Origin of the sequence: Streptomyces rectiviolaceus, from assembly GCF_039533825.1 — a bacterium.
GTDB classification, from domain to species: domain Bacteria; phylum Actinomycetota; class Actinomycetes; order Streptomycetales; family Streptomycetaceae; genus Streptomyces; species Streptomyces rectiviolaceus.
The window spans coordinates 1-57245 of the sequence record NZ_BAAAUG010000113.1 but is presented as its reverse complement, the minus strand read 5'-3'; the positions used below and the strand labels follow the sequence as shown (position 1 = coordinate 57245).

General features: G+C 69.7%; 53 protein-coding genes (1 of these 53 running past the window's edge). 12 read left to right on the top strand and 41 right to left on the bottom strand.

The annotated features are described in order from the left end of the window. Nucleotides 1-77 carry the 5' end (the start) of an MXAN_6230/SCO0854 family RING domain-containing protein gene (locus tag ABD378_RS28930; RefSeq protein WP_344525409.1) on the bottom strand. 2536 nt of this gene lie to the left of the window's left edge, so only the first 77 of its 2613 coding nucleotides appear in the window; the start codon lies at nucleotides 75-77; the stop codon falls past the left edge of the window. Between the two features lie 169 nt (nucleotides 78-246). Continuing rightward, entirely contained in the window at nucleotides 247-1686 is a 1440-nt protein-coding gene (locus tag ABD378_RS28925; RefSeq protein WP_344525407.1) for a gamma-aminobutyraldehyde dehydrogenase, read from the bottom strand. A gap of 161 nt (nucleotides 1687-1847) precedes the next feature. Between ABD378_RS28925 and ABD378_RS28920 the strand changes: the two genes are divergently transcribed. The 6 genes from ABD378_RS28920 to ABD378_RS28895 all read left to right on the top strand — a co-directional run bounded on the left by ABD378_RS28920 (nucleotide 1848) and on the right by ABD378_RS28895 (nucleotide 7695). Continuing rightward, nucleotides 1848-2360: an Lrp/AsnC family transcriptional regulator gene (locus tag ABD378_RS28920; RefSeq protein WP_344525405.1), complete on the top strand. Its 513-nt coding sequence runs from the start codon at nucleotides 1848-1850 to the stop codon at nucleotides 2358-2360. Further along, nucleotides 2345-3724 carry an aspartate aminotransferase family protein gene (locus ABD378_RS28915; RefSeq protein WP_344525403.1) on the top strand — a complete coding sequence of 460 codons (1380 nt, stop codon included), beginning with the start codon at nucleotides 2345-2347 and terminating at the stop codon, nucleotides 3722-3724. The genes ABD378_RS28920 and ABD378_RS28915 overlap by 16 nt, the downstream gene beginning before the upstream one ends. A gap of 208 nt (nucleotides 3725-3932) precedes the next feature. Then, on the top strand, nucleotides 3933-4811 hold the full coding sequence (locus ABD378_RS28910; protein WP_344525401.1) for an ABC transporter ATP-binding protein: 879 nt from the start codon (nucleotides 3933-3935) through the stop codon (nucleotides 4809-4811). Further along, nucleotides 4793-5968, top strand: a complete 1176-nt coding sequence (locus tag ABD378_RS28905; RefSeq protein ID WP_344525399.1) for a hypothetical protein — start codon at nucleotides 4793-4795, stop codon at nucleotides 5966-5968. Before ABD378_RS28910 ends, ABD378_RS28905 begins: the two co-directional genes overlap by 19 nt. Before the next feature lie 131 nt (nucleotides 5969-6099). Beyond that, nucleotides 6100-6504: a VOC family protein gene (locus tag ABD378_RS28900; protein ID WP_344525397.1), complete on the top strand. Its 405-nt coding sequence runs from the start codon at nucleotides 6100-6102 to the stop codon at nucleotides 6502-6504. A 36-nt stretch (nucleotides 6505-6540) separates the two neighbouring features. Continuing rightward, on the top strand, nucleotides 6541-7695 hold the full coding sequence (locus ABD378_RS28895; RefSeq protein ID WP_344525395.1) for an LOG family protein: 1155 nt from the start codon (nucleotides 6541-6543) through the stop codon (nucleotides 7693-7695). A gap of 58 nt (nucleotides 7696-7753) precedes the next feature. Here ABD378_RS28895 and ABD378_RS28890 read toward each other — a convergent pair whose 3' ends face one another. The 11 genes from ABD378_RS28890 to rpsB form a co-directional block, all read right to left on the bottom strand. Further along, nucleotides 7754-8545 carry a maleylpyruvate isomerase family mycothiol-dependent enzyme gene (locus ABD378_RS28890; protein WP_344525393.1) on the bottom strand — a complete coding sequence of 264 codons (792 nt, stop codon included), beginning with the start codon at nucleotides 8543-8545 and terminating at the stop codon, nucleotides 7754-7756. A gap of 59 nt (nucleotides 8546-8604) precedes the next feature. Then, nucleotides 8605-9633 (bottom strand): ABC transporter ATP-binding protein, encoded by a 1029-nt coding sequence (locus ABD378_RS28885; RefSeq protein WP_344525391.1) that lies wholly within the window; start codon nucleotides 9631-9633, stop codon nucleotides 8605-8607. Then, entirely contained in the window at nucleotides 9633-11327 is a 1695-nt protein-coding gene (locus ABD378_RS28880) for an ABC transporter permease (RefSeq protein WP_344525389.1), read from the bottom strand. The genes ABD378_RS28885 and ABD378_RS28880 overlap by 1 nt, the downstream gene beginning before the upstream one ends. Next, nucleotides 11303-12391, bottom strand: a complete 1089-nt coding sequence (locus ABD378_RS28875; protein ID WP_344525387.1) for a thiamine ABC transporter substrate-binding protein — start codon at nucleotides 12389-12391, stop codon at nucleotides 11303-11305. Before ABD378_RS28875 ends, ABD378_RS28880 begins: the two co-directional genes overlap by 25 nt. A gap of 248 nt (nucleotides 12392-12639) precedes the next feature. Continuing rightward, nucleotides 12640-13746 carry a dual-specificity RNA methyltransferase RlmN gene (gene rlmN / locus ABD378_RS28870; RefSeq protein WP_344525385.1) on the bottom strand — a complete coding sequence of 369 codons (1107 nt, stop codon included), beginning with the start codon at nucleotides 13744-13746 and terminating at the stop codon, nucleotides 12640-12642. A gap of 64 nt (nucleotides 13747-13810) precedes the next feature. Further along, nucleotides 13811-14659 (bottom strand): alpha/beta fold hydrolase, encoded by an 849-nt coding sequence (locus tag ABD378_RS28865; RefSeq protein ID WP_344525383.1) that lies wholly within the window; start codon nucleotides 14657-14659, stop codon nucleotides 13811-13813. Between the two features lie 225 nt (nucleotides 14660-14884). After that, a complete protein-coding gene (locus ABD378_RS28860; RefSeq protein ID WP_344525381.1) occupies nucleotides 14885-15949 on the bottom strand; it encodes a phosphatidate cytidylyltransferase in 1065 nt (354 codons plus the stop codon). Between the two features lie 34 nt (nucleotides 15950-15983). After that, nucleotides 15984-16541, bottom strand: coding sequence for a ribosome recycling factor (frr, locus tag ABD378_RS28855; RefSeq protein WP_344525379.1), 558 nt, complete (start codon nucleotides 16539-16541; stop codon nucleotides 15984-15986). Between the two features lie 158 nt (nucleotides 16542-16699). Further along, nucleotides 16700-17461 (bottom strand): UMP kinase, encoded by a 762-nt coding sequence (pyrH, locus tag ABD378_RS28850; protein WP_344525377.1) that lies wholly within the window; start codon nucleotides 17459-17461, stop codon nucleotides 16700-16702. 186 nt (nucleotides 17462-17647) lie between these two features. Further along, nucleotides 17648-18484 (bottom strand): translation elongation factor Ts, encoded by an 837-nt coding sequence (tsf, locus tag ABD378_RS28845; protein WP_344525375.1) that lies wholly within the window; start codon nucleotides 18482-18484, stop codon nucleotides 17648-17650. A 93-nt stretch (nucleotides 18485-18577) separates the two neighbouring features. Continuing rightward, the gene (gene rpsB / locus ABD378_RS28840; RefSeq protein WP_344525373.1) at nucleotides 18578-19528 is read right to left on the bottom strand and encodes a 30S ribosomal protein S2; all 951 of its coding nucleotides are present in this window, start codon (nucleotides 19526-19528) and stop codon (nucleotides 18578-18580) included. A gap of 291 nt (nucleotides 19529-19819) precedes the next feature. Here rpsB and ABD378_RS28835 point away from each other — a divergent pair, with 291 nt between their 5' ends. Further along, complete coding sequence (locus ABD378_RS28835) at nucleotides 19820-20563, top strand: peptidoglycan DD-metalloendopeptidase family protein (protein ID WP_344525421.1); 744 nt, start codon at nucleotides 19820-19822, stop codon at nucleotides 20561-20563. Here ABD378_RS28835 and ABD378_RS28830 read toward each other — a convergent pair. The 18 genes from ABD378_RS28830 to proS form a co-directional block, all read right to left on the bottom strand. Further along, the gene (locus ABD378_RS28830) at nucleotides 20532-21089 is read right to left on the bottom strand and encodes a TetR/AcrR family transcriptional regulator (protein ID WP_344525419.1); all 558 of its coding nucleotides are present in this window, start codon (nucleotides 21087-21089) and stop codon (nucleotides 20532-20534) included. The two genes, ABD378_RS28835 and ABD378_RS28830, sit on opposite strands and share 32 nt — an antisense overlap. A 132-nt stretch (nucleotides 21090-21221) precedes the next feature. Continuing rightward, nucleotides 21222-22064: an RNA polymerase sigma factor WhiG gene (whiG, locus tag ABD378_RS28825; protein ID WP_344525371.1), complete on the bottom strand. Its 843-nt coding sequence runs from the start codon at nucleotides 22062-22064 to the stop codon at nucleotides 21222-21224. A 328-nt stretch (nucleotides 22065-22392) separates the two neighbouring features. After that, the gene (gene dprA, locus ABD378_RS28820; RefSeq protein WP_344525369.1) at nucleotides 22393-23565 is read right to left on the bottom strand and encodes a DNA-processing protein DprA; all 1173 of its coding nucleotides are present in this window, start codon (nucleotides 23563-23565) and stop codon (nucleotides 22393-22395) included. Next, nucleotides 23562-25181 (bottom strand): YifB family Mg chelatase-like AAA ATPase, encoded by a 1620-nt coding sequence (locus tag ABD378_RS28815; protein WP_344525367.1) that lies wholly within the window; start codon nucleotides 25179-25181, stop codon nucleotides 23562-23564. Before ABD378_RS28815 ends, dprA begins: the two co-directional genes overlap by 4 nt. Continuing rightward, nucleotides 25181-25558 (bottom strand): YraN family protein, encoded by a 378-nt coding sequence (locus ABD378_RS28810; protein ID WP_344525365.1) that lies wholly within the window; start codon nucleotides 25556-25558, stop codon nucleotides 25181-25183. Before ABD378_RS28810 ends, ABD378_RS28815 begins: the two co-directional genes overlap by 1 nt. A gap of 131 nt (nucleotides 25559-25689) precedes the next feature. Next, nucleotides 25690-25998: a DUF2469 domain-containing protein gene (locus tag ABD378_RS28805; RefSeq protein ID WP_003965949.1), complete on the bottom strand. Its 309-nt coding sequence runs from the start codon at nucleotides 25996-25998 to the stop codon at nucleotides 25690-25692. A 55-nt stretch (nucleotides 25999-26053) separates the two neighbouring features. Continuing rightward, nucleotides 26054-26575: an NUDIX hydrolase gene (locus ABD378_RS28800; protein WP_344525363.1), complete on the bottom strand. Its 522-nt coding sequence runs from the start codon at nucleotides 26573-26575 to the stop codon at nucleotides 26054-26056. Then, nucleotides 26565-27332 (bottom strand): signal peptidase I, encoded by a 768-nt coding sequence (gene lepB, locus ABD378_RS28795; RefSeq protein WP_344525361.1) that lies wholly within the window; start codon nucleotides 27330-27332, stop codon nucleotides 26565-26567. Before lepB (ABD378_RS28795) ends, ABD378_RS28800 begins: the two co-directional genes overlap by 11 nt. Before the next feature lie 80 nt (nucleotides 27333-27412). After that, nucleotides 27413-28384 (bottom strand): signal peptidase I, encoded by a 972-nt coding sequence (gene lepB, locus ABD378_RS28790; protein WP_344525359.1) that lies wholly within the window; start codon nucleotides 28382-28384, stop codon nucleotides 27413-27415. Next, nucleotides 28269-29354, bottom strand: coding sequence for a signal peptidase I (gene lepB, locus ABD378_RS28785; RefSeq protein ID WP_344525357.1), 1086 nt, complete (start codon nucleotides 29352-29354; stop codon nucleotides 28269-28271). The genes lepB (ABD378_RS28790) and lepB (ABD378_RS28785) overlap by 116 nt, the downstream gene beginning before the upstream one ends. Continuing rightward, nucleotides 29347-30066: a signal peptidase I gene (gene lepB, locus ABD378_RS28780; RefSeq protein ID WP_344525355.1), complete on the bottom strand. Its 720-nt coding sequence runs from the start codon at nucleotides 30064-30066 to the stop codon at nucleotides 29347-29349. Before lepB (ABD378_RS28780) ends, lepB (ABD378_RS28785) begins: the two co-directional genes overlap by 8 nt. 45 nt (nucleotides 30067-30111) lie before the next feature. After that, entirely contained in the window at nucleotides 30112-30462 is a 351-nt protein-coding gene (rplS, locus tag ABD378_RS28775; RefSeq protein WP_344525353.1) for a 50S ribosomal protein L19, read from the bottom strand. A gap of 132 nt (nucleotides 30463-30594) precedes the next feature. After that, nucleotides 30595-31416, bottom strand: coding sequence for a tRNA (guanosine(37)-N1)-methyltransferase TrmD (gene trmD / locus ABD378_RS28770; RefSeq protein ID WP_344525351.1), 822 nt, complete (start codon nucleotides 31414-31416; stop codon nucleotides 30595-30597). Beyond that, nucleotides 31416-31979, bottom strand: a complete 564-nt coding sequence (gene rimM / locus ABD378_RS28765; protein WP_344525349.1) for a ribosome maturation factor RimM — start codon at nucleotides 31977-31979, stop codon at nucleotides 31416-31418. Before rimM ends, trmD begins: the two co-directional genes overlap by 1 nt. 124 nt (nucleotides 31980-32103) lie before the next feature. Next, nucleotides 32104-32343, bottom strand: coding sequence for an RNA-binding protein (locus ABD378_RS28760; RefSeq protein WP_030361979.1), 240 nt, complete (start codon nucleotides 32341-32343; stop codon nucleotides 32104-32106). A gap of 2 nt (nucleotides 32344-32345) precedes the next feature. Then, nucleotides 32346-32783, bottom strand: a complete 438-nt coding sequence (rpsP, locus tag ABD378_RS28755) for a 30S ribosomal protein S16 (protein ID WP_344525346.1) — start codon at nucleotides 32781-32783, stop codon at nucleotides 32346-32348. A gap of 210 nt (nucleotides 32784-32993) precedes the next feature. Then, complete coding sequence (locus ABD378_RS28750; RefSeq protein ID WP_344525344.1) at nucleotides 32994-33590, bottom strand: hypothetical protein; 597 nt, start codon at nucleotides 33588-33590, stop codon at nucleotides 32994-32996. A 272-nt stretch (nucleotides 33591-33862) separates the two neighbouring features. Beyond that, nucleotides 33863-35278, bottom strand: a complete 1416-nt coding sequence (gene proS, locus ABD378_RS28745) for a proline--tRNA ligase (RefSeq protein ID WP_344525342.1) — start codon at nucleotides 35276-35278, stop codon at nucleotides 33863-33865. A gap of 216 nt (nucleotides 35279-35494) precedes the next feature. On the opposite strand from proS, the gene ABD378_RS28740 reads away from it, so the two are divergent. Further along, nucleotides 35495-36358, top strand: a complete 864-nt coding sequence (locus ABD378_RS28740) for a class I SAM-dependent methyltransferase (protein ID WP_344525340.1) — start codon at nucleotides 35495-35497, stop codon at nucleotides 36356-36358. 4 nt (nucleotides 36359-36362) lie between these two features. Here the strand turns inward: ABD378_RS28740 and ABD378_RS28735 are convergent, their stop codons facing one another. Continuing rightward, a complete protein-coding gene (locus ABD378_RS28735) occupies nucleotides 36363-37271 on the bottom strand; it encodes a LysR family transcriptional regulator (protein ID WP_344525338.1) in 909 nt (302 codons plus the stop codon). A 70-nt stretch (nucleotides 37272-37341) separates the two neighbouring features. Between ABD378_RS28735 and ABD378_RS28730 the strand changes: the two genes are divergently transcribed. Then, complete coding sequence (locus ABD378_RS28730; RefSeq protein ID WP_344525336.1) at nucleotides 37342-37965, top strand: maleylpyruvate isomerase family mycothiol-dependent enzyme; 624 nt, start codon at nucleotides 37342-37344, stop codon at nucleotides 37963-37965. Here ABD378_RS28730 and ftsH read toward each other — a convergent pair. The 6 genes from ftsH to nsdA all read right to left on the bottom strand — a co-directional run bounded on the left by ftsH (nucleotide 37962) and on the right by nsdA (nucleotide 48363). Then, nucleotides 37962-39899, bottom strand: a complete 1938-nt coding sequence (ftsH, locus tag ABD378_RS28725; RefSeq protein WP_344525334.1) for an ATP-dependent zinc metalloprotease FtsH — start codon at nucleotides 39897-39899, stop codon at nucleotides 37962-37964. The two genes, ABD378_RS28730 and ftsH, sit on opposite strands and share 4 nt — an antisense overlap. A 105-nt stretch (nucleotides 39900-40004) precedes the next feature. Next, a complete protein-coding gene (ffh, locus tag ABD378_RS28720; RefSeq protein WP_344525332.1) occupies nucleotides 40005-41558 on the bottom strand; it encodes a signal recognition particle protein in 1554 nt (517 codons plus the stop codon). 761 nt (nucleotides 41559-42319) lie between these two features. Then, nucleotides 42320-44806 carry a [protein-PII] uridylyltransferase gene (locus tag ABD378_RS28715; RefSeq protein ID WP_344525330.1) on the bottom strand — a complete coding sequence of 829 codons (2487 nt, stop codon included), beginning with the start codon at nucleotides 44804-44806 and terminating at the stop codon, nucleotides 42320-42322. A gap of 76 nt (nucleotides 44807-44882) precedes the next feature. Next, nucleotides 44883-45221, bottom strand: coding sequence for a P-II family nitrogen regulator (locus ABD378_RS28710; protein ID WP_249587501.1), 339 nt, complete (start codon nucleotides 45219-45221; stop codon nucleotides 44883-44885). Next, nucleotides 45218-46585 (bottom strand): ammonium transporter, encoded by a 1368-nt coding sequence (locus ABD378_RS28705; RefSeq protein ID WP_344525327.1) that lies wholly within the window; start codon nucleotides 46583-46585, stop codon nucleotides 45218-45220. Before ABD378_RS28705 ends, ABD378_RS28710 begins: the two co-directional genes overlap by 4 nt. A 302-nt stretch (nucleotides 46586-46887) precedes the next feature. Further along, the gene (nsdA, locus tag ABD378_RS28700; RefSeq protein ID WP_344525325.1) at nucleotides 46888-48363 is read right to left on the bottom strand and encodes a transcriptional repressor NsdA; all 1476 of its coding nucleotides are present in this window, start codon (nucleotides 48361-48363) and stop codon (nucleotides 46888-46890) included. Nucleotides 48364-48785: 422 nt separating this feature from the next. Between nsdA and ABD378_RS28695 the strand changes: the two genes are divergently transcribed. Continuing rightward, a complete protein-coding gene (locus tag ABD378_RS28695) occupies nucleotides 48786-49448 on the top strand; it encodes a bifunctional DNA primase/polymerase (protein ID WP_344525323.1) in 663 nt (220 codons plus the stop codon). Nucleotides 49449-49559: 111 nt separating this feature from the next. Here the strand turns inward: ABD378_RS28695 and ftsY are convergent, their stop codons facing one another. After that, a complete protein-coding gene (ftsY, locus tag ABD378_RS28690) occupies nucleotides 49560-50768 on the bottom strand; it encodes a signal recognition particle-docking protein FtsY (RefSeq protein WP_344525321.1) in 1209 nt (402 codons plus the stop codon). Between the two features lie 198 nt (nucleotides 50769-50966). Between ftsY and ABD378_RS28685 the strand changes: the two genes are divergently transcribed. Both ABD378_RS28685 and ABD378_RS28680 read left to right on the top strand, forming a co-directional pair. Next, nucleotides 50967-52412 carry a purine-cytosine permease family protein gene (locus ABD378_RS28685; RefSeq protein WP_344525319.1) on the top strand — a complete coding sequence of 482 codons (1446 nt, stop codon included), beginning with the start codon at nucleotides 50967-50969 and terminating at the stop codon, nucleotides 52410-52412. 91 nt (nucleotides 52413-52503) lie between these two features. Further along, nucleotides 52504-53484, top strand: coding sequence for an LLM class flavin-dependent oxidoreductase (locus tag ABD378_RS28680; RefSeq protein WP_344525317.1), 981 nt, complete (start codon nucleotides 52504-52506; stop codon nucleotides 53482-53484). A 44-nt stretch (nucleotides 53485-53528) separates the two neighbouring features. On the opposite strand, the gene ABD378_RS28675 is transcribed toward ABD378_RS28680, so the two are convergent. Together ABD378_RS28675 and ABD378_RS28670 are read right to left on the bottom strand one after the other, a co-directional pair. After that, nucleotides 53529-54980 (bottom strand): sugar porter family MFS transporter, encoded by a 1452-nt coding sequence (locus tag ABD378_RS28675; protein ID WP_425583876.1) that lies wholly within the window; start codon nucleotides 54978-54980, stop codon nucleotides 53529-53531. A 202-nt stretch (nucleotides 54981-55182) separates the two neighbouring features. Further along, a partial coding sequence (locus ABD378_RS28670; RefSeq protein ID WP_344525313.1) for an AAA family ATPase occupies nucleotides 55183-57245 on the bottom strand: 2063 nt, incomplete at its 5' end.

Here is a 57245-nt window from a genome sequence, read left to right as displayed (position 1 = left end):
CCGGCGCCGGAGGGAACGTACACACTCTGGCGGCGGCGCAGCAGCAGCCCCGCGAGATCGTCGGCCGTCGTCGTCATCAGGTCACACCCCCGTAGTGCGGAGACGCGGGGGCGGGGAGTGGGCGCGCTACGGATCTTTTACAGAGAAGAGGAAGAAGGAAGCACACCACGGAGCCGCCCCCGCGTACGTGACGGTACGCGGGGGCGGCGGGGCCGGGCATCCCAATTAGCCCAGGGCCAGGGAGGATTAACCCTCGATCGACGTCATGACGTGCTTGATGCGCGTGTAGTCGTCGAAGCCGTACGCCGAGAGGTCCTTGCCGTAGCCGGACTTCTTGAAGCCGCCGTGCGGCATCTCAGCGACCAGCGGGATGTGCGTGTTGATCCAGACGCAGCCGAAGTCGAGGACCTTGGACATGCGCATGGCGCGCGCGTGGTTCTGCGTCCAGATCGAGGAGGCCAGGGCGTAGTCCACGCCGTTGGCGTACGAGATGGCCTGCGCCTCGTCCGTGAAGGACTGGACGGTGATGACCGGGCCGAAGACCTCGTTCTGGATGATCTCGTCGTCCTGCTTCAGGCCCGAGACGACGGTCGGGGCGTAGAAGAAGCCCTTCTCGCCGACGCGCCGGCCGCCCGCCTCGACCTTGGCGTGCGCCGGAAGGCGGTCGATGAAGCCGGAGACCTGCTTCAGCTGGTTGGCGTTGTTGAGCGGGCCGAAGAGCACGTCCTCGTCGTCCGGCTGGCCGGTCTTGGTGTCGGCCGCGGCCTTGGCGAGCGCGGTCACGAACTCGTCGTGGATGGACTCGTGGACGATCACGCGCGTGGCGGCCGTACAGTCCTGGCCCGCGTTGAAGAAGCCCGCCACGGAGATGTCCTCGACGGCCTTGGCGATGTCGGCGTCCTCGAAGACGACGACCGGCGCCTTGCCGCCCAGCTCCAGGTGGACCCGCTTGAGGTCCTTGGACGCGGACTCGGCGACCTGCATGCCGGCGCGCACGGAGCCGGTGATGGAGGCCATCGCCGGGGTGTGGTGCTCGACCATCGCGCGGCCGGTGTCACGGTCACCGCAGACGACGTTGAAGACGCCCTTGGGGACGATCGAGCCGATGATCTCGGCCATCAGGACGGTCGACGCGGGGGTCGTGTCCGAGGGCTTGAGGACGACGGTGTTGCCCGCGGCGAGCGCCGGGGCGAACTTCCAGACGCCCATCATCATCGGGTAGTTCCAGGGCGCGACCTGCGCGCAGACGCCGATCGGCTCGCGGCGGATGATGGAGGTCAGACCCTCCATGTACTCGCCGGCCGCGCGGCCTTCGAGCATCCGGGCCGCGCCCGCGAAGAAGCGGATCTGGTCGACCATGGGCGGGATTTCCTCGGACCGCGTGAGGCCGGTCGGCTTGCCGGTGTTCTCGACCTCGGCCGCGATGAGCTCCTCGGCGCGCTCCTCGAAGGCGTCGGCGATCTTCAGCAGGGCCTTCTGACGCTCGGCGGGCGTCAGGTCACGCCAGGCGGGGAACGCGGCGGCGGCGGCCTCCATGGCGGCGTCGACGTCGGCCTGCCCCGACAGGGGCGCGGTGGCGTAGGACTCGCCGTTGGCCGGGTTGACGACCTCGGTGGTCCGCCCGTCGGCGGCGTCCCGGAATTCGCCGTTGATGTAGTTACGCAGACGGCGCAGCTCGGTGGTCACTTCCGGCCCTCCAGTCAGATGTCCATTGGATGAGACACCCACCCTAGTCGGTGTACCGACGCTTTCAACATACCCGGAGCCCCATAGCTGCGAAATCCGTGACTATTGAAGCTCCAAACAACGAATTTCATCGATCTGACCTTGCGGAACTGACGAGTCCTGTGCACCATGGGGTCGTGGCCAGTCGCAGCGCAGATTCCAGTAGTTCCCGGCACGGGAACAGCTCTTCTTCCATCGACGCCGTCTCCCTGGCGATCATCGAACAGCTTCAGGAGGACGGACGCCGCCCGTACGCCGCCATCGGCAAGGCCGTGGGCCTTTCCGAAGCGGCCGTGCGCCAGCGCGTCCAGAAGCTGCTCGACCAGGGCGTCATGCAGATCGTCGCCGTCACGGACCCGCTCACCGTGGGGTTCCGGCGCCAGGCGATGGTCGGCATCAACGTCGAGGGGGACCTGGATCCCGTCGCGGAGGCGCTGACGGCCATGGCCGAGTGTGAGTACGTGGTGATGACCGCGGGCTCCTTCGACCTGATGGTGGAGGTCGTCTGCGAGGACGACGACCACCTTCTCGAAGTGATCAACAAGCGCATCCGCGCCCTCCCCGGCGTGCGCTCCACCGAGAGCTTCGTCTATCTGAAGCTCAAGAAGCAGACCTATATGTGGGGAACCCGATAGCCGTGAGCAAGGACCTCAGCCGAACCGCGTACGACCACCTGTGGATGCACTTCACCCGCATGTCGGACTACGAGAACGCACCCGTGCCCACCATCGTGCGTGGCGAAGGCACCTACATCTACGACGACAAGGGCAAGAAGTACCTGGACGGTCTGTCCGGCCTCTTCGTCGTCAACGCCGGACACGGTCGTCATGAGCTCGCCGAGACCGCGTACAAGCAGGCGCAGGAGCTGGCCTTCTTCCCGGTGTGGAGCTACGCCCACCCGAAGGCCGTCGAGCTGGCGGAACGTTTGGCCAACTACGCGCCCGGCGACCTCAACAAGGTCTTCTTCACCACCGGTGGCGGCGAGGCCGTCGAGACCGCGTGGAAGCTGGCGAAGCAGTACCACAAGCTCACCGGCAACCACCAGAAGTACAAGGTCATCTCCCGCGCGGTCGCCTACCACGGCACCCCGCAGGGCGCCCTGTCCATCACCGGCCTGCCGGCCCTCAAGGCACCCTTCGAGCCGCTCGTCCCGGGCGCGCACAAGGTGCCGAACACGAACATCTACCGTGCCCCGATCCACGGCGACGACCCGGTGGCCTTCGGCCGCTGGGCCGCCGACCAGATCGAGCAGGAGATCCTCTTCGAGGGCCCCGACACGGTCGCCGCCGTGTTCCTGGAGCCGGTGCAGAACGCCGGTGGCTGCTTCCCGCCCCCGCCCGGGTACTTCCAGCGGGTGCGCGAGATCTGCGACAAGTACGACGTGCTGCTCGTCTCTGACGAGGTCATCTGCTCCTTCGGCCGCCTCGGCACGATGTTCGCCTGTGACAAGTTCGACTACATCCCGGACATGATCACCTGCGCCAAGGGCATGACGTCGGGCTACTCCCCGATCGGCGCCTGCATCATCTCGGACAGGCTCGCGGAGCCGTTCTACAAGGGTGACAACACCTTCCTGCACGGCTACACCTTCGGCGGCCACCCGGTCTCGGCCGCGGTCGGCATCGCCAACCTCGACATCTTCGAGAAGGAGGGTCTGAACCAGCACGTCCTCGACAACGAGGACGCGTTCTACCAGACCCTGCGCAAGCTGCACGACCTGCCGATCGTCGGCGACGTCCGCGGCAACGGCTTCTTCTACGGCATCGAGCTCGTGAAGGACAAGGCCACCAAGGAGACGTTCAACGACGAGGAGACCGAGCGCGTCCTGTACGGCTTCCTCTCCAAGGCGCTGTACGAGAACGGCCTGTACTGCCGCGCCGACGACCGTGGCGACCCGGTCGTCCAGCTCGCCCCGCCGCTGATCTCCACCCAGGAGACCTTCGACGAGATCGAGGGCATCCTGCGCCAGGTCCTCACGGAGGCGTGGACGAAGCTCTGATCCATGGGATCCCTCTCCGGGATCCATAGTGTGATCGAGTGATCAACACCGGCCCCGGGGGCGCCCGTTCGAGTGAGAACGGGCGCCCCCGGGCCGCGTCGTTTCCAGGCATCGCGGCCTGGATCCCTAGCGTGCCCAGTGACCGATCGGCCCCGCCTTCGTTCCCCCGTACGGGGGAGGCAAACTGATCTGAACCGAGGTGTACGTGATGGTGGCCCCGCCGGACAACGACGTGCTGTGGGCACGCGCCCTGCACGTCACACACAACGGCTCGCCCGCGCTCACCGGCGTATCGCTGGGCGTGCGCGAGGGCGAGATCCTCGCCGTCACCGGCCCGCGCGGCAGCGGCAAAACGACTCTCCTGCGCTGTCTCTCCGGCCAGCTCCTGCCCGAGCAGGGCGAGGTCTGGTTCAACAGCACGCCGGTGCACACGATGGGCCCGGTGGTCCGCGAGCGCCTGCGCCGCGACCGCTTCGGCTGGATCGACCCGGAGCCGCACCTCGTGCCCGAGCTCACGGCCTGGGAGAACGTCGCGCTGCCGCTGATGCTGCGCGGCGCATCGCACCGGGGCTCCAGGACCACCGCCCAGGAGTGGCTGGAGCGCCTCGACATCGGTGACTGTGCCCGCAAGCGGCCGCACGCACTGCTGCAGGCCCAGCGCCAGCGCATCGTCATCGCCCGCGCCCTGGTCACGATGCCGTCCGTGATCTTCGCCGACGAGCCGACCGCGCCGCTGCACCGCGCCGACCGCGCCCACGTCCTTCGTACGCTGACGACCGCGGCCCGTTCGCACGGCATCACGGTCGTCCTCGCCACGCACGACGCGGAGGTCGCCGCCCTCGCGGACCGGACTCTCACGCTGCTCGACGGGCGGCGCGTGAACACGGTGCACCTGCCGGGGACGGGAGAGCTGGCGGCGGAGGGCGGTGGCGGGGACGCGGCCGGTGCCGGTGCCGGTGCCGGTGACCCGAGCGGTGGCGGTGCCTCCGGCTCCGCCTCGGTCGCTGCCGGTGCCTCCGCCTCCGCCTCCGCAAAGGGCGATTCCGACGACGCGGAAGGCCGGGCCGCGTGCTCGCTCTCCGTCTAGCCCGCGGGGCCCACCCCCTGGTCCAGCTGCGCAGGCTGCTCGTCGCCGCCGCGTCGGCCGGTACCGGCTTCCTGCTGCTGTGCACGCTGGGGTACGCGATGGGACACCCGGACGCGTCCGGCGGGGCCCTGCTGCGGCTCGCCTGGTGCGTGGCGCCGATCGCCGCCACCGTGTACTTCGCCGTCACCGTCGCGCGCACCGACCCGGCGACCCGGCCGCGCTCCGGGCTCTCCGCGGTGGGGCTCGGCCCGGCCAAGCTCACGGTGCTCGCCGCGATCTCCACGGCCGTGGCGTGCACGCTCGGCTCGATGGTGGCGCTCCTGTTCTTCCTGCACCTGCGCGGCGATCTGACGGGGCTGCCGTTCGACGGCGCCGCGGCCGGACTGCTCGCCGCCGAGCAGCCGCTGCCCCTTCCCGCGGCGCTCACCCTGCTCGCCCTGGTCCCGCTGATCGCCTCCGCGGCCAGCGCGGCCGCACTGCGGCCCAAGGCCGCGAAGCCCGGCGACAAGCAGGACGAACCGGCGCGGCAGGAGGGCCCGGCCACGCCGGCCGCACCGCCGAGCGGGCTGCCCTGGGGGGTCGCGCTGCTGGCGGCTGGCCTCGCCGTCGAGGCGTACGCGAGCCGCTCCCCCGGTGCGTCGGACCTCAGAATGCCGGGCGGCCTGACCGGCAGCCCCGCGGGCGTGCTCGCCGGGTGGACGCTCACGGCGATCGGCCTCGCGCTCGCGGGCCCCGGCCTCACCTATCAGTGCGGGCGGATCCTGCAGGCGGTCAGGCCCGGGGCGATGCGGCTCCTCGCCGGGCGCGGGCTGCAGGAGGAGGCCCAGCGGATCGGGCGGCCGCTCGGGGTGCTCTGTGTGGTGGGCTCCGGGGCGTACGCGGCGCTCACGCTGCACTCCGGTGCCCGGCCCGACATCGGCCCGCTGACCACGCTCGGCTCGCTGCTCGTCGCGGGCTGCGCGGTCCTGACCCTGGCCACGGCCGCGATCGAGGCCAAGCACGCCCGCTCGGACACGACGTCCGCGCTGCTCAAGATCGGGGCGCCCGCGTCGATGCTGCGCGGCACTGCGGCGCTGCGCGCAGGCGCGCTCGCGGCCGTGTTCGGGCCGCTGACCTGGGTGGTCGCTGAGCTGGCCGCGCTGCCGCTCGCAGGCTGAGCGGCCTGCGCCGAACGCGCGGAAAGAAAGTCCGCGACGGGCGATGAGTTCTGCGTCGAACGCACGTCTACCCCTCCGTAAGACACGGAACGCACGCGCCACGCAGAACTCACCGCAACGGGAGACACCTCATGTACCAGCAGATGATCTTCGTGAACCTCGCCGTGAACGACGTCGACAGCTCGAAGAAGTTCTTCACGGAGCTCGGCTACACGATCAACCCCCAGTTCTCGACGGACGACTGCGCCTGCGTCGTGATCAGCGACACGATCATCGCGATGCTCCTGAGCAAGCCGCGCTACCAGGACTTCACGAAGAAGGAGATCGCGGACGCGACGACGACCAGCGAGACACTGCTCTGTCTGAGCGCCGAGAGCCGCGAGAAGGTCGACGAGCTGGTCGACAAGGCCGTGGCGGCCGGTGGCACGGCGGGCAAGACGCAGGACTTCGGCATGATGTACGGCCGCGCGTTCGACGACCTGGACGGCCACACCTGGGAAATCATGTGGATGGACGAGTCCGAGGTCCAGGGCTGACGACGGCGCCTTGCACGGCCTGCTTAGCATGGGCGGATGCAGCCGACTCCCGAACCCGCATCCGCCCCCAGGCCCTCTCCCCGACTCCCGGGCGGCGACCGCGAGATCGAGTCGCTCGACGAGTTCGACGAGATCGCCGCGAGCGGCTCGCTCGCCGGGTGCCGCGTCCAGGCCATAGACCTGATGGCGCGTACGTCCGCGTTGACGGCCTGCGACGCCACGGGCGCCGTGTTCCTCGGCTGCGCCATGGAGCAGAGCGCGGTGGACGCGATGCGGACCGCCGGGGCACTGGTGTTCCCGCCCGTCCCCGGCCTGCCGTTCGACCCGTACCGCGGTCTTCTCTACACGCCGGACGAACTGTTCGCGGGACTCTCCGAGGGTGGGTACGAGGCGACTCCTGACGCCCGCGCGTACGCCTGGTTCCAGGAGACCAAGGCCGACGGCGACGTCTTCTCCTCGATGCTCCGCGCGATCCACGACGACTCGATCTCGGACGCCCTGGACGAACTGCTCGTCAGCGCGCGGGTGGTGGGCGTCATGGGCGGCCACGCGATGGCCCGCGGCACGGACGCGTACGAGGGTGCGGCACGGCTCGGCCGCTCGCTCGCCCGCGCCGGGTTCACGGTCGCCACGGGTGGCGGCCCCGGCGCGATGGAGGCGGCGAACCTGGGCGCGTACGCATCCGTCTTCCGCGACGAGATGCTGGACGAGGCGCTCGAACTCCTCGCCAAGGCACCGTCCTTCACCCCCTCGATCACCGAGTGGGCGCGGGCGGCCTTCGACGTACGCGACCGCTGGCCGTCCGGCGGCGCGTCGGTGGGCATCCCCACCTGGTTCTACGGCCACGAACCGCCGAACGCCTTCGCCACCCACCTGGCCAAGTACTTCGCCAACGCCACCCGCGAGGACGGCCTCCTGGCTCGCTCGAACGCGGGCGTGATCTTCCTCCCGGGGGCGGCGGGCACGCTCCAGGAAATCTTCGACGCGGCCACGCCGAACTACTACGAGTCCCGTGGCGAACCGGCCCCGATGATCCTGGTGAACCACGAACACTGGACGGAACGCCTCCCGGCGTGGCCACTGCTGCAGGCGCTGGCGCGTGGCAGGTCCATGGAGTCGAGGATCGCGCTGGTGGACACGGTGGAGGAGGCGCCGGACACGCTGCGGAGCTTCAGCCCGTCCGGCGTTTGAGGACGAACTCGGCGGAGCCGCAAGTGTCACAGCCGGGAAGGGGCGGGCTGGGGGCAAATCATCCGAACGAAGCCCGCTCCAGCCAGAAGTCCAGCAACTCCCGCTCCCCCAGCACCTCTACGGTCCCGCCGTCCAGCGACCGCCGCCGATAGAACGCGAGCAACACCTCGGTAAGCGGCCCCCGCAAGGCAACCGTGGCCTTCTCATGCCCCCGCCGCCACACGAACCCATCCTCACCGAACTCGATGACCCACTCGGCATTCAACCCCGCAGGCGCATCCGTCGCATGCAGATGAATGCTGCGCCCCGCACCCCTCAACTCGGCGGCACTGTCCCCCGGATCAGACCGCTGCACATGCCGCACGATCTCCAACCACTCATCAATCGCATCGGCGGCGACATCCGGCGCGATCTCATACGTGACCCCCGCGGCAATCGCCGCGTCCGCGCGGTGAACGGCCACCTCATGCGTCATGCGCCGCGCCCAGAACCCGGCGTTCTGGGGCTCGGCCCAGGTCCACACCGGGGTGTCGGCGCGTGCGGCGGAGAACGTCTTGCCTGCCAGCTCGGCGGTCTCGGCCAGCCAGGCGTCGAGGGCGGCGGGATCGTCGCCCTCGGGGCCGCGGATGCCCGGGACGTCCTCCTCGGGGATGTCCCCCGTGGCCCGCGTGCCCACCAGCCGCTCGGCCCAGCGCACGGCGCCACCCACATGCCGGGCGAGGTACCCCAGCGTCCACTCCGGACACGTCGGCACGGTGGCCGACAGGTCCGCCCCGGCCAGCGTGTCCCTCAAGAGGCCCAGCTGGACCGCGATTTCGGCGCGGTGGCGGTCGTACTCCAATGTCGTCATGGGCCGAACCCTAGGCAGATCCCCGCGGCGCCCACACCTCAATAACGCCCCGGCCCACGTCAGCCCAGAACCACGACATCCCCCGCGTCGAACGCGACCCCCACCGTCTCCCCCACCCCAGGCGCGTCCCGCAGCGCACAGGCCGCCTCGAGCCGCGGTCCCACCCGGGGCTCCAGGTGAACGGCGACATGCGTGCCCCGGAAGGTACGCGCCGTCACCGCGCACGGCAGCCCCTCGTCGGCGGGCACGAGCCGCACCCCGGCCGGCCGCACCAGCAGTCGGCACCGCCCGTCCGCCGCGTCGTCCGGCACCGGCATCTTGCCCCAGACGGTGTCCGCCACGTCACCGGCCACCGTCGCGTCGACGACGTTGTCGAAGCCCAGGAACCGCGCCACGAACTCGTCCGCCGGGTGCCGCCAGACCTCAAGGGGCGTACCCGACTGGGCGATCCGGCCCTCCCGCATCACCACGACCCGGTCCGCGAGCGCGAAGGCCTCGCCCTGGTCGTGCGTGACCGCGAGCACGGTCGTGCCCAACTCGTCGAACAGCTCCCGGAGTTCGACGACAAGACGCTCCCGCAGCGACCGGTCGAGCTGCCCGAGCGGCTCGTCGAGCATGAGCAGGCGCGGCCTCGGCGCGAGCGCGCGCGCCAGGGCGACCCGCTGCTGCTCTCCGCCCGACAGCGAGGCGACGGCTCGGCGCTGCGCGCCCGGCAGCCCCACCAGGTCGAGCAACTCGGCCACCCGGTTGGCCTGTTCGCCCCGCGAAGCGCCGTGCATCCGCAGCCCGAAGGCGACGTTGCCCGCCACGTCGCGCTGCGGGAACAGCTGATGGTCCTGGAACATCAGGCCGACCCCACGCTTGTGCGCGGGCACGCCCCGCTGATCGCGGCCGTCGAGCAGAACCTGCCCGGCGTCCAGCTCCTGGAGCCCCGCGACCGCGCGCAGCAGCGTCGACTTGCCGCTGCCACTGGGCCCGAGGACGCACACGATCTGGTGCTTGTCGACCGCGAGCCCGACCCGGTCGAGCACGGCACGCGCCCCGAACCGCACCGTCGCGTCCGCCAGCGTCAGCAGACCCACACCCATCAGAACTCCCCAGTCGTGCGGTCGGTACGGAGCCGTTCGAGCAGCAGCAGCGACACCGCGCACACCACCATCAAGATCGTCGAAAGTGCCATCGCCTGGCCGTAGTTGAGTTCACCCGCCCGCCCCAGGAGCCGCGCCACGGCGACCGGCAGCGTCGGGTTGTCCGGCCGCGCGATGAACACCGTCGCGCCGAACTCCCCCAGCGACACGGCGAAGGCGAACCCGGCGGCGATGAGCAGCGCCCTGCGCACCATCGGCAGGTCGACCTCCCGCCACGCCCGCAGCGGCGAGGCCCCGAGCACGGCCGCCGCCTCGCGCAGGCGTCCGTCCACCGCGCGCAGGACGGGAAGCATGGTGCGTACGACGAAGGGCACGCCCACCAGCGCCTGCGCGAGCGGCACCAGGATCCAGGTGGAGCGCAGGTCGAGCGGCGGCTTGTCCAACGTGATCAGGAACCCGAAGCCGACCGTCACCGCGGACACCCCGAGCGGCAGCATCAACAGCGCGTCGAAGCCGCGCACCAGGCGACCGGCCTTCCGGGTGAGGGCGGCCGCCGCGAGCCCGCCGATCACCAGGGCGATGGCGGTGGCGGCGACCGCGTACTGGAGCGAATTCCAGACAGCCTCGATCGGCGGCACGAGGAAGGCGCCCCCCTCCGCCGATGTCAGCTCCTCGTAGTAGGTGAAGCCGTAGCCGTCGGGGCCGCTCAGCGACCGCTCGATCAGCACCCCGAGCGGCAGCAGGATCAGTACGGCGATCGTGGCCATGACCCCGGCGAGCAGCGTCCACTGCCCAGCGCCGCGCGGGCGCCGCGCGACCGCGGAGGCGTCGACCAGCTTCAGGGCGGTCTCCCGTCTGCGCACGGTCCACGCGTGCACGGCGAGGATCACGCCGACCGCCGCGAACTGCACGATGGTCAGTACGGCGGCCGTCGACAAGTCGAGAAGCTGGGCGGTCTGCCGGTAGATCTCGACTTCGAGCGTGGAGTACGCGGGCCCGCCGAGGATCTGCACGACACCGAACGAGGTGAACGTGAACAAGAAGACCATCAGAGCCGCCGCGGCGACCGCGGGGCCGAGCGCGGGCAGCGTCACCGTCCGCCAGGCGGTCCACCGGGAGGCGCCGAGCATCCGCGCGGCCTCCTCCTGACGCGGGTCGAGCTGCGACCAGAGCCCGCCGACGGTCCGTACGACAACGGCGTAATTGAAGAAGACATGCGCGAGCAGAATCGCCCACACGGTGGTGTCGAGCCGTACGCCCCACATCTCGTCGAGCAGACCGCCCCGGCCGAGCAGCGCGAGGAACGCGGTCCCGACGACGACCGTCGGCAGCACGAACGGCACCGTGACGACCGCCCGCAGGACCTGCTTGCCCCTGAACTCGAAGCGCGCGAAGACGTACGCGCCGGGGAGCGCGATGAGCAGCGTGAGCGCGGTCGAGGCGAGCGCCTGCCAGGTGGTGAACCACAGCACGTGCCGGACGTCGGACTGCCCGACGACGTCAGCGATCCGCCCGAACTGCCACTGCCCGTCCACCTTCAGGCCGCGCGCGACGATCGCGGCGACCGGATAGGCGAAGAAGACTGAGAAGAACGCGACGGGCACGGCCATGAGACCGAGCCGCGCCGCGCTCCCGCGCGCGAGCCCCCGACGCCCCTTACGGGACTTGCCTACTTCAGTACGAGCGAGGTCCACGACTTGACCCACTGCTCGCGGTTGTCGGCGATCTTCTTCGGGGCCATGGTCTCCGGCTTGTCGATCTTCACGCCGTGCTTGACGAACAGCTCGGGCAGCTCGGCGGTCTCCCGCACCGGGTTCACGAACATGTTCAGCGGCATGTCGTCCTGGAACTCGGTGCTGATCAGGAAGTCGAGCAGCGCCTTGCCGCCCTTCTCGTTCTTGGCGTTGCTGAGCAGCCCCGCGTACTCGACCTGCCGGAAGCAGGTGCCGGTCGCGACGCCGGTCGGCGCCTCCTTGGGCTGCGGCTTCGCGTAGAGCACCTCGACGGGCGGCGACGAGGCGTACGAGACGACGAGCGGGCGCTCCCCCTTGGCCTTCTTGCCGCCCGCGGAGCCGGAGAACTCCTCGTTGTAGGCCTGCTCCCAGCCGTCGACGACCTTGACGCCGTTGTTCTTGAGCTTCTTCCAGTAGCCCTGCCAGCCGTCGTCGCCGTACTGGGCGGCGGTGCCGAGCAGGAACCCGAGGCCGGGCGAAGAGGTCGAGGCGTTCTCGGTGACCAGCAGGTCCTTATAGGCGGGCTTGGTCAGATCCTCGAAGGACTTCGGCGGCGCCAGCTTCTTGTCGGCGAAGTACTTCTTGTCGTAGTTGACACAGATGTCGCCGCTGTCGACGGGCGTGACCCGGTGCTTGCCCTGATCAACGCGGAACTGCGAAAGAACCTGATCCGAGCCCTTGGCCTCGTACGACTGGAAGAGGCCGTTGTCGAGCGCGCGCGAGAGCAGGGTGTTGTCGACGCCGAAGAAGACATCGCCCTGCGGGTTGTCCTTCGACAGAATCGCCTTGTTCACGGCGGCGCCGGCGTCCCCGTCCTTAAGGACATTGACCTTGTATCCGGAGCTCTTCTCGAACGCCTTCAGTACGTCCTTGGAGACGTTGAAGGAGTCATGGCTGACGAGCGTGACGCTCTTGGCGTCGTCGCCCTTGTCACCGCTGTCCGACGAACTGCCGCACGCGGAGAGCACGACGAGCCCGAGGGTGACGGCGACCGCGGTGACGGTGATCTTCTTGGTGCTGCTCACTGAGTTCAACTGAGTTCATTCCTCCTGGAGTGACCAGGAAGAGACGCGGCCCTGCCCGCGGACCGGAAGGGCCGCGGGCAGGGCGCAACAGCTTGAGTGATGACCGAACTTCCTACCCGGAATGACCCGGGCAAGGTTCAGAGGGTCTGCGGCCAACCTGTCCTTGGCTGCCGCACTCTCAGCGCTGTGGCGCTCCCCTGTCGGAATATGAAGATGTGTTCCGGCTATGAAGTTGTGTTTCGGCCAGCCTAACGCTCCGACGCGGCGAGCTGACCGCACGCCCCGTCAATCTCCTGGCCACGGGTGTCACGAACCGTGACAGGCACCCCATGGGCGGCGATGGCGTCCACGAAGGCCTTCTCGTCCTCCGGACGCGACGCCGTCCACTTCGAGCCCGGCGTCGGGTTCAGCGGGATCAGGTTCACGTGCACGGGCTTGTTCTTGAGCAGCCGCCCGAGCCGGTCACCGCGCCATGCGTGGTCGTTGATGTCCCGGATCAGCGCGTACTCGATGGACAGGCGGCGCCCCGACTTGGCGGCGTACTCCCATCCCGCGTCAAGCACCTCACGCACGTTCCACCGCGTATTGACGGGTACGAGGGTGTCGCGCAGCTCGTCGTCGGGCGCGTGCAGCGAGATGGCGAGGCGGCACTTGAAGCCCTCGTCGGCGAACCGGTGGATGGCGGGCACCAGACCAACGGTCGACACGGTGATCCCACGCTGCGAAAGACCGACCCCATCGGGCTCGGGATCCGTCAGCCTGCGGATGGCGCCGGTCACGCGGTTGTAGTTGGCGAGCGGCTCGCCCATCCCCATGAAGACGATGTTCGACAGCCGCGCCGGCCCACCCGGGATCTCTCCGTCCCTGAGCGCCCTCATCCCGTCCACGATCTGGTGCACGATCTCGGCGGTCGACAGATTCCGGTCGAGACCGGCCTGCCCCGTCGCACAGAACGGACAGTTCATCCCGCACCCGGCCTGCGACGAGATGCACATCGTCACGCGGTCGGGATAGCGCATGAGGACGGACTCGACCAGCGTCCCGTCGAACAGCCGCCACAGCGTCTTACGCGTGGTGTCGTCGTCACAGCTGATGTGCCGCACCACGGACATCAGCTCGGGAAGCAACGCCTCCTGCAGCTTCGCGCGCGAACCGGCAGGAATGTCGGTCCACTGCTCCGGGTCGTGCGCGTACCGCGCGAAGTAGTGCTGCGAGAGCTGCTTGGCGCGAAACGGTTTCTCGCCTGCAGCGGCGACGGCTTCCTTGCGCTCGGCGGGCGTGAGGTCGGCGAGATGCCGCGGCGGCTTCTTGGCTCCGCGGGGCGCGACGAAGGTGAGTTCTCCGGGTACAGGCATGGTGATTCCAGTGTCGCAGACGACGGGGGCCCGGCCAGGCCACCGCTGATCACCGACCGGCGGCTCAAGGGCCGACTGAGGCGCTCAGGAACTCTCGGACCAGCGGGACGACCTCGGTCAGGTGCGTTTCCAGTAGCCAGTGGCCGCCGTCGAGCAGGTGCAATTCGGCCCTGGGGAGGTCGCGGTGGTAGGCGCGGGCGGCGGCTTCGGGCATGTAGCCGTCGTGCGGGCCCCAGACGATCAGGGTCGGCGGCTGGTGTTCGCGCAGGTATGCCTGTTGTCGGGGGAACCAGTCCAGCGTGGTGGGCTGGTCCTCCAGGAGCCGGACGAGGTTGGCCACCCGCGCGGGGTCGGACATCAGGGACCAGTGCAGGGTCCACAGGTCCGGAGGAACGCGGTCGGCCACCTCGGCCGGGAGCTCGCCGACGAACTCGTCGCGGAATCCGTCGAGGCTCACGTGCCGGGCGATGCCTCGCCGCGAATCCGGCCCGGGGTTGGTCCAAAACTTCCGCAGGCCGTCGTACTTCGGGCCGAACTCGTCCTCGTAGATGTCGCCGTTCTGGATGATCAGGCCGGCCACCCGCCCGGGCTCGCGCATCGCGAGCCGGAGGCCGAACTGCGACCCGTAGTCGTGCAGCCAGATGACGTACCGGTCCAGTCTCATCGCCTGGGTGAAGTCGAACAGGAAGTCTGCGTAGGCGTCGAAGGTGTAGCCGAAATCGTCCGACGAAGGCGTCCCGCTGTAGCCGAAACCGGGTAGGTCCGGGGCGATCACGCGCCAACGGTCCGCGAGGGCGGGCAGCAGGTGCCGGTAGACGTAGGACGACCCGGGATAGCCGTGTGGAAGCAGCAGCACCGGGGCATGGGGGTTTCCCGCCTCGCGGTAGAAGATCTCGATGCCATCGACGTCCACGGTGCGATGCGAAACGGGTCCGAGACCAAACGACACAGGATCCTTCCTTTCGGAATCGTCCGGATGATGTGCTCGGGGAGCCTCACCCGCACCGGCGGATCTCAAACCGGGCGCCCGGCTCCAACCGGCGCCAACCGGCTCAAACCGGGGTTCGGGTAGGCAGGAACGACGAAGAGGGGCTCGCCGTCCGGTGGACGGCGAGCCCCTCACGTACAAAAGTGCAGGTCAGCCAGATCCCACGAAGATGACGAGCAGCAGCCAGACCACCGGCGCGGTCGGCAGCAGCGAGTCGAGGCGGTCCATGATGCCCCCGTGCCCGGGGAGCAGCGTGCCCATGTCCTTGATGCCGAGGTCACGCTTGATCATGGACTCACCGAGGTCACCGAGCGTCGCGCTCGCGGCGACGGCGAGGCCGATGAGGAGCCCCTGCCACCACGTGCCGCCGTCGATCAGGAACTCCATGCACAGCGCGCCACCGGCCATCGCGAACGTCACCGCGCCGAGCAGGCCCTCGCGGGTCTTGCCGGGGCTGATGCGCGGGGCGAGCTTGTGCTTGCCGAAGCGCCAGCCGATCGCGTACGCCCCGGTGTCGCTGACCACGGTCAGGAGCAGGAACGTGAGCACCCGCTGCGCGCCGTCGTCCGCGGTGAGCATCAGCGCCACGAACGTGGCGAGGAACGGGACGTAGAACGCCGCGAAGACGCCCGCAGTGACGTCCTTCAGATAGCCGTCGGGCGGCTCGGTCATCCGCCAGACGAGTACCGCGAGCGCGGTGAGTGCCATGGCGACCCAGGCGCCCTCGGCCCCGCGGACGTATCCGGCGACGACCATCGCGGCGCCGCCCACCGCGAGCGGGACCAGCGGCGCCTTGATGCCCTTGCGCTCCTCGAGGCGCGAGGTGAGCTCCCAGAGGCCGACCACGACGGCGACCGCTATGACGCCGATGAAGACGGCCTTCACGATGAAGAGCGACGCGACGATCACCGCGCCGAGCGCCACGCCGACTCCTATGGCCGCCCCGAGATCACGGCCCGCGCTCTTCTTCTGCGGCGCCTTCGGCGCTTGAGGCGCCCGCGGCGCCTCGGGGGCGGGCTGTGATGCGCTGGACATGGGCTCCTGGGGTACTTCAGGCACGTCAGGCACGATGGGCATGGGCTGCGTCTCTGCTGGATACAGGGCGTCATGCGCATCGTACGCGGGACCTGCCGGGGCAGCCCCTTGAGCAGGGCCCTGGTCGGGCGGCCCCCAGTACCCGGTTCTGGGAGGCGCCCCCCAGGAAGAGTCGTTCACGGATCGGATTCCTCAGTCCTCAGACCTCGAGCCCTCAGACCTCGAGCAGCTCGGCTTCCTTGTGCTTGAGCAGCTCGTCCACCTGAGCGACGTACTTCGAGGTGGTGTCGTCGAGCTCCTTCTCCCCGCGACGGCCCTCGTCCTCGCCGATGTCGCCGTCCTTGATCGCCTTGTCGAGCGTTTCCTTGGCCTTGCGGCGGATGGAACGGATCGAGATCTTGGAGTCCTCGGCCTTGGTCTTGGCGACCTTGATGTACTCCTTGCGGCGGTCCTGCGTCAGCTCAGGGAACGTCACCCGGATGATGTTTCCGTCATTGCTGGGGTTGACGCCGAGGTCGGAGTCGCGGATCGCCTGCTCGATGTTGCGCAGCGCGCTCTTGTCGAACGGGGTCACCACGGCCATCCGCGGCTCGGGCACCGAGAACGAGGCCAGCTGATTGATCGGCGTAAGGGCGCCGTAGTAGTCAGCCACGATCTTGTTGAACATCGCCGGGTGCGCACGGCCTGTGCGAATCGCGGCGAAGTCCTCCTTGGCGACCACGACGGCCTTCTCCATCTTCTCCTCGGCCTCGAGGAGGGTCTCTTCGATCACCACTTGCTCCTGCGTGTTGTGAGTGGGCTGGGCGCCCCCACACGGTGAAGTAGGGGGAGTCCATGGGGTGTCGGCTGCGTCGCGTCTCTTTCCCTGCACCGTGTCCGACCGGCAGGGCTTTGTCCATCCCTCAGGGCCCTCGAGGGACGTCCCCGAGATCAGGCTCGGGTGCCCTCGTCGCCCACGAGTGTGCCGATCTTCTCACCCTTGACGGCACGGGCGATATTGCCGGTGGTCAGCAACTCGAAGACCAGGATGGGCAACTTGTTGTCCCGGCACAGGGTGATCGCGGTCATGTCGGCGACCTTCAGGTCGCGCGTGATGACCTCGCCATAGCCGAGCGCGTCGTACTTCACCGCGTCCGGGTTGGTCTTGGGGTCGGAGTCGTAGACTCCGTCGACGCCGTTCTTGCCCATGAGCAGGGCCTCGGCGTCGATCTCCAGGGCGCGCTGCGCGGCGGTCGTGTCAGTGGAGAAGTACGGCATGCCCATACCGGCGCCGAAGATGACCACACGGCCCTTCTCCAGGTGCCGGACGGCGCGCAGCGGGATGTACGGCTCCGCGACCTGGCCCATCGTGATGGCGGTCTGGACGCGGCACTCGATGCCTTCCTTCTCCAGGAAGTCCTGCAGGGCAAGGCAGTTCATGACCGTGCCGAGCATGCCCATGTAGTCGGAGCGGGCGCGGTCCATGCCGCGCTGCTGCAGCTCCGCGCCGCGGAAGAAGTTGCCGCCGCCGATGACGGCCGCGATCTGCGCGCCGTCGCGGACGACCGCGGCGATCTCCTTGGCGATGGCGTGCACCACATCGGGGTCGACGCCAAGGCCGCCCCCGCCGGCGAATGCCTCGCCGGAGAGCTTCAGCAGGAAACGACCGGCGACTTTGTCGTCGCCACTGTTTGTGTCGGCCTTGGTGGTCATGGAGTTCTCGCTTCTTTTTGCTCGGCGCACATACGAAGAAGGCCACTGCCGGTGGGGTGTTGTTCGCATCCCATGCTCGGCAATGGCCTCCTCGTCAGATCTGCGGTCGTACGTCGCGTACTACGTGGGGTACGCGGGCGACCGCTGTCGACCCTAGCGGGGTCTACCGTCGATCGCGGTACGGACTCAGATGCCGACCTTGATGCGCGAGAAGCGCTTCAGGGTGACACCGGCCTCGTCCAGGACCTTCTGGACGGACTTCTTGTTGTCGAGCGCGTACGGCTGACCGAGGAGGGTGGCCTCCTTGAAGAAGCCGTTGACGCGACCCTCGACGATCTTGGGCAGCGCGGCCTCGGGCTTGCCCTCGGCGCGGGTGGTCTCCTCGGCGACGCGACGCTCGGACTCGACGACCTCAGCCGGGACGTCCTCACGGGAGAGGTACTTCGGCGCGAAGGCGGCGATGTGCTGCGCGATGCCCTTGGCGAGGTCGGCGTCGGCCTTGTCCAGCTCGACCAGGACACCGATCTGCGGGGGCAGGTCGGGCATGGTGCGGTGCATGTACGCGGTGACGAAGGCGCCCGAGAACTGCGCGAAGCGGTCCAGGACGATCTTCTCGCCGAGGTTGGCGTTGGCCTCGTCGACGTACGCCTGGACGGTCTTGCCGGCCTCGATCTCGGACGCGAGAAGCGCCTCGAGGTCGGCCGGGGACGTCTTGGCGATGTGCGCGGCCAGCGAGTTCGCGACGGCCTGGAACTTCTCGCCCTTGGCGACGAAGTCCGTCTCGCACTTCAGCTCGACGATGACGCCGGAGGTGTTGTCGTCAGCGATGAGGGAGACCACGGCGCCGTTCTCGGCGGAGCGGCCCTCGCGCTTGGCGACGCCCTTCTGGCCCTTGATGCGCAGGGCCTCGACGGCCTTGTCGACGCTGCCGTCGGCCTCGTCGAGCGCCTTCTTGCAGTCCATCATGCCGGCGCCGGTGAGCTCGCGGAGCTTCTTGACGTCAGCGGCGGTGTAGTTCGCCATGATCCTGAAATTCTCTTTCGAAGGTCTGAAAGATCTACGGGTGAACGGCGGGGGCCTGTTGGCCCCCGCCGTCAACTACCGAACCTGTGAAGGTCAGGCCTGCTCGGTCTCCGCGGCGGGGGCCTCGGCGGCGGCAACCTCGGCGGGGGCCTCGGCCTGCTCGGCGTCGGCGGCCTTCTCCGTCTCGGCGGACTTCTGAACCTCGGCCTCTTCGGCCTTCGGCTCGTCGGCCTTGGCCTCGTCAGCCTTGGGCTCGTCGGCCTTCTTCTCGCCCTCGAGCAGGTCGCGCTCCCACTCGGCGAGCGGCTCGCCGGCGGCCTTCTCGCCCGGCTTCTGGTCGCCCGTGGCGACGCCGGAACGGGCGATGAGGCCCTCGGCGACGGCGTCGGCGATCACGCGGGTGAGCAGGGTGACGGAGCGGATCGCGTCGTCGTTGCCCGGGATCTTGTAGTCGACCTCGTCGGGGTCGCAGTTGGTGTCGAGGATCGCGACGACCGGGATGTTGAGCTTCCGGGCCTCACCGACCGCGATGTGCTCCTTCTTGGTGTCCACGATCCAGACGGCGCTGGGCACCTTGGACATCTCGCGGATACCGCCGAGGGTCTTCTCCAGCTTGGCCTTCTCGCGGGAGAGGACGAGCAGCTCCTTCTTGGTGAGGCCGGACGCGGCCACATCGTCGAAGTCGATCTGCTCGAGCTCCTTGAGGCGCTGCAGACGCTTGTAGACGGTCGAGAAGTTGGTGAGCATGCCGCCCAGCCAGCGCTGGTTCACGTAGGGCATGCCGACGCGGGTCGCCTGCTCGGCGATGGCCTCCTGCGCCTGCTTCTTCGTGCCGACGAACATGACCGTGCCGCCGTGGGCGACGGTCTCCTTGACGAACTCGTAGGCGCGGTCGATGTACGACAGCGACTGGAGCAGGTCGATGATGTAGATGCCGTTGCGCTCCGTGAAGATGAAGCGCTTCATCTTCGGGTTCCAACGACGGGTCTGGTGACCGAAGTGGACGCCGCTTTCCAGCAGCTCCCGCATCGTGACGACGGCCATGGCCGTACTCCTTGGTGTTCTCGGTTGTGCCGCGTCCGCCGGACGGCGGTCGCGCCTGACGCCCGCGATGCGCCGTGCCACAGAGGACCGAGAGGCGCTGGCACCTGGCTTTTTCAAGGCCTGGTGTCGGGGCGTGCGAAGTCGACCCGGTGACCCGGATCGCCACAAGAAGTGTACGGGACCCGCGAGGCAGCGGGTGACGCCGCTGTCCACAACCGGCTGGTCATCCACAGATCCGCGCCATGATCCCTGCGGACGGGCCCGGCGCGGGACGGTTCTGGCATGTCTCACATGCGAAGAGAGCTGAGTCTGGCGCTGCTGACCGTGGCGCTGATCACGGCGGTGATGCTGCCTGCCGGTGCTGCGGGGGAGCCCCTGCCCAGGGTGAGTGGCGGGGAGGCGGTGCCCGAGGTGAGTGCCGGGGAGCCGGTGCCGCAGGTGGGCGGCGGGGAGCCGGTGCCGCAGGTGGGCGGCGCGTGGCCCGTGGGGGTGCGGCCCCCTGTCGTACGGGGGTGGGAGCCGCCGGCGACGGAGTACGGCCGCGGCCACCGGGGCGTGGACCTCGCGGCGCCGCCGGGCGCCGTGGTCCGGGCGGTGGCTCCGGGCAGGGTCTCCTTCGCCGGCCGGGTGGCAGGCCGGGGAGTGATCGCGGTGGAGCTGGCAGGCACGGGCGATCCACCCCTGCGCACGACGTACGAGCCGGTGCGGGCCACGGCCGACGTCAAAAAGGGCGCCGAGGTGACGACGGGCGAGGCACTGGGGGTACTTGAACTCCCCACGGCCCACTGCCCGAGCAGTTGCCTGCACTGGGGCCTGCTGAGGGCCGACGCGTACCTGAACCCGCTGTCGCTGCTGCCACCCTGGCTGCTGCGGGGCGGGGCGTCCCGTCTGCTGCCGGTGATCGATGTGCCGCTACCGCGGCTGTTCGCGATGGGGGTGGGCGGTCCGCAGGGCGGGGCAAGGGGACGCGACGCCCCGCTGCCGGGCGCCGACGAGCGAGGCCTCAGCCCCGCACACCCCGCAGCGCCATGGTGACGGCGGCCTCGGTGATGGCGGACGGATCCTCCGCGGCGCCCAGCTCGATGCGCCGCACCGCCGCGTCCACGACACCCTGCAGAAGCATCGCCGCGAGCCGCGGCTCCGCATGCCCCAGCTCACGCAGGGCCTCGCCGATCATGGCGACAAGACCGCCGTGCGCGGCGCGGATCTTCTCCCGCGCCCCCGCGTCCAGCTCGGCGGCGGAGATCGCGACGACGGCCCGGTGGCGCCGGTCCCCCACGAGATCGAGCTGCCGCCTGACGTACGCCTCGACCTTGCCCTCTGCGGTGTCCGCCCCCTCCATCGCGGCGGAGACCTCCGCCGCCCAGACGGGGAAGTCCACTTCGCACAGCTCTTCGACGACCGCGGCACGCGACCGGAAGTACTCGTACACGGAGGACCGCGCGAGCCCCGTGCGTTCAGCGAGGGCGGGGAAGGTCAACGCCTCCGTACCGCCCTCGGACAGCAGGGACCGCGCAGCGTCCAGCAGGGCGCCGCGCTGCATCGACCGGTGCTCGGCCACAGAGGCCGCTCGAATCCTTGGCACGCGCTCCACTCTACGGACGTGACCGCCAGGACGGGAGTCGATCCACCGCGCGGAACCCCACACCCGCCCTCCACGGCACCGGCCCGGGGCAGGGACGATTCAGCGCGCTCAGCGGCCGAAACTCGCCAGCTTCGCCCGCAGCTGGAGCACCGATTTCGTGTGGATCTGGCTCACCCGGCTCTCCGTCACCCCGAGCACATTGCCGATCTCGGCGAGCGTAAGACCTTCGTAGTAGTAGAGCGTGACAACGGTCTTCTCCCGCTCCGGCAGCGTATTGATCGCGCGCGCGAGCAGCCGCCGCAGCTCGCGGTCCTCGGCGACCTCCACGGGGTTGTCGGCCGCGGTGTCCTCGAGCGTGTCCATCAGGCTCAACCGGTTGCCGCCCTCGCCGCCGACGTGAAGCAGCTCCTCCAGGGCCACCACGTTCGCCAGCGACAACTGGCTGAAAACGGCGTGCAGTTCCTCCAGCGCGACCCCCATCTCGCGGGCGACCTCGCTCTCCGACGGGGTGCGCCGCAGCTGCGCCTCGAGCGTGGCATAGGCCCGCTCGACGTTGCGCGCCTTCTGCCGCACGGACCGGGGAATCCAGTCGAGCGCGCGGAGTTCGTCGATCATGGCGCCACGGATGCGGGTGATCGCGTACGTCTCGAACTTGATGGACCGTTCGATGTCGAACTTCTCGATCGCGTCGATCAGACCGAACACCCCGGACGAGACGAAGTCCGCCTGCTCGACATTGGGCGGAAGACCCACGCTGACCCGGCCCGCGACGTACTTCACCAGCGGCGAGTAATGCAGGATCAACTGCTCGCGCAGCCGCCCGTCCCCCGTCTCCTTGTACGAGCGCCACAGCTCGTCCAGCGTCGAGGGTGCGGGGGGCCGCTCCCGCTCGCCGCTACGGGCGGCGGGGGGAGCTGCCGCCCGATCGGACCCTGAGGTGTGCTGGGGCATTCGTTGCCTTGAGCCGTTCTGCCGTGAACCGGTGAGGTCGTGCGAGCCGATGGATTCGCCCGCACCCGCGAAGTGCTGATCTTGCGTGAAGTGAATGAGGTTGTCCGTCTGCTTGCCTGTGGTTGCCTGTCCGCGTCGGAATCCTTGTGAGCGTAGCGTGACTGGAGTGTCGCAGTGTGCGAACAGTAGGGGATCTCGCGTACGCAGATACGTTCCGCTGGGCGCCCCACCGAGTACCCCTCGTCGCCGTGCGTGACGACCGTGAAGCGCCAACTGCGCGATTTCCCAAGGACATCGGGGGTTCATCCAGACGGCCGAATACGCTCGGTCACATGCCTCCTCCCTTCGGGAAGACCGACACAATCGCCTGGCGTGTCAACTGCCAGCCGTCGCCGTGTCGTTCGACGAACCCCAGTGAGCGCAACTCGTACAGTCGACCGACTGCTTCGTCCACAGCCGTGCCCGCGCCGAGTGCGATCTCCCGGGCCGACGCGCTCCCCCGGGCGGGCAGCGCCGCCAGGACACGCGCGGCGTCCGGGGCGAGCAGATCGCGCGGCACGACGGGACCGCGCCGCTCCGGAGCCAGCTCTCCCATGTCGCCCACCAGCTCGACGACTTCCGCCGCGTCGGTCACCAGGACTCCGTCACCCCGCAGGAGTTCGTGCACCCCCGCCGAGAGGCCGCTCGTCGCGGGCCCCGGCACCCCCATCGTGAACCGCCCGAGCTCCTGCGCACTGCGCGCCGTGGCGAGCGCACCGCTGCGGTACGCGGCCTCGACGACGACGCTGCCCCGGGTGAGGGCGGCGATCACACGGTTCCGGAGGATGAATCTGCTCGGCGTCGGGTGGTCTCCCGGCGGCAACTCCCCCACCACAAGACCCTGTTCCGCGATCCTCCTGATCAACTCGGCATGCCCTCGCGGATAAGCCCGGTCGACCCCGCACGCGAGCACCGCCACCGTGGCCCCGCCGGCCCCCAGCGCTCCCCGGTGCGCGGCCCCGTCCACCCCATAGGCACCGCCCGACACGACCACCCAGCCCCGCTCGGCGAGCCCCGCGCCGAGGCTGGCCGCCATGTGCGCCCCGTACTCCGTGCAGGCCCGCGCCCCGACCACGGCCACCGACCGCAGCGCCCATATCCGCAGGCTGGGCTGCCCCCGCACCCAGAGCCCCACCGGCCGCGCATCCCCCAGGTCGTCCAGCTGGACGGGCCACTCCGCCTCCCCCGGGCACACGAACCGCACCCCCGCGTCCCCCGCCACCGCCAGATCCTCCTCGGGCCGCGCCTTCCCCGCGCGCGCCCGCAGCCCTTCCCACCGCGCCGGTGTCACCCCGGCCGGCCGCTCCTCCCCCTCGGCCAGCCGCCGCACCACTTCGACGGCCCCGGTCTGCCGCAACCACCGCCCGCCCACCTCGTCCCCCGGTTCGAGGATCCGGGTCAGGGCGACCCTCGCAAGACGCTCCTCCCCCGCGGCGGAGCCCGAATCCAGGGCCGAGGTCATGTCAGCGTCCCGATCGCCATCGGCACGCCACGCGACACCCCCGTACGCAACTGCAGCGCCAGGGCGACGTCCTGTGCGGCAGGCCGGTCACGGCCCGCCAGGTCCGCGACGGTCCAGGCGACCCGCAGGACGCGGTCGAGCCCCCGGGCAGTCAGGAAGCCGCGCTCCAGGTCGAGTTCGGCGGCATCCAGGGCGCCCGGGTCGGCCGGCCACCGCGTGCGCAGGGCGTGGCCCGGCACTTCGCTGTTCGTCCGCCAGCCGGTGCCGGCCAGTCTGGCCGCCGATCTCTCCCGGGCGACGCGCACCCGGTCGGCGACCGTCTGCGTGGAGTCTCCCCGCGTGCCGTACCCCGCCAGCTCGGATCGCGTGACGGGCTCCACCTCGACCTTCAGGTCGACCCTGTCGAGCAGCGGACCCGAGAGCCGCGCCTGATAGCGGCGGACGACGGACGCCGGGCATTCGCAGCCGTCACCAAGCAGCGTGTGCCGACCGCAGGGGCAGGGGTTGGCCGCGAGGACCATCAGGAACTTCGCGGGCAGCCGCACCACTCCCGCGCTGCGGGCGATCACCACATGGCCCGATTCGAGAGGCTGGCGCAAGGAGTCCAAGGTCTGGCTGCTGAACTCCGGCGCTTCGTCGAGAAAGAGCACGCCGCGGTGGGCCAGCGAGACAGCCCCCGGCCTCGCGATTCCCTTGCCGCCGCCCACGAGCGACTGCATCGTCGCGGAGTGGTGCGGCGCGCAGTACGGCGCGGTGTCCACCAAGGGCTTGCCCGGCGGCAGTATGCCCGCCACCGAGTGGACGGCCGTCACCTCCAGGGACTCCTCCCGGGTCAGCCGGGGCAGGATCGCAGGCAACCGCTCCGCGAGCATCGTCTTTCCCGCGCCCGGCGGGCCCTGCAGAAAGAGGTGGTGCCCTCCCGTGGCCGCCACCTCCACGGCGGTCCGGGCCGACGCCTGTCCGACGACATCGGCGAGGTCCAGGGCGAGGGCGTCCTCCAGACCGCCGCTGAGACCCGTGCCCACACCTGTTCCGGGCACGCAGAGCCCCGCGAGCATCGGGTCCGGGCGCCCCGGCTCGTCCGGCTCCTCCTCCGGCACCGGCTCATCGGTCAGCACGGCGATGAGCTGGCGCAGGCTGCGCACCCCGAGCACCGACACCCCCGGTACCAGCGCCGCCTCGGCCGCGGTGCACTCCGGGACGACGACCTGCTCATAGCCCGCGTCCGCCGCCGCGAGGACCGCCGGCAGCACTCCCCGGACCGGCCGCACCCGGCCGTCGAGCCCCAGCTCACCGATCATCACGATGTCGGTGAGGGTCCGCGGATCGATCCGCTCCGCCGCACCGAGCACCGCGCAGGCCACCGCGAGATCGAAGCCGCTGCCTCCCTTGGGCACCGACGCCGGACTGAGGCCCACCGTCAGCTTCTTCTGGGGCCATTCCCCGCCCGAGTTCACCACCGCGGCCCTGACCCGGTCCTTGCTCTCCGTCAGGCTCTTGTCCGGGAGGCCGACCAGCGTGAACGCCGCGACACCGGGCTCCAGATCGGCCTGCACCTCGACGACCACGCCCTCGACGCCCACCAGCGCCACGGAACACGTACGCGCGAATCCCATCAGGCCACCCCCCGCGCATGCTCCACGACAGGGGCGCCACGGCGGGGGATCAGCACGCCGACGAGGTCGATGCGCACCCCGCCCGGCGGCGGACCGCCCCGCTCCTCGATCCAGCGCTCGGCGAGGCGCCGCAGCCGCTCCGCCTTGGCCCGGCCCACGGCCGCCATCGGATGCTGATAGATCCCCGGGCCGACCGGGCCGGCCCTGCGCGTCTTGACCTCGCAGACGACCAGCGCTTCGCCGTCCATCGCCACGATGTCGATCTCGCCGGTTCTGCCACCGCGCCAGTTGCGCGCCAGAACCGTCATCCCGGCTTCGCCCAGCCGCCTCGCGGCCAGATCTTCGCCGTACTGCCCGAGTGCCCCCCGTGCGTTCATGTCGGCACCACCTCCGACACCCACACTGGGGCTCAACCCCGAGCGTTGTGGATCTTGGTGGACGACTCACGCGTTGTGGATAACTCGCTCACCCGTCTCGGTGAGCTGGGTAACCAGCAGAAACCGAGAACTCAGCCTCCCGGCAGCTCGAGGTCGCTCTTGTTGAGCTCCTCGATATTCACGTCCTTGAATGTGAGGACGCGCACCTGCTTCACGAACCGTGCGGGCCTGTACATGTCCCACACCCAGGCGTCCGCCATGGACACCTCGAAGAAAACCTCACCCTGGACCGAGTGCACCTGCATCTCGTAGTCGTTGGTGAGATAGAAGCGCCGTTCGGTCTCGATCACATATTTGAACAGACCGACGACATCGCGGTACTCCCGGTAGAGCTTCAGCTCCATCTCGGTCTCGTACTTCTCGAGGTCCTCGGCGCTCATGGCATGTTCCCCTTCAGCCGTGCGTCCCCCTATTGTGCGTCAGCCCCTGGAGCCTCTACACGATTTCCGTGTCGAGGGTCTCGGGCCGGCTCGGAGGACCCTCGTCGAGCAGCCTGCGAAGCAGCTCGGCGAGCCTGGTCGGATACACCGTCTCATGTGCCTCGGTCAGTTCCTGGCACGTCCACCATCGCGCTCCCGCGACACTCCGCCGTTCCAGCTCCGTCAGCCCTGTGGCCTGCGTGGACGTCTGTGACGTACGCGCCAGGTAGTACCGCTCGTCCTGGTCCCAGCGCCGTCCGGCGAAGGGGAAGGAGCAGATCCGCTGCCACAGGGCCGGTCCGAGCTCGACCTCGGTGATGCCCGTCTCTTCCATCAGTTCTCTCAGCGCGGCCTGTTCATGCGTCTCGTCGCCCTCCAGACCGCCACCCGGCGTGAACCACCAGTCGTCCGCCGTGTCCCCGGGCTCATGGCCGTGCAGCAGGAGGATCCGGTCCCGCGGGTCGAGCAACACCACCCGGGCGACCCTCCGCAGCGCCTCCGGCTGCGGGTGCGCCTCCGGCTGCGGCTCAGCCGACATGGGCGGTCGCCTCCGAGCGATCCCGGCTCTGCGGGCGCTCACGCCCGCGCCGCATCCGCTTGACCACCGGGCCGTACGCGGCCCCGCCCAGGACGAGGACGGCACCGGCCACCACCGCCCACGCCATGAGCCCCACGGGCCCGGGGGCGGAGATTCCGCCCGGCATGTCAGCGAAGCCATCGGGGCGCTCCAGCGTCCCGAACCTGTCCGTCGGCCAGGCCACCGCGTCGACCCGCCCCTCCACCGCACCGCGCGGCACGGAGCCGTGGTTGGAGTCACCCAGGTGCACGCTGGAGTCCAGGGAGCCGCTGCGCTCGTCACCGAGCAGGAAGAGGTTGCCCTTGGGGACCGTGGTGGCCGGGATTCCGGTGGCCGCGGCGCCCTTGCCCTCGGGAAGATACGGTTCTGCGACCTGCCTGCCGTTGACCATCAGCTTGCCGTCCGTGCAGCAGGAGATCCGATCACCGCCGACACCCACCACGCGCTTGACCATCGGCAGGTCGCCCCAGCTCGACTGCCTGAAGACGACGACGTCGCCCCTGCGCACCTCACTGCCGTCTATCCGCTCGGCCAGGACCCGGTCGCCCGCGCCGATCGTCGGCGTCATCGAGCCGGTGGGCACGGTGTACGGCTGGTACAGGACGGCGCCCCAGACGAAGCCTCCCAGGAAGAGCACACAGCCGAGGGCCACGGCCAGTCCCGACAGCACGCTGCCGAGCCGTCCGTGGCCCTCGTCCGTACGTTGTGTCCTGCTCATCCCAGTGCTCCTCCATATCGGAGACGACCCCGCACGCCTACGAACAGACGCACGGAAGATCAGCGATCTGGGACGGCACCCTACCCGGCGGTACCTCCGCCAGAAACCCTCGCGGCCTGGGCAGCGGCCACCGTGAGCCGACGCCTGCGCCAGAGCACGACCGGAACCGCACCCGCGAGCCCGAGCGCCGCCGGCGCCGCGCTCATCGCGGCGTTGATGCCCGACTGGTCGAAGGTGTCCGGCTTGGGCAGCGTCGCCCAGCGGGTGGGCGGCCATGCGATCACGATCGCGCGGCCCACGACGTTGTCCACGGGAACGGCGCCGCCGCCGGGCTGGTTCTGGTGGTAGCGGGAGTCCAGCGAGTTCTGCCGGTGGTCACCCATGACCCAGATTTTGCCCGCGGGAACGGTGATCTTGAACTGGCCGCCCTGGTCGTCGACGCTGCAAGGGGTGTTGCCCTCGAAGACGTACGGCTCGTTCAGCGCCTTGCCGTTGACCTTCACCGGACCAGTGCCCTTGCACTCCACCGTGTCGCCGCCGACCGCGACGACCCGCTTGATCAGGTCCTTCTCGTCGGCGGACGGCATCAGGCCGACCCAGCCCAGGACGCGCTGAATCGCGTTCGGGTCGGGCGTGGGCTCACCGTCCAGCCAGTGGCCGGGGTCCCTGAAGACGACGACCTCGCCGCGCTCGGGCTCCGAGCCGAACCACGGTGTCAGCTTGTCGACCAGGACGCGGTCGCCCTTCTGGAGCGTGTTCTGCATCGAGTCCGAGGGAATCGAGAACGCCTGCACCAGGAAGGTCTTGATCACCAGTGCCAGGATCAGCGCGATGCCGATGAGGAGCGGCAGCTCCTTCCAGAAGGAGCGGGACTTCTTCGCCCCCTTGGCCGGCTTCCCGTCAAGATCACTGGGTGCGGGACCGGCACCCGCGGTGTCACTCCCGGGGTTCACGCCGTCCGTTGCGGCCTTGCCCTCCGGCTCGTCTGATCGCCCTGGCTGCTCCTCGGGCCCACCGTGTCCGGATCGTGCGCCGACCGCCACATCCCCCACATCCACTCCTCAGTCCGTGCTGTTGCCCGCTCCTGATGCGATGCAGGCCCACCACTCCCATAACGAGCGGGAGTTCCGCAGGGGTCGGGAGTCCGGTCAATCCGTATCGATCGCCGGGAGCCACCCTATGCGACGACCCGAGGGCGGTGTCCGACCCCGCACCCGCGTCGGGCACGGACGCGTACGTATCGGGCTCCTCCAGTTTGCGCCAGTGGTCGAAGGGCCAGGCGATGACGAGCGCGCGCCCCACCACGCTGTCCTCGGAGACGGTGCCGCTGAACTTCTCGGTGCGGTGGAAGCGGGAGTCGGCCGAGTCGGAGCGGTGGTCCCCCATGACGAAGAGGCGCCCTTCGGGGACCTTCACCTTGAACTCGAAGGACGAGGGCTCATCACCCGGGTTGATGTAGGGCTCTGTGAGCGGGACTCCGTTGACCGTGAGCTTCTTGTTCTTGTCACAGCACTTCACGGTGTCGCCGCCGACGCCGACCACGCGCTTGATCAGGTCCCGTTCGTTGTCGGATGGCAGCAGTCCGATGAAGGACAGGCCTTCCTTGACCTGCTTGACGACTACGGGGTCGTCCTTCTTCTTGGTCTGTTCATCCTCGAGCCAGTTGCCGGGGTCCTCGAAGACGACGACGTCGCCGCGCTCGGGCTTGGAACCGAACCACGGGGTGAGCTTGTCGACGAGGACGCGGTCGCCGATCTTGATCGTCTGCTCCATCGAGCCCGACGGGATCACGAAGGCCTGCACCAGGAAGGTCTTCAGGACCAGGGCTATAAGGAGCGCGACGCCTATGAGGAGGGGTATCTCCTTGATCGCCGAGCGCCGCCTGCGCCGCTTGACCTTCCGCGCGAGCTTGCGCCGCTCGGCCCTTCCGGGCAGTACGGGACCTGTGGTGGGCCGGGATCCGGTGGGCAGCCGGGTGTCGGCCCGGTGACTGGCGGCCCGCGTCCGCCCGCGGTTACCCATGCGCGCCGCCTGGTGCCGGCACGCGCGCGTAGCTGTCGGGACGCTCCAGAGACGTCCAGTGACCGATGGGCCAGGCGATCCAGTCGGCCCGGCCGATCACGGAGTCGACGGGGATCATGCCGCCGCCGGGCTGGCCCAAGTGGTCGCGGGAGTCACGGGAGTTGCTGCGGTGGTCACCGAGCAGGAACAGGCTGCCTTCGGGGACGACCACGACGAAGCGCACCTTCGAGGGGGCGTCCCCCGGGTACAGGTACGGCTCGTCGACCGGCTCGCCGTTCACCTTGATCCTCCCCCGCTCGTCGCAGCAGACCACCCGGTCTCCCCCCACCCCTGCGACCCGCTTGATGTAGTCGGCATCCCCGAAGTAGCCGCTGCCGTCGAAGACGACCGCGTCACCTCGCTGCGGCTCGGAACCGAAACGGTACGCCAACTTGTTGACGAGTACCCGGTCTCCGACCCGGAACGCGGGCTCCATGGAGCCACTGGGGATCTGGAACGGCTGCATCACGAAAGTGCTGACAAGCAGCAAGGACACCACGCAGATCAGCAGTGTGAGGGTGGCTCTGCCGCCGGGCACCCAGGAGACGAACGACATAAAACCGGAGCGCGACCGGTCCTCCGCCCCCTCGGATTCCTCGGCGCACTCGGCGCTCGGGGAATCGGTGGGTGGGGAGGAGCGGTCGCGCTCCGTGTGCTGTGCTTCGGTGTCCATCGGGGCCAGATGCTATCCGGCTCCGATGTGGACCCGTGCGCGAGCTCAGTTGTCGCGCTTCTCCTTGATCTTCGCGGCCTTGCCGCGCAGCTCACGGAGGTAGTACAGCTTCGCGCGACGCACGGCGCCGCGGCTGACGAGCTCGATCTTCTCGACGATCGGAGTGTGCACCGGGAAGGTGCGCTCGACGCCGACGGAGAAGGAGACCTTGCGGACCGTGAAGGTCTCGCGCACGCCGGCACCCTGGCGACGGATGACTACGCCCTTGAACTGCTGCACACGGGAGCGGTTGCCCTCGATGACGCGGACGTGGACGTTGACGGTGTCACCCGGGCGGAAGGCCGGGATGTCGGTGCGCAGCGAAGCGCCATCGACGGAGTCGAGCAGGTTAGCCATGATCGTCTGCTTTCTTCACTGATGCCACAGGTCATCAGCGGGAAGTTCGTGATGAGGATTCGATAGCTGTTCGCGTCGGGCGGGCGTCTTTCCCCCTGTGGCAGGGGCGCACGCTGGACGTACAGCAGCGGCCTATTCTTCCACGGCCTCGGGGTCTCGCCCAAATCGGCCGTCGGGGCCCGGCCGCCACCCCAGGATCGAGAGCATCTCGCGGTCCTTCTTGTCGAAGGCTGCGGGGTCACAGCGCTCGATCAGGTCAGGCCTGTTGCGGACCGTGCGCCGCAGCGCCTCGTCCCTGCGCCAGCGTGCGATCTTGCCGTGGTGGCCGCTGATCAGCACGTCCGGGATGCCGTGACCGCGCCACTCCGGGGGCTTCGTGTAAACGGGCCCCTCAAGGAGGTTCGCCATCGCGCCGGGGGCGAAGGAGTCGTCGCGGTGGGACTCGGCGTTGCCGAGGACGCCGGGCAGGAGACGGGCCACGGCCTCGGTGACGACCAGGACGGCCGCCTCGCCGCCCGCGAGGACGTAGTCGCCGATCGACACCTCGTAGACGGGCATCCGGGTCGCGTACTCGTCCGTGACGCGGCGGTCGATGCCTTCGTAGCGCGCGGGCGTGAAGACCAGCCAGGGCCGCTCGGAGAGCTCGACGGCGAGTTCCTGGGTGAAGGGGCGCCCGCTGGGCGTGGGGACGACCAGGACGGGCCCGTGGGCCCCGGCCTCGTACCCCTCGGCGAGCACGTCGTCGAGGGCCGCGCCCCAGGGATCGGTCTTCATGACCATGCCGGGGCCGCCGCCGTAGGGGGTGTCGTCGACCGTGTTGTGCCGGTCGTACGTCCACTCCCTGAGGTCGTGCACGTTCACGTCGAGCCGGCCACGCGCGCGTGCCTTGCCGACGAGGGAGACGTTCAGGGGTTCCAGGTACTCGGGGAAGATCGTGACGACGTCGAGCCGCATCAGGCGCCGTCCCCCGCGGGACCCTCGTCGTCCCTCGTGGAGGCGATCTCCGCGCGGTCGTCGATCAGGCCGGGCGGCGGGTCGATGATCGCCCGCTGCTCCTCCAGGTCGATCTCGGTGACGATCGCCTCCACGAAGGGGATCATCACCTCGCTGCCGTCGGGCCGCTCCACGATGAACAGGTCCTGCGAGGGCAGGTGCGAGATCTCGGTGATCCGGCCGACCTCAACGCCGTCCTTGGTGACGATGTCGAGGTCCATCAGCTGGTGGTCGTAGTACTCGTCCTCGTCCTCCGGGAGCTCTTCCGGATCGACCTCCGCGATCAGCAGCGTGTTGCGCAGCGCTTCGGCGCCCGTGCGGTCGCGTACGCCCTCGAAGCGCAGCAGCAGGCGGCCGCTGTGCACCCGGCCGGCCTCGATGGTCAGCGGCCCCGTGGAGGCGGGGTCAGTGGCGAGGACGGCGCCGGGCCCGAGCCGCAGCTCCGGCTCGTCGGTGCGCACCTCGACGGTGACGTCACCCTTGATGCCATGGGCGCGGCCGATCCGCGCGACTACCAGCTGCACTGCTTTCTCTCCTGTCGTGTGCCTACGGAAGGGTCACCGTTGACGACGGCAGACGCCTAGAGACGACTACGGGCCGGGGAAGGCCCAGAAGCCCTCCCCGGCCCGTGCCGGTGCTACCTGTGGTTCAGTGAACCTGGTCCACGTCGACGAGGTCGACGCGGACACCACGGCCGCCGATGGCGCCCACGACGGTCCGCAGAGCGCGCGCGGTACGGCCGTTGCGGCCGATCACCTTGCCGAGGTCATCCGGGTGGACCCGGACCTCGAGCACACGCCCCCGGCGCAGGTTGCGCGAGGCGACCTGCACGTCGTCGGGGTTGTCGACGATGCCCTTCACGAGGTGCTCGAGAGCCTCCTCGAGCATGCTCAGGCCTCGGTCGACTCGGTGGGCGCAGCCTCGGCCGCGTCCGCCTTCTTGTCAGCCTTCTTGGCCTTCTGGGTGATGGCCTCACCCTTGACCTCGTCGCCCTCGAGGCCCTTGGTGAAGGCCTCGAACGCGGCGCGCTTGTCCTTGGGCTCCGCGACGAGCAGCGGCGCCGGGGCCGGAAGGCCCTTGTGCGCCTGCCAGTCACCGGTGAGCTTCAGGATCGCCATGACCGGCTCGGTCGGCTGAGCGCCGACGGAGAGCCAGTACTGCGCGCGCTCCGAGTTGACCTCGATGCGCGAGGGGTTCTGCACCGGGTGGTACAGGCCGATCTCCTCGATGGCCCGACCATCACGGCGGGTACGGGAGTCGGCGACGACGATGCGGTAGTGAGGCGCACGGATCTTGCCCAGACGCTTCAGCTTGATCTTGACTGCCACTGGAGTGGTGTCTCCTGGTCTTGACGTGGTTGGGCACAACGAGATGCCACGTGGGGTTGCGGTACTCGGGGTGCCCGATGGACGCGTCAGCCGGAGGCGAGAGGGTTCCTATGCGGCTGTCGAGTACAGCTAGCCATTGTGCCATACGTCGCTGGGGCGTCCGAAACCGGTCCGGACGCCCCCGACCGGCGCAGCTCCAGCTCAGCCCCGTCAGCCGGCGACGGCGCCGACCACTTCGGGAATACGGAAGGGCTTGCCGCAGCCACCGCAGACGATGGGCGCCTGGGCGAGCACCGACGGGACCACGCGGACATTGCGCCCGCAGTCGCAGACCGCCTTGACGCGGACGCCGCCCCCGGAGGAGCCGTGCCGGGCGGCCGGGCCCCGGAAGCTGCGTGCCGTGTCGGCGGCGGTCGCCGCGGTGTGTGCCTTGAGGGCGCGCTGGAGCCGCTCGATCGTCGGGCGGTAGCGCTTCCTCGCCTCAGGATTGAGCGTGACCAGCGAGAAGCCGCTGCTGGGGTGCGGCTCCTCGGGATGGTCAAGGCCCAGCTCCTCGGCGATCGCGAGGAATCTGCGGTTGTGATAGCGGCCCGCACGTGAGGTGTCGCGTACGCCGCGTGACGCGGCGATGCCATGGACTGCCTCATGGAGCAGTCGCTCGAAGGAGAGTTCGGCGCCGCAGGCGGACGACGACTCTCCGATCAGGGATTCGGGCGCGGCAAGATCGGGCAGCTCGGGGTGGTGCCGCTGAATATCGGCCCACGCCTGTGCCAGCTCTGCGGCGAGAACAGGTGGTGTCGTGCTCACGTCGTGAACAACGAGCCGGGGTGCCCAGGGGTTCCATTCCGGGGCATCCCAAATAATTTGCACGTACCCGTCAGTTGCCATTGATGTGCCATTGATGCGTCCGGACGAGGGCGGGTGCGCTGATCTGCCCAGAAGCCTCGCAGGTCATGGCAAGCCGGTACGTAGTAGCGCGTACGCCCCGGCGCGTAGGACAACCCCGCACACCGGGGCTTGTGTTGCCTGGGCAGGCGTACGAGCCGAGAACGAGCGCGCTGGTACCGGAGGCGCGCTCGTCAGTATGCGCGGGCCACCACAGCGACGTTACCCGGGGTCTCATCGGCGTCCGGCACCGCCCCGTCCTCCGTGACCAGACACCGTACGGACACGGAGTGCTCGGCCAGCTTCGCCTCGCCCTCCGGGCCGAGCGTGGCCCACGGGATGCGCGCCCAGCCACCGGCGGCCGTGGCCTGAACGGCCTGGTCGACGGTGGTGACGTCCGAGGTGCGCGACTCCCGGCGCTCGCGGGCCTGGTCCAGGAGCAGCTTCTGGTCCTCTTCGAGGACGGTGGGCAGCAGCGCAGCGAGGGAGTCGATCGAGACCGGCTCCTTGCCTCCCCTGATGCGGCGGGCCAGCATCGCGGTGCCGTTCTCCAGGTCGCGCGGGCCGACCTCGACGCGGACCGGCACCCCCTTGAGCTCCCAGTCGACGGCGCGGCGCCCGAAGGGGGTGTCCGTGCGGTCGTCGACCTGGACGCGCACTCCCGCGGCCTTCAGGCGGTCGCCGATCTCATGGACCTTGGCGAGCACCGCGTCGTCGCCCTTGATGGCCAGCACGACGGCCTGGACGGGTGCGAGGCGCGGCGGGACCCGCAGACCGTTGTCGTCGCCGTGCATCATCACCAGGGCGCCGATCATCCGCGTCGTACTGCCCCAGGAGGTCTGCCAGACGAGTTCCTGCTTGCCTTCCTTGGAGAGGTACTGGGTATGGAAGGCCCTGGCGAAGTTCTGGCCGAGCTCGTGGCTGGTGCCGAGCTGGAGGGCCTTGCCGTCGCCCATCATGCCTTCGAGGGTGAGGGTGTTGATGGCGCCCGCGAAGCGCTCCTGGGCGGTCTTGCGGCCCAGGACGAAGTCCATCGCGAGGACGTCCCGCATGAAGGCCCCATAGACGTCCTTGTGGATGCGGGCCGCGAAATCGCGTGCCTCTTCGTACGTCGCGTGAGCCGTGTGGCCTTCCTGCCAGAGGAACTCCGACGTCCGCAGGAAGAGCCGGGGCCGCAGTTCCCAACGGACCACGTTCGCCCACTGGTTGATCAGGAGCGGCAGGTCGCGGTAGCTCTGCACCCACTTGGAGAAGTACTCGTTGATGATCGTCTCGGAGGTGGGGCGGATGACGACCGGCTCCTCCAGCTCCTTGCCCCCGCCGTGCGTGACGACGGCCAGTTCGGGGGCGAAGCCTTCGACGTGCTCGGCCTCCCTGGTCAGGTACGACTGGGGGATGAGGAGCGGGAAGTACGCGTTCTGGGTACCCGTCTCCTTGATACGGGCGTCCATGTCCTGCTGCATGCGTTCCCACAGGCCGTAGCCGTACGGTCGGATCACCATGGTGCCGCGCACCGGCCCGTTGTCGGCCAGCTCGGCCTTGTTGATCAGATCCTGGTACCAGCGCGGGAAGTCTTCCGCGCGGGGCGTGAGAACGGGTGCCTTAGCCATGGCGCGCATGGTACGGCGGGCCTCCGGAGAGCGTGAATTGAATTCCTCCAGGGGGCGCACAACGGTGGCACGCAAGCATTGCCCCACAACCTCTGGACGCCACGACGGATGCGGAGTTCTCTGGCATACGGGGGGAGTGCGAGCGCACTGCACGGGGGCGGACGAACCGTTTGAATACGACACTCCAGCAACTCTCGGCGGATTGGGGCGCTTTCGATGACACCTACACTCGCGCAGCCGCACCTCCCCCGCGCGGGCACGACCCCCCGTGGCGTGGACCGGTGCGCACGCGCGCGTGACTGGGCGGAGATCCAGGAACGGATGCTGGTCCCGCTCTATGAAGCGGTGTACGAACGACTCGAAGTAGGCAGCGGAACGCGGCTTCTCGGCCTCGGCTGCGGTTCCGGACTCGCCCTCCTGATGGCGGCTTCACGGGGCGCGTCGGTCACCGGCGTCGACCCCTCGTCGCCCGAACGGCTCGCCCTGGCGCGCGAGCGCCTGTTGCCCGACACGAGCCCGGACGCACGACCGCACGGAGACACCCGGCTCATGGAGGGCGGCCCCGATGACGTATCGGGGCCGGATGCGCCCGCTTTCAACATGGTGACCGCGTTCCAGCCGATCGGCTGCATGGCGGGCGACTCCGAGGGCCTCTCCGGGCTCCTGGAGGCCACCGTCCCGCTGACCGGGAGCGGCACCCCCGTGGTCCTCGCCGGATGGGGTCCGCCGGAGCGCTGCACGACCTCTTCTGTACTGAGGGTGGCGACCAAACTCGCCGACCCGCTCCGTAATACGGGAAGTTGGCGCCCCGCGCTCCGTGACGACCTGGAGGAGGTCGCCCAGCGTGCGGGCCTCAAGCCGGACGGCTCGGGACGCGTGGCGTGCCCCTTCGGGTACGCGGACACGGACAGCGCGGTGCGCGGTCTGCTCTCCACGGGACTGTTCGACGCGGCGGTGGGCGCGACGGATCAGGTGCAGGTCGACAAGGAGCTGACGGAGGCCCTGCATCCGCACAAGCGGCGCGACGGGACCGTGTGGATGCCGAACGTGTTCCGGTACTTGATCGCGCGTACGCGGTAGCGGGCTAGCTTCCGCCCAGCGCCGTTCGAAGGCGGTCGAGCAGCGCCCTGGCCGCTGGGCTCGCGGGCCCGTCCGTGCGCCAGGTCAGGGCGATCCTGCCCCGGGGCCGGGGATCGGTGATCTCCAGTGTCCGCAGCCCGTACGCGGCCGCTGTACGCGGTTCGAGCGCGGGCAGGACGGCCACGCCCAGGCCGCGGACGACGAGTTGCACCAGGACCTGCGGGGCGGCCGCCTCGAAGGCGATGCGGGGCCGGATGCCTGCCTGGGCGCAGGCACGGTCGAGCACGCCGCGCAGGCCGGTGCCGCGCGGCAGGCTGATCAGCGGCCGGTCCCGGAGCTCGGCCAGCGGAACGGTCGTACGCCCCTCGGGCGCGAGGAGGGCGTCGCCCGGGAGCACGACGGCCACCAGGGGTTCGTCGATCACCGTCTGCCAGGAGATGCCCGGCGGGGGCTCCTCGTCCGTCAGGCCGAGGAGGGCGATGTCGAGTTCGCCGCCGCGCACCGCGGACAGCATCCGGTCCGAGCTGTCCTCGGTGAGGGCGATCTCGACCCCGGGGTGGTCGTCGTGGAAGTCGGCGATGACGGAGACCACGTCGAACTCATGGGTGGCCGCGCCGGACACCAGGCCGAGCGCGATCTGACCGCGGAGCAGTCCGGTGAACTCGTCCGCGGTGTGCCGCACGCCCTCGACCGCGGCGAGCGCGGCCCGCGCGAACGGCAGGACGGCCTCGCCCACCTCCGTCAGCGTCACCGACCGCCCCGAGCGGTCGAGGAGCGGCTGCCCGAGCTCCCTCTCCAACTGCCGGACCTGGGCGCTCACGCCTGGCTGGGCCAGGTGCAGGCGTTCGGCGGCGCGGGTGAAGCCGGCCTCCTCAGCCACGGCGACGAAGTACTGGAGCTGGCGGAGTTCCATAACTGGGCATGCTAGCTGCCAGAAGATCCAGCTCTTGGACTTATGGCGAGGTGCTCGACACCCTGGAGGAGTGGACATCAGAACCGCTGTCGCCGCCGAACGCCATGAACTCGCCGCCCTGCTCGACGACTTGTCGCCCGCTCAGTGGGAGGCGCCGACCCTGTGCGCGGGGTGGCGGGTCCGGGAAGTGGCGGCCCATATGTCGCTGGGATTCCGCTACTCGCTTCCGAAGACCCTCGCCGAACTCGTCAAGGCACGTGGGAGTCTCCACCGGATGACCGACCGCTGCGCCCGCAAGGACGCCGCGGCCCACTCGACCGGTCAACTCGCCGCGTTCCTCAGGGACAACGCGGACCATCCCTGGCAGCCGCCCCTGGCCGGGATCGAAGGGGCGCTGGGTCACGACGTGGTGCACGGCCTGGACATCTCGGTCGCGCTCGGGCTCGGGCGCAGGGTTCCCCTGGACCGCGTACGCGTCCTTCTTAAGAAGGTCACGCCCAAGAGCACCAAGTTCTTCGGGGCGGACGTCGGCGGCGTCAAGCTGTGCGCCGACGACCTCGACTGGAGTTACGGCACCGGCACTCCCCTGACCGGCGCCGCGCAGGACCTTCTCCTCGTCCTGTACGGCAGGAAGCTCCCCCCGGGCCGCCTCCGGGGGGAGCTTCAGAGCCGCTTCGCCACCGAGGTGGTCTAGTCGGCGTCCTTGGTGAGCCGCGTGATGCCGGCGACCCGGTACGCCGCTTCCTCCTCCAGCGTCTCGTTCTCCAGGAGCGCGGCGGCCAGGGCGTCCAGCTGGCCCCGGTGGTCCCGTAGTTGCCTGCAGGCGCTCTCGTAGCACTCGTCGACGATCCGCCGCATCTCGTGGTCGATCGTGTCGAGGGTGCCCGGGGCGGCCGAGAGACCGTAGGCCTGCTGGGCGTCGTTCGGCAGCGCGGAGAGGCGGCCCACGCGCTCGCTCATGCCCCAGCGGCCGACCATGCCGCGGGCGATGTTGGTGACCTGTTCGAGGTCGCTCTCGGCGCCCGTGGTGATGACGTCGAAGACGACGTGCTCGGCCGCCATGCCGCCCAGGGCCCCGACGATGCGGCCGCGCAGATACTCCTCCGTGTACGCGTACTTGTCGGCGTCCGGGGTCGACAGCGTGACGCCGAGAGCGCGCCCACGGGGCACGATGGTGATCTTCCGGACCGGGTCGGCACCGGGTTGCAACATCCCAAGAAGCGCGTGCCCGCTCTCGTGGTACGCCGTGCGCCGCCGCTCCTCGTCGGGCATGACCAGCGGCCGCTCGGCGCCCAGCTGGACCTTCTCGAGCGCCTCGGAGAGGTCCGCCTGCGTCACTTCCTTCTGCTTGCGCTTGACGGCGAGCAGGGCGGCTTCGTTGGCGAGGTTGGCGAGTTCCGCGCCGGTCATCCCCGGTGTCGTACGGGCGACCTGGGCGAGGTCGGTGTCGCTCGCCATCGGGATCTCGCGGGTGTGGATCTCGAGGATGGCCTCGCGTCCGCCGCGGTCGGGCGGGCTGACGGTGACGACCCGGTCGAAGCGTCCGGGGCGGGTCAGGGCGGGGTCGAGGATGTCGGCGCGGTTGGTGGCCGCGAGGACGATGACGCCCTCGGACCCCGAGAAACCATCCATCTCGGTGAGAATCTGGTTCAGCGTCTGCTCGCGCTCGTCGTGCCCGCCCATCCCGCTGCCGCCGCCACGCGCCCGACCGATGGTGTCGATCTCGTCGATGAAGATGATGGACGGCGCGACTTTCCTTGCCTCGGCGAAGAGTTCACGTACGCGCGATGCGCCGACGCCCACGATCATCTCGATGAACTCCGAGGCCGACGCCGAGAAGAAGGGCACGCCCGCCTCACCGGCGACGGCCCGCGCGAGCAGCGTCTTGCCGGTGCCGGGCAGGCCCGCGAGCAGCACGCCCCGCGGCATCTTGGCGCCCATCTCGCGGTAGGCGGCGGGATTCTTCAGGAAGTCGACGACGTCGCTGAGCTCGCCCTCGACCTCGTCGATGCCCGCCACGTCCTCGAAGGTGGTGCGCTTGTCGCCGGGTTCGAGCTCCACCGGCTTCGGCGGCGCCTTGCGTCCCAGCATGCCGCCCGCGCCGCCCATGCCCGAGCTCATCCGCCGGGCGATGAAGATCCACAGGACGACCAGGAGCAGCATCGGGGCGAGCGAGATGAGCAGATTGGCGAGGAAGCTGCGCTCCTGGACGACCGGCTCGGCGGTGACGGTGACGTCGTGCTTGGTGAGGTCGTCCCAGAGTTTGTCGTCGGCGAAGGCGGGGCGCTGGGTGATGAACTTGGTGTAGTTCCCCTTCTCGTCGCCCGGCTTCGGCTGCTCCTTCTTGAGCTGCCCCTGGATCGCGTCGCCCTTGGAGTAGATCTTCGTGACGTTCCCGGAGTCGACCTGCTTGCTGAACTCCGTGTACGAGATCGTCGGCTCGTCGCCCTCGTTGAAGAAGGAGAGTACGAGGTTGGCGATGAGATAGACGATGAGCGCGGTGAGGATGAGCCCGCCCCACCCGCCCGGCATCTTCTTCTTGGGCGGCGGCTTGGGCTCGGGAGGGGGCGCGCCCTCGGAGCGCCATGGCTGGTCGGGCGCCTGGCGCGGCGGCACAGGGTTGCTCATATCCGGACGTTACGACACAAACAGAGGCTGGGCACCTGCTCCGAAAACGCCTGGGGCGCCCCTCGACGGAGAGGGGCGCCCCAGGCGGCGTACGAGATGCGAGCGTCAGCCCATGAACTTCTTGAACTCGTCCGGCAGCTCGAAGTCCTGCGCCTGCTGGCCCGCGGGCAGACCGAAGGCGCCACCCTCCTGAGCCGCCTGCTCGCGGCGGTTGGCGTCCTCAAGCTCCTGCTGCTTGCGCTTCATCGGGTTGCCGGAGCGCTGCTTGCCCTTGGCCTGCTTCTGCTTCTTCTTCTGCTTGCCGGCGCCGCCACCCATGCCCGGCATCCCGGGCATACCCGGCATTCCGCCGCCCTGGGCCATCCGCGACATCATCTTGCGGGCCTCGAAGAAGCGCTCGACCAGGTTCTTGACGGCGCTGACCTCGACACCGGAGCCCTTGGCGATACGAGCGCGGCGCGAGCCATTGATGATCGCCGCGTCCGCCCGCTCGGCGGGCGTCATCGACTTGATGATCGCGGCGGTGCGGTCGACGTCCCGCTCGTCCAGGTTGTTGATCTGGTCCTTGATCTGCCCCATGCCGGGCATCATCCCGAGCAGCTTGCTGATGCTGCCCATCTTCCGGACCTGCTCCATCTGGGCCAGGAAGTCGTCGAGCGTGAAGTCCTTGCCCTTGCTGCTCGCCAGCTTGGAGGCCATCTTCTCGGCCTCTTGCTGGGAGAAGGTCTGCTCGGCCTTCTCGATCAGCGTGAGCATGTCGCCCATGCCGAGGATGCGGGACGCCATGCGGTCCGGGTGGAACGCGTCGAAGTCGTCCAGCTTCTCGCCGTTGGAGGCGAACATGATCTGACGGCCGGTGACCTGCGCAATGGAGAGCGCGGCACCACCACGGGCGTCACCATCGAGCTTCGACAGGACGACGCCATCGAAGCCGACGCCGTCACGGAAGGACTCCGCCGTGTTCACGGCGTCCTGACCGATCATGGCGTCGACGACGAAGAGGACCTCGTCCGGGCTGACGGCGTCGCGGATGTCCGCGGCCTGCTGCATCAGCTCCTGGTCGATGCCGAGGCGTCCGGCGGTGTCGACGATGACGACGTCGTACTGCTTGGTCTTGGCGAACTCGATCGAGTCCTTGGCGACCTTGACCGGGTCACCTACGCCGTTGCCCGGCTCGGGGGCGTAGACGCCGACGCCCGCACGCTCGGCGACGACGGACAGCTGGTTCACGGCGTTGGGGCGCTGAAGGTCACACGCCACGAGGAGCGGGGAGTGGCCCTGCCCCTTCAGCCAGAGGCCGAGCTTTCCGGCGAGGGTGGTCTTACCGGCACCCTGCAGACCGGCGAGCATGATGACGGTCGGCGGGTTCTTGGCGAACCGCAGGCGTCGCGTCTCGCCGCCGAGGATGCCTACGAGCTCCTCGTTGACGATCTTGATGACCTGCTGGGCGGGGTTCAGGGCCTGGGAGACCTCGACCCCGGCGGCGCGCTCCTTGACCTGCTTGATGAAGGCCCGGACGACGGGGAGGGCGACGTCCGCCTCGAGCAGGGCGATGCGGATCTCGCGCGCCGTGGCGTCGATGTCCGCCTCGGACAGGCGGCCCTTGCCCCGGAGGTTCTTGAATGTCGCTGCGAGGCGGTCGGAGAGAGTGTCGAACACGGCGGTCGCGAATCCTCGGGTCGGGGGCGGGCGGATAGGTCGCCCTCCAGGGTATCTGTCCCGCCGGGCGGGCGGGGCCGCAGCGTCGGGGCCGGTACGTGTGCACCCCCGGGGTGCGGGGTGGGCGCCTCATCCCGCACCCCGCGGTGGGCCACCGAACAGCCTCTCCCACCCACCCACCCGTTCACCCCGCATCCGCCCCTGAACGAACAAGCTTTCCCACCCACCCGCCCGATTGCCCCGCGGTGCCAGGGGGCGCGTAAGGGAGTGGGGGTGGGCGGGTGATCTGCGTCGTGGGGTGGGAGGGGAGGGCCTTCAGGCCTGGGGTGGGTGCGTAGGCGATGGGGTGGGCCGTGCACGCCGGCAGGTTGCGATGTTCCACCAGCCACAGAAGCAGGCCCACGACTCATCCGCAGTCGGCGACGCTCGCGAGGGGACGTGGCGGTATGTCCGCCCGGAGCACGGCTCCCGGCGCTCCGGGGCCGAAGCAGCCACGCGGCCACCGGACGATAGCGAGGACGGACATACCGGCACGGCACCGCACCCACAGACGAACCCTCGCCGCAGTCGGCAGCGCACGCGAGGGGACGTGCCGGTATGTCCGCCCGGAGCACGGTTCGCGGGACTCCGGGGCCGAAGTAGCCCTGCGGTCACCGGACGATAGCGAGGACGGACATACCGGCACGGCCCCGCACCCACAGCCGGTGCAGCCCCGAAGCACGGACGTACCCGTAGCCGCCCGCGCCACCACACCCACCCCCCTACCCCCGCAACACCTCCTCCACAGCCCGAGCCACCCCCACAGCCCGCTCCCCCGAAAGCGGAGCCCCATCCCCCGTCACGTAGAACGCGTCCACCGCATTCGCCCCCAGCGTCGACACATGCGCACTCCGCACCACAACCCCCGCCGACTCCAACGCCCGCCCGATCCGGTGCAGCAGCCCCGGAGCATCCTGCGCCCGCACCTCGATCACCGTCGCGAGCCGCGAGCCCGCCGGAGCCACCGTCACGCGCGGCGGTGGCGCCACCGTCCCCCGGCGCCTCGGGTACGCAGCGTCCCGCTCCGCCAACCGCGACGCGATGTCCAGGGAGCCGTCAAGCGCCCGCACCAGATCCGACCGCAGGCGCGCGGCCTGCGGCAACGACCCGTACTCCGCCGCGACCCGCCAGTTCAGCAGCAGCACGGAGTCCTCAAGCCCGGACGACGGCCCGGACGCCAACCCCACCCCCTGCAAGCCCACCCCCCGCAACTCCGCCGTCCGCACAGCAAGCCGATGCATGGCAAGCACGCCCGCGACAGCCGACAGCACGCCCGGCTGATCCGGCACCGCGATGATCAGCTCCACGCCCAGCGGCTCGGGCTCCCCCGAAGCCTCACCCACAGGCCCAGGCCCCTCCGTCTGCGCCCGCAGCGCCAGCACCGGCCCGCCCGTACGGAACGCCTCCACCGCGAGCCGCTCCTGCTCGGCGGTAGGAGCGACGTCCTCCACGCCCTCCGGCTCGTCCCCCGACAGCACCGCCCCCACCCGCTTCACCAGATCGGCGACGAGCGAACCACGCCAGGCGGACCAGGCCGCGGGGCCGGTGGCCAGCGCGTCCGCCTCCGTCAGCGCGTGCAACAGCTCCAGCGTCCCCAGTGAGCCCACCGCGTCCGCGACGGCCCGCACCGTGGCCGGGTCGTCGAGGTCCCGCCGCGTGGCCGTCTCGATCAGCAGCAGGTGGTGCCGGACCAGGGTCGCGAGGACCGTCACGTCACCCCGGTCGAAGCCGATCCGGGCGGCGACGTCCCGGGCGATGATCTCCCCGGCCACGGAGTGATCTCCCGGCCAGCCCTTCCCGATGTCGTGCAGCAGCCCTGCCACCAGCAACAGGTCGGGACGCCCCACACGCCGGGTCAGCTCCGAGGCCCGCACCGCCGTCTCCACCAGATGCCGGTCGACCGTCCACGTATGCACGGCATTGCGCTGCGGCCTGCACCGCACCCGCTCCCAGTCGGGCAGCAACCGGGTGATGAGACCCTCGGCCTCCAGCGCCTCCCACACCTCGACCGTGGGCCGCCCGGCCCCGAGCAGCGTCACCAACTGCTCCCGGGCCTCCGCGGGCCACGGCGTGGGCAAGGGCCGCACGGCCGCCGCCATCCTGCGCACCGCGTGGAGCGACAGGGGCAGCCCGGCCTGGGCCGCCGCGGCAGCCGCCCGAAGCGGCAGCACGGGATCCCGCTCGGGCCGAGCCGCCCGCGCGAGAACCACCTCCCCGTCCTGCTCCACCACTCCCTCGGCGAGCGGCGAGCGCTCGGCCACCGCCGCCCCCTTGCCGCCCCCCAGCATCGCCCGCAGCCGAGGCCGCACGGACCGGGACCGCAGCACCCTGCCCACCTCGCGCCACGTCACGTCACTCGCGTACGAGACGGTGCGAGCGGACTCGTACACCTGCCGGAGCAGCGTGTCGGCGTCCAACAGACCCAATTCGGCGGCCACTTGGTCCTGCTCCTGAAGGGCGAGCCGGTCTGTGGCCCGCCCCGTCGTCAGATGCAGCGCGTCCCGGACGTCGAGCAACCGCCGCCGGGCATCGGAGAGCCCCTCCCGAGGCGCGTCAGCCAGCCACGAGGCGGCGACGGCCCGCAAGGCAGTCGCATCCCGCAAGCCACCCCGCGCCTCCTTCAGGTCCGGCTCCAGGAGATAGTTCAACTCCCCCTGCCGCTCGGCCCGTTCCTCGCACAGCTCCCGCAGCTCGGGCAGCCGCTTCGGCGCGAGGTTGCGCCAGTCGGCGAGCACCGCCGTACGCAGCCCGGCGGTAAGACCGAGATCGCCCACGACGTGCCGCGCGTCGAGCAGCCCCAGCTGCACCTTGAGATCCTCGCCGGCGGTCTTGCGCGCCTCCGCCGGCGTCCGCACGGAGTGATCGAGCGCGAGCCCGAGATCCCAGATGGGATACCAGATGCGGTCCGCCAGGGCCGCCACCTCACCGGCGTCCGCGCTGCCGTCGTGCAGCAGCAGCAGATCCAGATCGCTGCGCGGCGAAAGCTCGCCTCTTCCGTAGCCGCCGACGGCGACCAGCGAGACACCGCGCGGCGCGCCCCCGCCCGTGAAGAGTCCGGTCAGCCAGTCGTCCGTGAGGTCGGCGAGGGCCGAACGGCGCGGCGGCCCGGACCGCGCATCCCCTTGAAGGAGGCGCAGCCGGGCCGCCGCATAGCCGCTGGGTCCGGAGTCTTCCGATTCCGATTCGGTACGTACGTCCACACTCGTCACCCAGCAGCTCCTGTCAGTCCCGCTCAGTCCGCTCAGTTCCGCTCAGCTCTGGTAGCTCAGCCCTTGCCGACCGAGCTCACAACGCATCCGGTCCGCGTTCACCGGTCCGCACCCGCACCGCCGTCTCGACCGGGACGCTCCAGACCTTGCCGTCCCCGATCTTGCCGGTTCGGGCGGCCTTGACCACGACATCCACGAGCTGTTCGGCGTCGTCGTCCTCGACCAGGACCTCGATCCGGATCTTCGGCACGAGATCGACGGTGTACTCCGCGCCACGGTAGACCTCGGTGTGGCCGCGCTGGCGGCCGTAGCCGCTGGCCTCGGTCACGGTCAGACCCTGGACGCCGAAGGCCTGGAGGGCCTCCTTGATCTCGTCGAGCCGGTGCGGCTTGACGACCGCGGTGATGAGCTTCATGCGTCCACCCTCTTGTTCTTTCCGGTCGCAGCCTTACCGGCGTCCTGGGCCGGCGGGCCGGGCACGGCGGCGGTACGGGGCGCGGTGCCACCGCCCGCTCCACTGAAGTCGTACGCGGTCTCGGCGTGCTGCACCTGGTCGATGCCCGCGACCTCCTCGTCCTCGCTGACCCGCATCCCGATGGTCTTGTCGACCAGGAAGGCGAGGATCGCGGAGGCGATCATGGAGTACGCGAGGACGGCGCCGACACCGGCGGCCTGCTTGCCCAGCTGGTCGAGGCCGCCGCCGTAGAAGAGGCCCTTGGCGTCGGACTGGACGCCACCGGTGGCGAAGAAGCCGACGAGCAGCGAGCCCACGACACCGCCGACGAGGTGGACACCGACGACGTCGAGGGAGTCGTCGTAGCCGAACTTGAACTTGAGGCCGACGGCCATGGCGCAGAGCAGACCGGCGATGGCACCGATGGCGATCGCGCCGAGCGGCGAGCAGGAGCCGCCGGACGGGGTGATCGCGACGAGACCGGCGACGGCGCCCGAAGCGGCGCCGAGCGTGGTGAACGCGCCGTGCCTGATCTTCTCGTAGGCGAGCCAGGCCAGCATGGCCGCGGCGGTGGCGACCTGCGTGTTCAGGAACATCATCGCGCCGACGCCGTCGTCGTTGCCCAGCCACGATCCGGCGTTGAAGCCGAACCAGCCGAACCACAGGAGGGCGGCGCCGAGCATGACCAGCGGCAGGCTGTGCGGCCGCATCGGGTCCTTCTTGAAGCCGACGCGCTTGCCGATGACCAGGATCACGCCGAGCGCGGCGGCACCGGCGTTGATGTGCACGGCCGTACCACCGGCGAAGTCGATGACGCCGAGCTCGAAGGCCCAGCCGCCCGTGCCCCACACCCAGTGCGCGACAGGGAAGTAGACGACCGTGGCCCAGAGCGCGACGAACAGCGCCCAGCCGGTGAACTTCACGCGGTCGGCGAGCGCACCGCTGATCAGCGCGGGCGTGATGATCGCGAACATCAGCTGGAAGACCGCGAAGACATAGACCGGGATGGTGTAGCCGTCCCACAGCTCGGTGAGCCCTATGCCGCTCAGACCGACGTAGTCGGACGACCAGCCGAAGAGGCTGCCGTGGTCGGTGCCGAACGCGATGGAGAAGCCGTACAGCACCCAGAGGATGGTGACGATCCCCAGACTGATGAAGCTCATCATCAGCATGTTCAGCGTGCTCTTGACGCGGACCATGCCTCCGTAGAAGAAGGCGAGTCCCGGTGTCATGAGCATCACCAGGGCGGAACAGATGAGCATGAACCCTGTGTTGGCGGCAGACAGCTGCGGGGCGTCTGCGGCGATCGTGATGCCTGGGGGCATCGGCGTCTCCTCGTCGTCGTATGCGGCCCGTGCGGGCGGGGCAAGAGGGGGTGGGCCGTTATGCGCCATGAGATTGGCCCAGCGCCGTTTCAGGGGGCGCCCCTCGATGTTTCGCCGCAGTGACGAAGAGGTCGTGCGTGTTACGCGTCCATGAACTGCCGGGTCAGGCGGGGCGCGGTTTCATACCCTGCGCACAGCACACAAACCGGCCGCGGCGGCCATCCGATTGACCTGGCGTGGGGGAGCCGAGTCGGGCAGTTCGGGATGGGCCGGCCACGGCCGGAGTTCTGGTGGGGGCGCCGTCAGACCGCCTCCGCGGTTTCCGGCATGTCGATGGCGAGCTGGTCCGTGAGCTGCACGACCTCGGCGATGTCGCCGAAGTCGCGCACCGCGGTGTCCACGGTCTTGCGAAGGCGGGTGTTGACCCGCTCGGAGCGGACCTTCTTGGCGATGGTCAGGGCCTGGCCCGCGAGCACCGTGCTCTGCTCGGGCTCGCGCTGGAGCAGGTGGACCGTGGCCATGCCGATGAGGTTCAGTGCGTACGAACGCTGGTGCTCGGAGTCCTTGCCGAAGAGGTCGACGGCGCGCTCCATGACGGGCTCCGAGAGCGAGGCGTACGTGGGGCTGCGGCCCGCCACATAGGCCAGGTCGCGGAACGAGTGGGCGTTCTCGCCGTTCAGCTCGGCCTCGGAGAAGAAGCGGATCCAGTCGGGCTCGGGCTCGTCGAACTCGGCCGCGTCGGCGAAGGTGTCCTCGGCCATGCGCACGGCCCGCTTGCACTTGCCGGGCTGGCCCATGCTGGCGTAGGCGCGGGCCTCCATCGCATACAGCATGGCCTGGGTGCGCGGGCTCGCGCAGTCACGGCTTCCGTACTGCGCGAGGTGGATGAGTTCGAGCGCGTCGTCGGGCCGTCCGAGGTGGATCATCTGGCGGCTCATGCTGGAGAGGATGTACGAACCAAGGGGCTTCTCGCCCGCTTCCTTCGCGGCGTGCAGGGCGAGGACGAAGTACTTCTGGGCGGTGGGCTGGAGCCCGACGTCGTAGCTCATCCAGCCGGCCAGCTCGGCCAGTTCGCCCGCGACCTTGAAGAGCCGCTTGGACGTGGCCTCCGGCTGGGGCTCCTGCAACAGGTCCGTCACCTCGTGCAATTGGCCGACGACCGCCTTGCGCCGCAGCCCTCCCCCGCACTGCGCGTCCCACTGCCGGAACATCACGGTCGTGGACTCCAGGAGGTCGAGCTCCGGTTTGGAGAGCCGGCCGGGCCTGCGGGAGGGCGCGAGCGGCTCGGGGTCGCTCGCCGGGGTCGTCGGTCCGGGGACCAGCCAGCGCTGCATCGGCTCGATGAGGGCGGGGCCCGCGGAGAGCGCGAGCGAGGTGCCGAGGAAGCCGCGCCGGGCCAGCATCAGGTCGCTGCGCGAGAACTCGCTGATGAGCGCGACGGTCTGGGGCCCGGTCCAGGGCAGATCGACGCCCGAGACGGAGGGCGACTGGTGCGCGGCGCGAAGACCGAGGTCCTCGACCGCGACGACACAGCCGAACCGCTCGGAGAACAGCTCGGAGAGGATGCGCGGGATGGGCTCGCGGGGATTCTCGCCGTCCAGCCAGCGCCGCACGCGCGAGGTGTCGGTGGAGATGTGATGCGCGCCCAACTGCCGCGCCCTGCGGTTCACTTGGCGTGCCAGCTCGCCCTTCGACCAGCCGCTGCGCACGAACCAGGAATTGAGCAGTTCGTTGGGGCGCTTCTCAGCGTTCGCACCACTTCCGCCATTGCCGCCCACTGGAACGCCCCCATCCCTCAAGACACCTACACGCGGTCTCACGCCAAGCCCTACCAGAATGCCGCGCATTGCGGCTCTCCGTCCGGAGAACGTCACCCATCGAACAGGAAACCGACTTGCCTCCGGCATACCCACGAGTGCACAGCACTTAGGGGCTGTGTACTGAAAGTAATCCTACGATCACCCCTCCGGCGAGGGCGATCGCGGAAACGCCACCATTCGCCACCCCTTCGAATGAACTCCCGGCCCACAGCAAGCGATTGACTTGACAGTGGACGTTCGAAGGCGGGCGGAAGGGAGCACTTAGGGGCGCGTTTAACAGAGCGCACCCCCGTGGGGCCGTCGGGCGCCTGCACAAGAGCACAGGGTCACGATCCGATTCCGTCACGTAACCACACTGCGCTCGACCCGTTGGAGGGGGCATGGGCTTCACGATCGGCGGCATCCGGGGTACCGACAGGCCCCGCACCGGTTCACGGCGGCGCGGCCGCGCGTCGGACTGCACGGCGGTGGCCGAGTACACCGGACTGTGGGGGTGGGCCGCGGTCCCCGGCGCACGCGCCCTGGACGGCCGCTGCTCCTGCGGCGCGGCCGACTGCGCCGCCCCCGGCGCCCACCCCCTGGACTTCGCCCCGGAGGTGCCCGCCGGGGCGACACTCGACGAAGTGACCGAGGCCTGGGCGCAGTTCCCCGGGGCCGCCGTGCTGCTGCCCGTGGGCCGCGCCTTCGACGTGATCGAGGTGGCCGAGGCGGCCGGACGCAGGGCGCTGGTCCGCCTGGAGCGCATCGGCCTGCCGCTCGGCCCGGTGGCGGCCACCCCGGAGGGGCGCACGCACTTCTTCGTCGCCCCCGGCGCCGCCGCCGAACTCCCCCAGCTGCTCTACCGCATGGGCTGGGACGACGCCGGCATCGATCTGCACGGCCTGGGACCCGGCACGCACATCACGGCACCGCCGTCCGACCGCGCGGGCCTCGGCCCGGTCCGCTGGCTCCGCGCCCCCGACCTGGACTCGGCGACACATCCGCCGCAGGCGCGGCTCGTGCTCGGAACCCTGGCGTACGTGGCGCACCGCTCCCCGGCGTAGAAACGCCCGCACACGGAAATGCCCGCCCCGGCTGCACCCCGGGGCGGGCATTTCTTTCGTACGCGGCACGTGAGCGCCTCGAAGGGGACCAGCCGGTCCACCGCCAAAGCGCTAGTCGCCGATGAGGGCGTCCACAAAAGCCTCCGGCTCGAACGGCGCCAGATCATCCGCACCCTCGCCAAGACCCACCAGCTTCACGGGCACGCCCAACTCGCGCTGGACCGCGACGACGATGCCGCCCTTGGCCGTGCCGTCCAGCTTCGTCAGGACGATGCCGGTGATGTCGACGACCTCGGCGAAGACCCGCGCCTGCACCAGGCCGTTCTGCCCGGTCGTCGCGTCCAGGACGAGCAGCACCTCGTCCAGCGGCGCGTGCTTCTCGACGACGCGCTTGACCTTGCCGAGCTCGTCCATCAGGCCGGTCTTGGTGTGCAGGCGCCCCGCGGTGTCGATGAGCACGACGTCGGCGCCCTCCGCGATGCCTTCCTTGACGGCGTCGAAGGCGATCGACGCCGGGTCGCCGCCCTCGGGGCCGCGGACCGTGCGCGCGCCGACGCGCTCGCCCCAGGTCTGCAGCTGGTCGGCGGCGGCCGCGCGGAACGTGTCCGCGGCGCCGAGGACCACGGAGCGGCCGTCGGCGACGAGCACGCGCGCGAGCTTGCCGGTGGTGGTGGTCTTGCCGGTGCCGTTCACGCCGACGACCATCACGATGCCGGGCGTCTCCAGGCCCGACTCGGTCTTGACCGTGCGGTCGAAGTCCGGTCCGACCAGGGCGATGAGTTCCTCGCGCAGCAGGTTGCGCAGGTCGTCCGGGGTACGGGTGCCGAGCACGCGGACGCGTTCGCGAAGCCGCTCGACCAGTTCCTGGGTGGGGGCGACGCCGACGTCGGCGGTGAGGAGCGTGTCCTCGATCTCCTCCCACGTGTCCTCGTCCAGGTGCTCGCGGGAGAGGAGCGTGAGCAGCCCCTTGCCGAGTGCGTTCTGCGAGCGGGAGAGCCGCGAGCGCAGACGGACCAGGCGACCTGCCGTGGGCTCCGGGGTCTCGATCTCCGGAGCGGCCGGCTCTTCGACGACGACGGGAGCCGATGCCGACGGCTCGGCGAGCGGGAGTTCCACCTCCTCGATCGTGCGGCGCGGTTCGTCGCGCGGCGTCTCGGCCTCGTCGCCGACATGCGGCTCGGCCGGAGGGGCGGTGATGGTGGGCGTGGACGACGGGGCCTGCGGCGGCAGCTGCTTCTTCTTGCGGCTGCCGATCACGAGCCCGCCGAGCGCGCCGATCACGACCACGGCGATGACTACAGCAAGGATGACGATTTCCATAACTCACCCAGTATCAGCCATGGGGGCAACAAGGGCCCAGGCTGTAGCTTCCTCCAAAGAACATAAGCTCATAGAGGGCACTACTCGGACTAAAGTACGATGGAGCTCTCCGCATCAACGCGCGTAGAGTCCAACGCGATCACCCCCACGGACGGATCGCGGCGTTGCGATCCGAGCGAGAGGCACGGACCCCACCCCATGAGCACCACCGCCGAAAACGAAGGCGCCCTGGAGACACGCGGCCTCGAGCCCGTCCCCGACTCCGAGCGCACCGGCCGGACCCGCGAGCTGTTCCCCACCTGGGTGGCGGCCAACATCAGCGTCCTGCTGCTCACCATGGGCGCCGGCCTCATCGTGACCAACGGCCTCAACTTCTGGCAGGCCCTGGTCGTCGCCCTGGTCTCGCCGCTCCTGAGCTACGGCCTCGTCGGTCTGATCTCGATCGCGGGCAAGCGCGGCGGCTCCCCCGGCATGACGCTCTCGCGCGCCGTCTTCGGCCAGCGCGGCAACCTCTTCCCGGGTTCACTGATCTGGGTGGCCCGCTGGGGCTGGGAGACGATCAACGCGGTGACGGGCGCGTACGCGATCATCACCGTCCTGGACATCTGCTTCGGCGTGAAGTCCAGCACGTGGCTGACGATCGTGACGCTGGTCGTCTTCGTCGCCTGTACGTTCGTGATCAGCGGCCTGGGCCGCAAGGTCCTGCACATCTGCAACACCTGGGCGACGTACCTCTTCGGCGCGTTCAGCGTCCTCGTGCTCGTCTATCTGGTGGCCAACACTCCCTGGTCGGACGTCTTCTCGCAGTCCGCGGGCTCCACCGCGGCGATGATCGCGGGCGTCGGCGTGATCGCCGCGGGCGGCATCAGCTGGGTCCCCACGGGCCCGGACTTCACGCGCTACCTCCCGCGCAAGGCCTCCAGCAAGGCCCTGGTGGGCAACGCCATCGGTGGCGCCGGCATCGTCGTCGTACCGATGGTCCTGATGGGCGCGGTCATGGCGGTCAGCACGCCGAGCCTGTCGAAGGCATCGGACCCGGTCTCCTTCCTCGGCGAGCTGCTTCCGACGTGGATCGCCGTGCCGTATCTGCTGATGGCCCTGATCGGCATGCTCCTGATCAACTCGATGTCGATGTACTCCGCGGGCTTCACCGCGATGACGCTCGGCATCAAGGTCCCGCGCACGTGGGCGGTGTCCATCAACGCCATCATCAGCCTGATCTTCGGGTACCTCCTGATGAACGTGGCCACCAGCTTCATCGGCTCGTTCATCTCCTTCCTGACCCTGCTCGCGGTCGCGTTCTCCGCCTGGATCGGCGTCTTCGGCATCGACATGCTGAGCAGGAAGACGTACGACGGCGAGGCGCTGATGGACACCAAGCGCACCAGCGCCTACTGGTACAAGGCGGGCTTCGCCTGGCAGGCCATGACCGCATGGGCCATCGCCCTGGTGGCGGGTCTGCTGTTCACGAAGGTCGACTGGTTCAGCGGCCCGCTCGCCACGTCCTGGATCGGCCGCAACGGCCTGGGCTGGCTGGCCACGATCCTCATCGCGGCCGCGCTGTACGCGGTGCTGCCGCGGACCCCGGCCGTCGAGGCCCCCGAGGGCAAGGGCGACGGCGAGAGCGAGCTGGTCTCCGCCTGATCCGGAACAACTGCCCCCGGGCACTGGTCATCTGACACCGCGTCATCTAACGTCCCTCTTCGCCCACCCACGGTGAAGGGGGACGTTTTCCATGCCCGTCACAGTCGTACGTTTCAACCTCGTCGATCCGGACGCCACGCCCACCTCGCTGAGCGAGCGCTACAAAGCCGCCGTGGAGATGGCCACGTACGCGGATGACCGGGGCATCTCCACCGTGCAGACCGAGGAGCACCACGGCGTCGGCAACAACTGGCTGCCCTCGCCCTTCACTTTCGCGGGCGCGGTGTTCGGTGCGACCCGGCGCATCGCGGTCACGGTCTCCGCGATCATCGGGCCGCTGCACGATCCGCTGCGGCTCGCCGAGGACATCGCCGTACTCGATCTGCTCAGCGGCGGCCGTCTGGTGACCGTGGCGGGGATCGGCTACCGGCCCGAGGAGTACGAGGCGTTCGGCGTCGACTGGAAGCGGCGCGGCAAGCTCCAGGACGAGCTTCTGGAGACCCTGCTGCAGGCATGGACCGGCGAGCCCTTCGAGTTTCGCGGCCGCACCGCCCGCGTCACCCCGCGTCCGTACACCCAGCCCCACCCGATGCTGCTGGTCGGCGGCTCCTCACAGGCCGCGGCCCGCCGCGCGGCCCGGCTCGGCCTGCCGTTCTTCCCCAGCGCCCATCTGCCGGAGCTCGAGGCGTACTACAACGAACGTCTCGCGGAGTACGGCACCGAGGGCTGGACCATGATGCCCGCGGCCGAGACCCCGCTCCTGCACATCGCGGACGACCCGGACCGCACCTGGGCGGAGCACGGCGAGCACTTCCTGCACGAGGCCCGCACCTATGCCTCCTGGCAGTCCAAGGACATCCGCTCGGCGGTGAAGTCCACCGCCACCACGGTCGCCGAACTGCGCACCGAGGGCGTCTACCGCGTCCTCACGCCCGACGAGTGCGTGGCGTATGTGCAGGGGGGCGCCGCCAATCTCGTACTGCATCCGCTCTCCGGCGGGATGCCGGTGGACGAGGGATGGCGCAGCCTGCACCACTTCTGCGAAAACGTGCTGCCCCGGCTCAAGGAATAGGTCCTTGAACCGGGGCAGCATCCTCAGAGGAGGGGCAGCGGGGATTAGCCCATCTCCTCCAGGGTCTTGCCCTTCGTCTCCTTGACGAACTTCATGACGAAGGGGATGGAGATCGCGGCGAAGGCGCCGTAGATGATGTACGAGCCGGTGAGGCTCCACTCGGACATGCTCGGGAACGTCTTGGTGATCGCGAAGTTGGCGAGCCACTGGGCCGACGCGGCCACACCGAGGGCGGCGGCGCGGATCCGGTTCGGGAAGATCTCGCCGAGCAGGACCCAGACCACCACGCCCCAGGAGAGGGCGAAGAAGAGCACGAAGAGGTTGGCGGCGATGATCGCGGTCAGACCCTGCGCGTCCGGCAGCGAGACGTTGTCGCCGGAGCCGGTCCGGTACGAGAACGCCCAGGCCATGGTGAACAGCGCCAGGGCCATACCGGCGGACCCGATCAGGGCCAGCGGCTTGCGGCCGATCCGGTCGACGAAGATCATCGCGATGACCGTGCCGACGATGTTCACGATCGACGTCTCGAACGAGTACAGGAACGAGCTGCTCGGGTCGTGCCCGATCGACTGCCACAGCTGGTTCGAGTAGTAGAAGATCACGTTGATGCCGACGAGCTGCTGGAAGACCGAGAGCCCGATGCCGATCCAGACGATCGGCAGGAAGCCGACCTTGCCGAGCAGGTCCTTGAACGAGGACTTGTGCTCGCGGCGCATGCCCTCGTGGATCTCGGCGACGCGCGCGTCCAGGTCGATCTTGGTTCCCTCGACCTCGCCGAGGACCTTCTTTGCCTCGACGTCGCGGCCGACGGAGATCAAGAAGCGCGGCGACTCGGGGATGACGAAGGAGAGCACGCCGTACAGGACGGCCGGGACGACCATGACGCCGAGCATCAGCTGCCAGGCCTCGAGGCCCATCAGCTCGCCGCGCTGGTCGTCGTCCGCCAGCTTCAGGATGCCGTAGTTGACCAGCTGCGAGACGGCGATACCGATGACGATCGCGGCCTGCTGGAAGGAGGCGAGGCGGCCTCGGTACGCGGGCGGTGCGACCTCAGCGATGTAGGCAGGGCCGATGACGGAGGCCATGCCGATGCCGATACCGCCGATGAAACGCCACATCGTCAGGTCCCACGCCGCGAACGGCAGGGCGGAACCGACGGCGCTCGCCGCGAAGAGGACGGCGGCGATCTGCATGCAGCGGATGCGGCCGATGCGGTCGGCGATGCGCCCCGCGACCGCTGCACCGACGGCGCAGCCGAGCAGCGCGGTGGCGATGATCCAGCCGAGCATGTTCGCGTCTACGTCGAACCGGTGCTGGATGGCGACGGTCGCGCCGTTGATCACGGAGCTGTCATAGCCGAAGAGGAAGCCGCCCATGGCGGCGGCCGCCGTGATGAAGATGACGTGGCCGAGATGGTCCGGCCTGGCCTCTCTGCCTTCGGGCTGCGGCGCCTTCGTTGTGCTGGTCACATGGACTCCTCGGGCCACCGGCAGCATCGCCGGGGGTGGGGGTGAGCACTTCAAGTGGCGCACAACTTCACGCCGCCCACCACCTGAAGGTAAAAGCAACGTTGCAGAGACTATGCCTTCAAGTTTCGAAGTCAATACCTGGGTTCCTGTGAATTTAAGGCACAGGTGAGGTCGACTTCGTTCAAGTGTTGAAGTTATGAAGGTGAGCCGGTGAAGGGCTCCCGGAGAGCTACCGGAGCCGCTGGCTGATCACCTTCGAGACGCCGTCGCCCTGCATGGACACGCCATACAGCGCGTCGGCGACCTCCATCGTCCGCTTCTGGTGCGTGATCACGATGAGCTGCGAGGCCTCCTGCAGCTCCTCCATGATGCGGATGAGCCGCTGCAGGTTGGTGTCGTCGAGCGCGGCCTCGACCTCGTCCATCACATAGAAGGGACTTGGCCGTGCCTTGAAGATCGAGACGAGCAGCGCGACGGCGGTCAGGGACCGCTCACCGCCCGAGAGCAGCGAGAGCCGCTTGACCTTCTTGCCGGGCGGGCGCGCCTCGACGTCGACGCCCGTGGCGAGCATGTTGTCGGGATCGGTCAGGATGAGCCGGCCCTCACCGCCCGGGAAGAGCCGCGAGAAGACACCCTCGAACTCCCGGGCCGTGTCCCGGTAGGCCTCGGTGAAGACCTGCTCGACGCGCTCGTCGACCTCCTTCACCACTTGCAGGAGATCGGTCCGCGTCTTCTTCAGGTCCTCCAGCTGCTCGCTCAGGAACTTATGGCGTTCCTCCAGCGCGGCGAACTCCTCAAGGGCCAGCGGGTTCACCTTCCCGAGCTGCTGGTACGCCCGTTCGGCCGACCGCAGCCGCTTCTCCTGCTCACCGCGGACGTACGGCACGGGCCTGTTGCGCGGGTGCTCCGGGTCTTCGGGCAGCTCCTCGCCCTCGGCCGCGGGGGATGGCGGCACGAGCTGGTCGGGGCCGTAGTCGGACACGAGTCCTGCCGGTTCCACACCGAGTTCCTCCAGTGCCTTGGACTCCAGCTGCTCGATGCGCAGCCGTTTCTCGGCACCGAGTACCTCGCCGCGGTGGACCGAATCCGTCAACTTGTCGAGCTCCGCCTTGAGGTCGCGCCCCTGGCCCCGCTCGGCGGTGAGATCCCGCTCCCGCACCTCCTTGGCGCGCTCGGCGGCGGCACGTTCCTCCTGGGCCCGCACGAGCGAGACCTCGACGTGCGCGAGCAGTTGCCGCGCACCACGGGCGACTGCATCGGCGACCGCCGCCTCGTGCCGCATCCGGGCCTTGCGCTGCTCGGCACGCGCGCGTGCCTCGCGTTCGGCGCGCGCGGCCCGGTCGAGCGAGTCGGCGCGCCCCGCAAGGCCCTTGACCCGCTCCTCGTGCGTACGCACCTGGAGCCTGGCCTCCATCTCGGTCTGCCGGGCATTGGCACCGTCGGCGGCGAGCCGGTCGCGTACGGCGGTGTCGGGCTCCTCCTCGACCGGAGCCTCCTCCGCAACGGCGAGCCGCTCGGCCAACTCCTCGGCCTCCTCGACGGCCTTGTCGAGCGCCTCCTGCGCCTTGGCCGCGGCTGCCGCACTGCGCTCGGCCTCCCCCACGGCGCCGCGGGCCTGCCCGGCGAGCGCGCCGAGCTGCTGGGCCACGGAGGACTTCTCCCGGTCGGCGGCGCGCCTGCGCTCCCCCAACTCCTCGACGAGCGCGGCGACTTCCTTGCGCCGCTCGCCCGCATCCTGCTGGCCGCGCGCCAACTCCTCGCACTGCTCGGCGAGCTGCTCCAGCTCGGCCGCCGCCTCGTCGACAGAGGCCTGCACTTCCAGCAGGCTCGGCGCCCCGGCGGACCCGCCCTGCGCGAAGTGCGCCCCGAGCAGGTCGCCTTCGGTGGTGACGGCGGTGAACTCCGGGTGGGCGTAGACGAAGTCCTCGGCGTCTTCAAGCGTGCCGACGGCGACCATCCCCCGCAGCAACCGCCGCACCGAGGGCATCAACTCCTCGGGCCCGCGCACCAGTTCGGCGACCAGGGGCGGCCCGTCGGAGCCCGCGGGCCGTACGCCACCGGGACCGCCGGCCTCCGGTGACCCCGCAAGCAATAGCGCGGCCCGCCCCGCGTCCTGCTTGCGCAGCAGCCGGATGGCCTCCGCCGCCGACGCCGGTGTGGTCACCGCGATCGCGTCCGCCGCCGCGCCGAACGCCGCCGCGACGGCGACCTCGTACCCCGGAGTGATCGAGAGCAGCTCGGCCGCCGGACCGAGCAGCCCCGTGAGGCGGTCCTTGGCGGCGAGCAGCGCCC

Excerpts from the sequence above, each read along its gene's own strand:
- ABD378_RS28910 (WP_344525401.1), top strand. The coding sequence starts at position 3,933 with ATGGTGGCCCCGCCGGACAACGACGTGCTGTGGGCACGCGCCCTGCAC.
- ABD378_RS28900 (WP_344525397.1), top strand. The coding sequence starts at position 6,100 with ATGTACCAGCAGATGATCTTCGTGAACCTCGCCGTGAACGACGTCGAC.
- ABD378_RS28895 (WP_344525395.1), top strand. The coding sequence starts at position 6,541 with ATGCAGCCGACTCCCGAACCCGCATCCGCCCCCAGGCCCTCTCCCCGA.
- ABD378_RS28890 (WP_344525393.1), bottom strand. The coding sequence starts at position 8,545 with ATGACGACATTGGAGTACGACCGCCACCGCGCCGAAATCGCGGTCCAG.
- ABD378_RS28885 (WP_344525391.1), bottom strand. The coding sequence starts at position 9,633 with ATGGGTGTGGGTCTGCTGACGCTGGCGGACGCGACGGTGCGGTTCGGG.
- rlmN (WP_344525385.1), bottom strand. The coding sequence starts at position 13,746 with ATGCCTGTACCCGGAGAACTCACCTTCGTCGCGCCCCGCGGAGCCAAG.
- pyrH (WP_344525377.1), bottom strand. The coding sequence starts at position 17,461 with ATGACCACCAAGGCCGACACAAACAGTGGCGACGACAAAGTCGCCGGT.
- tsf (WP_344525375.1), bottom strand. The coding sequence starts at position 18,484 with ATGGCGAACTACACCGCCGCTGACGTCAAGAAGCTCCGCGAGCTCACC.
- rpsB (WP_344525373.1), bottom strand. The coding sequence starts at position 19,528 with ATGGCCGTCGTCACGATGCGGGAGCTGCTGGAAAGCGGCGTCCACTTC.
- ABD378_RS28835 (WP_344525421.1), top strand. The coding sequence starts at position 19,820 with ATGCGAAGAGAGCTGAGTCTGGCGCTGCTGACCGTGGCGCTGATCACG.
- whiG (WP_344525371.1), bottom strand. The coding sequence starts at position 22,064 with ATGCCCCAGCACACCTCAGGGTCCGATCGGGCGGCAGCTCCCCCCGCC.
- dprA (WP_344525369.1), bottom strand. The coding sequence starts at position 23,565 with ATGACCTCGGCCCTGGATTCGGGCTCCGCCGCGGGGGAGGAGCGTCTT.
- ABD378_RS28815 (WP_344525367.1), bottom strand. The coding sequence starts at position 25,181 with ATGGGATTCGCGCGTACGTGTTCCGTGGCGCTGGTGGGCGTCGAGGGC.
- ABD378_RS28810 (WP_344525365.1), bottom strand. The coding sequence starts at position 25,558 with ATGAACGCACGGGGGGCACTCGGGCAGTACGGCGAAGATCTGGCCGCG.
- ABD378_RS28805 (WP_003965949.1), bottom strand. The coding sequence starts at position 25,998 with ATGAGCGCCGAGGACCTCGAGAAGTACGAGACCGAGATGGAGCTGAAG.
- ABD378_RS28800 (WP_344525363.1), bottom strand. The coding sequence starts at position 26,575 with ATGTCGGCTGAGCCGCAGCCGGAGGCGCACCCGCAGCCGGAGGCGCTG.
- lepB (WP_344525361.1), bottom strand. The coding sequence starts at position 27,332 with ATGAGCAGGACACAACGTACGGACGAGGGCCACGGACGGCTCGGCAGC.
- lepB (WP_344525357.1), bottom strand. The coding sequence starts at position 29,354 with ATGGGTAACCGCGGGCGGACGCGGGCCGCCAGTCACCGGGCCGACACC.
- lepB (WP_344525355.1), bottom strand. The coding sequence starts at position 30,066 with ATGGACACCGAAGCACAGCACACGGAGCGCGACCGCTCCTCCCCACCC.
- rplS (WP_344525353.1), bottom strand. The coding sequence starts at position 30,462 with ATGGCTAACCTGCTCGACTCCGTCGATGGCGCTTCGCTGCGCACCGAC.
- trmD (WP_344525351.1), bottom strand. The coding sequence starts at position 31,416 with ATGCGGCTCGACGTCGTCACGATCTTCCCCGAGTACCTGGAACCCCTG.
- ABD378_RS28760 (WP_030361979.1), bottom strand. The coding sequence starts at position 32,343 with ATGCTCGAGGAGGCTCTCGAGCACCTCGTGAAGGGCATCGTCGACAAC.
- proS (WP_344525342.1), bottom strand. The coding sequence starts at position 35,278 with ATGGCTAAGGCACCCGTTCTCACGCCCCGCGCGGAAGACTTCCCGCGC.
- ABD378_RS28740 (WP_344525340.1), top strand. The coding sequence starts at position 35,495 with ATGACACCTACACTCGCGCAGCCGCACCTCCCCCGCGCGGGCACGACC.
- ABD378_RS28735 (WP_344525338.1), bottom strand. The coding sequence starts at position 37,271 with ATGGAACTCCGCCAGCTCCAGTACTTCGTCGCCGTGGCTGAGGAGGCC.
- ftsH (WP_344525334.1), bottom strand. The coding sequence starts at position 39,899 with ATGAGCAACCCTGTGCCGCCGCGCCAGGCGCCCGACCAGCCATGGCGC.
- ABD378_RS28710 (WP_249587501.1), bottom strand. The coding sequence starts at position 45,221 with ATGAAGCTCATCACCGCGGTCGTCAAGCCGCACCGGCTCGACGAGATC.
- ABD378_RS28705 (WP_344525327.1), bottom strand. The coding sequence starts at position 46,585 with ATGCCCCCAGGCATCACGATCGCCGCAGACGCCCCGCAGCTGTCTGCC.
- ABD378_RS28695 (WP_344525323.1), top strand. The coding sequence starts at position 48,786 with ATGGGCTTCACGATCGGCGGCATCCGGGGTACCGACAGGCCCCGCACC.
- ftsY (WP_344525321.1), bottom strand. The coding sequence starts at position 50,768 with ATGGAAATCGTCATCCTTGCTGTAGTCATCGCCGTGGTCGTGATCGGC.
- ABD378_RS28685 (WP_344525319.1), top strand. The coding sequence starts at position 50,967 with ATGAGCACCACCGCCGAAAACGAAGGCGCCCTGGAGACACGCGGCCTC.
- ABD378_RS28680 (WP_344525317.1), top strand. The coding sequence starts at position 52,504 with ATGCCCGTCACAGTCGTACGTTTCAACCTCGTCGATCCGGACGCCACG.
- ABD378_RS28675 (WP_425583876.1), bottom strand. The coding sequence starts at position 54,980 with ATGCTGCCGGTGGCCCGAGGAGTCCATGTGACCAGCACAACGAAGGCG.